The organism is Agromyces humi (assembly GCF_009720255.1).
GTDB classification, from domain to species: domain Bacteria; phylum Actinomycetota; class Actinomycetes; order Actinomycetales; family Microbacteriaceae; genus Agromyces; species Agromyces humi.
In genome coordinates this window covers 1-54,092 of record NZ_WJSP02000001.1, presented here as the reverse complement: position 1 = coordinate 54,092, position 54,092 = coordinate 1, and the positions used below count along the sequence as shown (strand labels likewise).

Here is a 54,092-nt window from a genome sequence, read left to right as displayed (position 1 = left end):
CGCCGCGCCCGCACCCGTTGCGCCGGCTTCGGTTCCGCTGGCGGCTGCACCGCCGCCCGCTACGCCAGCGCTGGACGCTCCGGCGGAACCGCCAGCTGCCGTACCTGAAGCGCTGCCCGCTCGAGCTCCGGCATGCCCAGCGGTCGCGCCGGTCAGGACAGGACCATCGCCCTGGGCGCCCTTGGTTCCGCTTCCGCCGCCGTCAAGGATCTTCTTCGCGTTGTCGATGCCAGGCGCGCCGGGCACCGGCACTGGGCGATTCATAGCCGACTTTGCCTCCTGCTCGCTGGACATGGCGTGGTACATGTCGAAGCCGACGAAGTTGAGGAACTTGTACGTGATGTAGGGAGCGAACGCGGCGATGAACATCAGCACGATGCCGGCGATCGGATCGCTGATCGAGGCGAGGTCGGCGTCGATCGGGGCCGCAACTTGCGCGATGGCGACGAGGAAGATCACGACGAGCACGAGCTTAGACAGCACAAGGGCCACCACGAACGCGATCCATTTGGAGATCCAGCCTTTTGTGGCATCCCACGTCGCCCCAGCCAAAGCGATTGGCCCAAACACGATCGCAACCAGCAGCAGCGCCTTGCGAATCAGGAGGGAGAACCAAACGATCGCGGCCGCGCTGATCGCGAGTGCAGAAAGGAAGATCGTCACGATCGCACCGACGCCGGGGGCAGCGATGCTGACCGTCGCCAGTCCGCCAGCGAGGAGGGCGATGCGGTCGCCCATGCCTTCCATGGTGTTACCGGTTGCCTGGACTACGCCGATCGAGAGTTGATCGGTGATCTCCAGCAGGAGGGCGGTGAGGCTGACGATCACGAACGAGCCGAGGATCGACTTGGCCAAGCCGATGGCGGCGCGGGGGAGGGCGGTCGGATCGCGGTGCACAAGTCCCGTGATCAGCTGCAGGAAGAAGAAGATCAGGGTGACGAACACTGCCACCCCGAAGAGGACGTTGAATACTTCGAGGTAGCTCGGGTCGGTGACGTCGACGAGGGTGGTGGTGTCGAAGGCGGTCCAGACGGCCTCGAACATCCACGCGGCCGCAGCGCCCATCGCAGCGGCCAGCCAGTCGAAGGGCGCCGTGACGAGGGAAGCGGTGCCCTCGCCGACCGCAGTGCAGACTTCGGCGATGACTGGGATGTCGCAGACGCTCATCGTCGAGCCCAAATCGGCACGTCGGTCTCAGACGGCCTGTCCGACATTCCAGAAGAAGTTCGTCAGTGTCACCGCCGCGCCGCAGATGACTGCGGCCCCGCAAGCGATCAGCACGCCGGCCTTTCCGCGCGAGGCCAGGTGCGGGTTCGACGAGTTCGCGCCGAACCCCCACACGATCGCCGCGACGATCAGCGCGAGCACGGCCATGATGAGGCCGATCGTCATAACGGCGCCGACGATTGTGCGCAGTTGGTCGATGCCCGGCAGGCCGGTGCCGTTGGGGTCAATGTCGATCACGGTGGGCTCCTCAGTCGTATGAAGGTCGACTGGGAGGTACGCAACGTCCTCCGGAACAGCCAGGCTCTGCCTTCCGATCGTGATCAACGGGGAATGGACGCGATCTCCAAGCAGACAGCTGGGCCCTCGATCCAGAACCAGTTGGCGGATCCAGAACCTGCCAGTTGGCGTCACACCAGTGCTTGCGGCGTTGCGGAGCATGCCTGGAGATTTCCGGCGCCTCGTCGTGGCAGGCCGCCGTCAATGTCCAACTAGGCCTACGCGGAGCGGCGATAGTCCTCGATTTGCACGATTGGCGCGAGCGCGATGTTCTCGACGGTGGCTGATTCTGCGATATCGGCTCCACTCTCGATGGTGACCAATACAGGCTCGTCGCCGGTTGGTGAGTCGACCACAGCGCGGCTTATGGCCGGGGACTCGCGCAGCGCTAGCTTCCTTTCTTTACGCTCGTTACGTTTCTCTACCGCCCATGGAACGACGATCTCTCGCACAAGTCGCTCGGCGCCGTCGAAGAGTGGCTGCAGGAGCGAGGCCACGAACTCCTGGTTCTCACGTCGACGCCGGTCCTCGGCCTCTTCCTCGCGCCGCCTGCGTGTGTCGGCTTCGCGCTGCATGTATGCGTCGAACTCGCGATCCTCTTCGGACCGAATGGGGGCCTGCTGATAGGGCTGCGGGTTGGTGTACTGCTTGACGATTGGGCCGTGGTCGCGGGCGCCGCCGGAACTCAGCATTGCGTCGGTGATGGGGTTGCCGTCGTCGTCATGTGTCGCGATCTCTACGACTACCTTCCGAACGCCTGGTGTCATCGGGTTCTTCTTGGTGCTCATCGGCCCTCCAAACGAGTCACGTTGAGCATATGGGCAGCGGCGACATCGCAGGCTCGAATTCGCCACGAATCGAGGAAAGCGGTGCGGCAGGCGAATCAGCCCTTCCCCGAACCATCAAAGTTGATCGACCTAAGCATCTTTGTGATGGAGGTCGATGTCACTCTGCCGCGAAGGGATGACCCTGTTGTGGCCCGCCACCAGAGCCCCTGATGCTCGCTAATGGAGGCCACGTTCGCGAACGTTCGCGAACGGCGTCTGACCGTGGGCGGTTTTGAATTGATCAATCAGGTCGTCCTCGACCTGATCCGCTCGGTATCCGGGCGTTTCAATCCAGCACGCGAGGAGCGCGTCGGTGTTCTGCAATTGCCAGATCGCTCGACCACCCGAATGGCTACTGCTCCTTTTGCTGAAAGGCTTCAGCCGGTCCCGAAGGCCCTCTTTCCCCATCGCCTTGCCGATATAGAGGACTGGCGTATCGGCAACCCAGCGTCGATCGAGCTCCTCAATGGAGTATTTCTTGAGCCGGGCACGCTTGACCGGGTTGTCAAGGGTGAACGTGTGTTGAAGGCTGGCGTCCGGAAGCAGGACCATGTAGATGCCGTGCTCCTTGGGAACCGAGCGCGCGTCCAGTCCTACAAGTGGGACGAATCCCTCGAAGCCGCGAGCCTTCAGTCCATCTCGATCCCACGTTTCAGGAAACAGGTAGTCGGTTCGTCTCACAGGCTCAGAGTAACCACACTCATCGTCGGCCGCCGCCAGGGCCCAGCTCATCGTGGGTCGCATATCGGGCGCCTCTTAAGTGATCCATCTCGGGGCAGCGAAATCGTCCGACTGCAGTTGCGGAGGGCTCCTGTCGTGGGGCTATAGGTCCGACCCGATGCGGAGGAGGAAGTTCGCCCACGCTACGCCGAGCCCCGAGAGCGCAGCGGTACCGCACGCGATCCAGAGTCCGAGGCGGGCGCGGGTGGCCGTTTGGTAGTGGCCGTTGGCGGTGGCGAGCGCCCAGGTAACGGCACTGATGATCATCATGAGTACGGCGAAGATCAGGACGTAGGTCATCAGGGCGCCGATGATGCTGCGGAGTTCGGCGGCGGCGCCGACGGCGCCGAAGTCGGGGAAGATGTCCATTTCACGGGTTCCTTTCTGGGCGGCATCCGACAAGGGTGACCTCTGCGTCGCCGATGCCAGCTGCGCCGTGTTCGGCGAGCCAATCGAGGGCATCGACAGCGGGTTGACCTTGCCCGCCAGGGTGGATCTGGAGGTGCAGATGTGGGCCGGTGGACTTGCCTGCCGAGCCGACGTCCCCGATGTGTTGACTGGCGGCGACGCTGTCACCGACTTTGACGTGGATACCGGTTTCGTACATGTGCGCGTAGTACGAGGCGACGGTCTGGCCGGCGACCGTGTGCTCGAGGATGATCAACCCGCCGTAGGTGCCGCGCGGGCCGGCGAAGACGACGCGGCCGTCGGCGACGGCAAGAATCGGGGTGCCGCCAGGTGCAGCGAGATCGCTGCCGGCGTGGAAGGCGTGCGCGCCGGTGACGGGGTCGGTTCGCCAGCCGAAGCTGTCGGTGCTCGTATAGGTGCCATGCGGGAGCGGGAAGACGATCTGCGTCGTCTCGGGCACGCGGGCGACGCCGCTGTCTGGGCCGGTCGAGTTCGAGCTGGTGAGGGCGGCGAGAATCGTTTCGGCGACGGGCTCGTAGTCGCGGTAGCGATCCGGGTAGGCACTGACCTCGACGGCTTGCGCAGCCGCGCCGCGTTCGAGCTGCTGCCAACCCGGGATATCGAGCAGACCCCGCGGAGAGCCGTCGTTCGGGCCGGACGGTCCGCCGTAAAAGGCGCGGGCCTGGTAGTTCGGATCCATGAGATCGGCTACGGTGCCCCATCCTGAGACCGGGCGCATCTGGAAGAGGCCGAGGGAGTCGTGGTCGAATCCGATGCCGTCGTTCGGGTAGTCCGCCGATTCGGGGTAGGCGCTGGGGTTGGCAAGCATTTTGAGGCCCGACTCGGTGAGCGCCGCCATGAGCGCAATCATCACGCCGTCGCGGCCGACGCCGGCGATCTGCGAACCGATCGTGGTAATCATGGCCGCATGTGTCAGCTGCCGACGGTTCAGCGTGAGAGTCTGGCCGTTGCTGGTTCGGGTGGTGAGGGAATCCGGGATACTGCCGACGGTGAGCGAGCCGACCGTGCACGAGCGTGCGGCCGGGTTGACGAGTGCGGCGACGCTCACGAGCCCGGCGGGCGGGCCGATGAAGACGAGCACGAGCAGGATGACGAGGAGCTTCTTCACCAGGCATCCTCATTGCAGCGGCGCGTCGGGGCGCGACAGCCGGAGCAGTCGGCACAGCTCGCCGGTCGGGCAGTCGATGAAGACGGTGAACGACACCCTGCGGGAGCTCTCGACGGGCTCGCGGTTCCAGGTGCCGTCTCGGTAGGCGGTGCCGGTCACGGTGTAGGCGACGGTGGTCTTCGAGAGCTGGCCAGCGGATGACTGCGCGCGGGCGGTGATCCAGGCATCCGGGACCTCGACCGTGTCGATTTGGAGGCGCTGCCGCGTGCCGTACGTCTGCAACTGGTCCCAGACAGTCGAGCTGGGCAGGTAGGTGCGGACATCGGTAGCAACGCCGACCGCTTCGTCGGAGTCGGCGACGTCGACGAGGGGCTGTGCCCACGCGGCGGCGTTATCGGGCGATCGCGTGTCCCAGTCGAAGAGCGACCGAGCGACGCTGCGCGCGAAGCGCTCGGGGTCGGGGGTGTCGGCGATCGGGTGCGGCCAGGAGATCGGGTCCGGACGGGTTGGGGCCGTGTTCGCCGCCGACGCCGGCAGGGACTCGCGCTCGGCCACGACCGCTTGCCCGCGCAGCAGCCCGTAGATCCCCACCCCGATGAGCGCGAGCAGGATGCATCCGCCCGCCAGGACGGCGATGATCAGTCGCCCGCGATGGGCGAACGGCATGGTTAGCTCCTCTGCAGCGTCCCGATGAGCAAGGTCGTGGGACAGGTGCGCGCGAGGTCATCGGGCGATCGCCTGCGTCTGGCTCCGGAGTTCCCGGATCGCCTCGGTGAACTCGACCGTGCCGGCGACCGTCGCTTCGAACTGCTCCCACTGCTCACCGGTAAGCCCGGCTGCGATCTCGTCGACGTCGAAGTGCAGCCACCACTCCCGAAGGTCGGACCATTGGAGAACGAACGCCCGGATCGGCAGCTTCACGATTTCATCGCCCTCGCTCACAGCCGGTCGGCTACGTCGCTTCAATCGCGATTCCGCTTTCACGCGCGCGAGTGCTTCCTTCGCGAGCTGTTCAAGATCTGCAGGGGTGCTCGATCCGTCGACCGCGTGCAGTTGCGTCGTGACCGCCCGGAGCGCTGGCTTGACTGGAGCGCCGCCGTCGATATTGGCGAGTGCTCGATCCGCGTCGGCTCGGAGTTCGTCCGTGGCATCCTCGTCGTCGACGATCTGCTGAAGCCGACCGATTCGTTCATGCGTGTTGTACGAACGGTTGCCGGTCACCAGCTGTGCTGCCTGCGAACGAGTATCACCGGAACCCCGAGGTCGCGGTGCCGCACCGGGTGCGGCACCGCCCTGGTGGACGCCGCCGACGCCGAATCGACCGGTGGCTTGCCGCCTCTGGGCATCCTCGGCGAGCAGCTGCTTCACTTCTCGATAGAGCGCCGCCGCCTCGGTCGGCGCGAGGGACTTGTGCAGCGCGTTGTCGTCTTGTTCGGCGAGCAGTCGCGCGAGGTCGTCGGAGATCCCGGATCGCACCCACACGCTCACCGTTCGATGACCGAGCTGGCGCAGCGCCGCGAGTCGCCTCGCTCCGCAGACGAGGTCACCGTCAGGCGTGACCGTGATCGGCTGGAGTAGTCCTTGGCGTTCGATGGAGGCGGCGAGGGCGGCGATGTCGCCGAGGTCGGTGCGGTGGCGGGCGCCGACACGGATCGAGTCGATCGCCCGCTCGAGCTCGATGTGCCCCTGGCCGCTAGTCATGCCGACGCCCGCGGGGTGTTGACGACGACGTCGGCAACGAGATCGTCGTCCCGTAGCAAGGCGCGCAACGGTTCGCCAACGAGTAGCCGCAGTAGGATGCCTCGGCCCGCGACGGTGTGCTGGTGCACCGGGTCGCAGCATCCGAGCAGGGCCTTGAGCATCGCGTGCCAGGCGCGCTGCGGTAGATCGAGTTGGGCGCGAGCTGAATAGTCACGACGGAGGGATTCATACGCGGACGCTCGGGAAGGGGCATCCACAAGCCGACCGCAAACGTACTCAACGCCGGTGCGCGCCCGGTCGCTCGGCCAGCCGAGCAGCGTGAAGAAAGTGATCGCGTCGCGGATGGCGGCCTGCACATCCTCGCGCGGCGCCGTCTCAGTGTCGGTGATCGCGTCGGCGGCCGCGGTGCGGAACGCCGGGTGGTACTCGGGCAGTTCGTGCTCGCGGTCGCTGAAGCGTTCGGCATCGTGGAACACCGACACCTTCGCGCGCCGCGCCTGATGCACCGAGCACAGCAGTCCCTGTGCGCGTTCCTCGGCGATGCACGTGACCTGCACGGCCCGGGTCACCAGCGCCCACGGGTCATCTGCGCGGAGCGTCGCCGGGGCGCGCATCGCATCGAATGCCGCGGAGGCAGCCTCCCACGGGTCGAGGCGGTGCTTGCGGGCGAGGGCCGAGTACTTCTCGGCGGCGTACTGCAGGAGGGCGTTGGCTTCCGGGTCGGTGCGCCAAGCGCTGCCGTCGGATTCCTGCATACGCTTGAGCAGCATCCTCAGGCCTTCGGAATTCCGGAAGGCCTCCGGCTCGCATTCTCGTGTCGAGCTCCAGATCATCGCGGCACCTCCCGTCGGATCGGTGCGTGTTGCCGCGGTCTCCACGATGCTCATGACTCACCGCCGTCCCATCCCCGGGCGAGCGAACTGGAGGTGCTGGGGTGACCGGCCGAACTCGGAGAGGGGAGGCAGTTTCGCCGCCCGCTCGCGGATCGCTCGCCGGGTCGTCGCCGGCGCTCGGCGCAGCCGTCGCGCGAGGTCGGCTTCCAGATCGAGGCCTCGGCCAGCGATGCGGCCGGTGCCGGAGCTCAGCAGGTCGGATGCGCGAACCCACACGATTCCGGGCCGTTGCTGGGGCCCGCTCGGGTCGAGCGAGGGGGTCGGGCCTGCCTCGGTCGCGCTGCTGCGAACGGCGAGCGCAGCGTAAATGCGCTCGGCGACGTCGTCGGTCGGTGCATCCGTGTCCGGGACGCCCGTGCGCCCGTCGACTGCGAATCGGCGGTTCTGCTCGAATTCGTCTTCATCCATCGCCCGCGCCCTCCCTCACAATGCCGGTCTGTGACGTAGGTGCGCCGACGTGATCACGCAGCCACCGCCCGATCGTCGAGGGATGCACGCCGAGGTGACGCGCGATCGCCGAATTCGACCACCCGAGCGCGCGCAGCGAGGAAGCGTCGTCGCGCGGTGCGACGGCGGTGGGATCTTGACGGATGATCGTGGCCGTCGGCAGTCTCGCCAGCGACTTCGTGGCTGCGGGCGCCAGGGCCTCGGCCGAACTCGTCTTCCGTGGAGCGCGCATCAGGACCGAGGTCAGGTGGGTGATCGCGAGCAGCACGAGCGGCGGGACGGCCGAGACAGATGCCGCGAGTATCAGCGGCACCTCGGTCGTCTCGGCGACGATTGCGTGGATCGCATTGGCGGCAACGGAGATGGCGGTGCCGGCGATCAGGAGCATCCACGGGTACCAGGCGACGCGCGACCGCGCGAGGGCGACGGCGGCGACTGTCGCGACGACGATGATGCCATCGACGATGAGTGGCCACACCCACGATTGCGCCGGGTCGAGACCAGAGCGGCGCGCGAGGTCGCTGAGCGAGGTGAACGAGAGCCAGAACGCTCCGGCCGCGATGAAGACAGTGCCGACTACAGCGGTGATCATCGCGAGGCGGACGCCGTCAGGGCGCGTGTGAGGGTTGCGACGGGTCAGGGCAGGCATCGCGAGTCACATGCCCTTCGCGGCGGGGACGGATTTGCGGACCAGGGGATCGACGTCTGCCTCGGGCCTGGCGGCCGCGGTGGTCTCGCCGAGGCCTGACGGCTCGCGGACCGAACCGTGGTCGCTATCTCGGCATCCGGGAGGCCCGCGCTCGCTGCGGCCGGCGCCAGTGCGGATGTGACGGCGTCGGGTGGGAAACCGGCCTCCGCGAGTCGGCAGGCGGCCCAGAAGAGACCTGCGTTCCGCTCACCCTCTTGGAGGCGACCCACCCATCCAGCCAGCCTGCTCGGATCGAGCGCCGGGGCTGGGGCCCACTCTGCTGGGCGCGTGCTTGGTCGTGCTCGCCGCGGGTCGACGAACTCGCGAAGCGCGACCGCGTCGACGGGATTGGTGTCGGATGCCGACACGGAGAAGAGCCGGTACGCGACCCGGCCGCCATCCGTCGTCAGGATCGATGGCGGCGCGATCACGTATCCTCCAGTCCCGCGGAAATCGATGCGCGCGACGGCTGCCTGCCAGCAGGGTTGCGGGCGGGACCGCATCGCGGGGAAGTAGAGGTGCAAGCCGCCAGATGGCGTGCGAACGCGGGCGAGTTCCCCATCGACGAGTCCGGCCATGGCGGCGCGCTCGAGCGCGGGGAAACCCGACCCCGCGTCACCCTTCACATCGACATCGACAACGTCGACCCCGGAGGCGTTGCCAGTCGGCATGGCGAGGTTCGCCTCAGGCCAACGAGCCCACCAGGTCTCGACTTGGTGGACGTCGCAGCTGGCATCGTGGAATCCGGCCGAGGTCAGGGGCCACTTCTCCTCGCGGGCACACGGGAAGACCGGGACGCCGGCACGGGCGAATGCGATCGCCGCGTTGCGCGCCGGCATCTGGTTCGTGGTCAACAGCAGTTCTGCGATGTCCATCAGAGGCTCCGCGCTTCGAGCTGTTCCGGCTGCCGCTCCGACGACGCCGTGACGGACGTCGCGGAGATTCGCTGAGTGTGCGCGGACCGATCGAGTCCGGGAGCATCTCCGGCACCGCTTTGGGCGGTGGGGAGCCGGTCGAGTAACGCGGCGGCGGTTCGTCGCACACGCTCACCGGTCTCCTGAACCACCTCGGTGGGCGACCTGCCCTGCACCGAGTTCGCCCACGACGACACATACGGGATCGTGTAGTCGCTCGTATCCATCCCGTGCGCGGCGCCGATCATCAGCGCGACCGACTCTGCCTCGACCTCGCCGATCCCGCGATGCGAGGAGGCATCGCTTTCGGGCTCGTGCATCTGGATGTGCGCGAGCTCGTGCGCCAAGGTCTTCACGCGCGCGGCGGCATCCATGTCGTCGCGCACCATCACCGCGCGCGCCCCGAAATCCGTGACGCCGTTCGCGCTGCGCAGCTCGGTGGCATCCGAAACCGTCGACAAGGTGAAGCCCTCGTCTCGAACGATCGCGGCGAGCCCATCCCAGAGTCCCGGCGGTGCCTCGCCGCGGAGTAGGAGCGGAGCCGGCACTTCGGGCAGCGGACGACCGTCAGTCTGCGAGACGTCCCATACATACGCGGGACGAACCCCGACCATTCGCGAGCGGACGATCTCGCCTGCGCGCGGTCGTTCGTTGCGGTCGAGCCGACGCCACGAGTCCGCATCCGTGGGCGCCGACGTCGCAAACCGCGCGGTGAGCGGTGCGAAGATCATGTACCCGCGCTGTCCGGCGATCACTCGGCGGCCCAGTGCTTGCCACTGCTTGAAGCCGGCAACGAACGTCGGCATCGGGTCGGGGATGCGTCCCTGCCGGTAGGCGGCCTCGTGCTGCCACCAGATCAGCAGCGTGTTGTTGAACGATCGCGTGCGGAATCGGGCGGCGAACTCGAGGGCACGCTTCCACTCGTCGCCGGTCACGAGCGTCTCGACTGACGCGACAAGGTGCTCATGCAGCTCGACGAGCTTCGCTTCCCAGACGTGATGCGGCTGCGGTTTCGTCGACACGGTGACCACCCTTCGAAGCGAACGCCGCGCGCGCTGTGCGCGCAGCTGACGCATAGGTGTGCCCGTCTGCGCCCGGGATGCTCCGGGCGTAGGTGAGCGGCATCGCGGAGCCCCGCATGTGCAACAACAGCTCGGACACCGCGGGAGTGCTGAACTTGCTCCGACCTCCCTCGTTGAGCATGCTCAAACCTCTGTTTCGCCTCGTTCCTACCACGCGATTTGAGCATGCGCAATAGTTGCGTTGAGCATGCTCAACGGGTAGATTGAGCATGCCCAACGCATTCATGGCGAGCGAAACAGATCAGCGAAACCAGACCTATCCCGAGGGTGATGGTGATGCGAGACATGAACGAAGACGAGAGCAAAGCAGCAGCAGAGGACCTTGCGAAGCGCCTCAGGCTCCTCCTCGACGTCGCGGTCGCTGAAACTGGATCCGAGCCGACCTACTCGCAGATCGCCGCGTACCTCGAAGAGCGCGGCATCAACCTGTCGCGATCCCGCTGGACGTACATGGTGAACGGCCACCGGTACGTCCAGGACCGCGCCTTGTTCGACGGTCTCGCCGCCTACTTCGACGTCGATACCGAGTTCTTGGTGGGCGCCGAAGGTGCGGAAGCTCCGGAGCGGGTGAGTGCACAGCTCGATCTCGTTCGCTCGATGCGCGCCGCTCGCGTGAAGTCGTACGCCGCTCGCACACTCGGAGATATCTCGCCGAACGCGCTCGTGGCGATCAGCAAGTTCCTCGACGAGGAGATCACAAGAACGTAGGCCTACGGCGCGTATACGCCCGGGCGTCGAAACCCTATAACTCGTCCCAACGGAGGTGACGACCCGTGAACAGCGAGGCGGCCGTGTCAGCGGCATTCGACGAACTCGCCCTCGGGGACGTGTTCACGTTCGACGAGCTGGTCGGTGCGGTGCAGTCCCGGCGCGGGCGCGGCCTGCGGATCATCGAACTCTCCGAGCTCGGGGACCACGACGGGCTCTGCGCGATCTGGCTCAAGACGGACGCAGAAGATCTGGTACTTCACGCACACAGCGAGTCGGTGCTGCATCGACAGCAATTTGTTTTGCACGAGCTCGCGCACATGATCTTCGATCACGGTGACGATGATGATCCGGCGGAACCCGACTTCCTGCTGCCGGACATCCCGCCTGAGACTAGGCGGCGCCTACTCAGGCGACAGGATCTGAACACGGCCGACGAGATTCTCGCGGAATCGCTCGCCGACCAACTGGCTGCCGCCATTCGCGGGTCAGCGATGCACGAGTCGCGGTTCCTGGAGATCTTCGGGTGATTCCGGCCCTCGTCTCCGCAATGATGTGGCTGCTGCTTGCATGCCTGCTCATTCTGCGGCGGGGACGTGGCGAGCGCACCATCACCTACGCCGCAGTCCTCATCGCGATCGCGATGACGCTGAACATCGACTCGGTCTATATCGCTCTCGACGGGATTGTCGGCGGGACCAACCTCCTGACCCTCGTGGCCGATCTCGCCCTGACGGTCGGCGTGTTCTTCCTCGGTCGCGGGGTCATGAAGGCATCCGATCGCCAGCCGCGATCCGTACAGCTCGCGCTCGGGACACCCGCGCTCGCGACCACCCTGGTCTGTGCGATCGCCGCGTTCTTTCGCATCGATCGGCGTTCGACCACTACAAGCCTCATGCTCGAGCTCGGAGACCAAGCGGCCGCCGCCGCCTACTCGATGATCCACTTCGTCTACTACGCGATCGTGCTCACGGCGATGGCCGTTCTTGCGTCTCGTCAGCTGCGAATCAACCGGGGCGTCCAACTTCTGCCGCCGGCCTCGCTCGTCATCGGCAGCATCTTCGGCTTCGCGCTCACCGCCGTCGTCATCACGATGGATATCGCGCACGCGGCCGGGGACCTCGACGCGATGACTGCCGTCTCCGTCGCGTACGGCCCGCTGTACTTACTCACGTTTCTGTTCCTCTGCCTCGGCTTCGCTGGCCAGCCGGTGGCCCGAAGCCTGCAGGCGCGATCTCGCGAACGGACAACGCGCGCCCTGACGCAGGAGCTCGAGCCTTTGTGGGCTCGAGCAATCGCGGTCCGACCCGGTATCAGCCAGAGGGAGGATGCTTCATTCCACGCCGACAACGGCGAAACACTGCTGCATCGCCAGGTTGTCGAGATCCGCGACGCGATGATCGACACGCGGGTGGCGTTCGAAGTGAGTGAGGGGGAGCGGGAGCTGGTGGAGCGGGCAGAACGGCATCTGCTCGGAGCGGAATCGGGTGCTGCTGCATCGGTGGCACGCGAGCACCCGCATATCGGGTGGGGGCAGCAGAAGCGATGAGAGTGGGGTGGGGAGTAGCGGGCGCGATTGCCTCGGTCGGCGTCGCGCTCGGAGGCTTGGGCTTGGGTATCGCGAGGCGCCTCACCACTCCTGTGGGCGGTCGAAAATACCACCTCACCATTCGTGGGGTGGACGACTCGGGAGAGCGGCCGATCGTTGCGCTCGATCACACGCCGCAAACGGCAGCGCCCGGTCGCTACTGCCTCCTGCTCGAGAACGGGGGTTTGGTTCGGCTGTCGAGCGAAGTCGAGGATCTCGGTCTCGGGCTCGTCGGCCGCGACGTATTGGGCGACCCCCGCGTAGGTCTCCGAGTCGGCGAACGGGCATCCTGGAGCGGCATCTACTTCTCGAGCCCGGAGGATGCGGGGCTCGAGGCATCGGACGTCGCCATCCCGACGGATGCCGGCCCGGCTCCCGCCTGGCTCATTCGCCCTCGAGCTGGCTCATCGACGACGTGGGCCATCCACATTCACGGTCTCGGAAGCCCCCGTGCCGGAACGCTCCGCGGCGTGCAGGTCGCCGCCGAGGCCGGATTCATGTCGCTCGTCGTGAGCTACCGGAACGACGGCGAAGGTCCGAGGACGGGTTCTGGACGGTCGACACTCGGTGCAACGGAAGTCGACGACGTGCGGGCGGCTGTGGACTACGCGCTCGCGCACGGCGCGAGCCGAGTAATCCTCTTCGGATGGTCGATGGGCGCTGGCATTGCACTGCAATTGGCCGTGGGCCCCGAGCTTCGAGGTATCGCCGCCGCGCTCGTGCTCGAGTCACCGGTGCTCGACTGGGTCTCGACCATCAAGGCGAACTGCAGGCGGTCAGGGCTTCCCGCGTGGACCGGCGCGCTCGCCGTGCCGTGGCTCGACAACCGGCAGTTGTCACGCATCACAGGTCTCGGTACGCCCGTCGGGCTGCGCCGCTTCGATTGGATCACGCGTGCCAATGAACTCACCGCCCCGACGCTCATCCTCCACGGATCCGCTGATACATCGGCGCCGATCGGGGTAGCGGCGCACCTTCGAGATCGCAGACCCGATCTCGTTCAGCTCGAGCGTTTTGATGCGGACCACACGATGACGTGGAACTCCGACCCCGAGCGTTGGCGAGCTGCCGTGGCTACCGCGTTGGCTGATTGTGTCGGAGGGTGATCTGCCGCAGCGCGGTGCTGCAGTTGCGCACACTGCTTGGGAACAGGGCCACCGCTGAAGCTTCGGGGAGCGCGGCGATTTGCCGTCCCCTCGCTCTAATCCGGTTCGAGCGTTGCCGGTGCCTGTGCGCACTCATCAATCCCACTGCCAGACGGCACTACTCCGCTTTCGGGGGATATCGGCTTCAGCGACCGTGGTGGTTCAATGGCCGCCATGCGACAAATCTTCGCCGGCTTGTTCTTCATCGCCGGGCTCCTTCTCTTTTTCTTCTCGTTCGCACAGGACAGCTTCGCCGCGGGGATTCCCTGGGCACTTGGAGGCATCGTTTCAGCGGTCATTGGCCTCGCGATGTCGCAGGCCAAACCACAAACGAATATCCAGCCCGACAACGAAGATCTAACTGCGAAGGCGCGCAACCGCGAGGTCGCACTGCAACTGGCAGCGACGGGCGGCATGCAGGCGAGCATGGCGCGCCAGTGGCTGCAGGCCTATGAGAAAGATTCCAGCGTGCCCATCTTCGGCGTGAGACCGTACTGGACACCGACCGGCCCAGGGGGTGCCCCTCAACTGCTTTCCACAATCGGTCTTCGCGGTATCGACGACAGATTGGAATATGTGCGACAAGCCGCAGCCAGCGACCCTCTCCTCCCGATCATCGTTGACGACCCAAACCGACTCGTGCGCGAAGCGGCGCGTGCACGACTGGCATAGGTGTACCCCAGCTTGCGACAGCTCGACCACGAAGAACGACGGGCCACGAGCGTCAGACGGGCCGCTGCGTCGACGGCACCAAGTGCAAGGCGCCGGCAACAGCTCGGGCGACATGGTCTTCGACCTCAGGACGATGGAGGCCGACCACATCAAACCCTGAGTATGGGCGGTTAGACAACTTCTGAGAAATGCCAAATGCTCTTCGTTTGAGCGTTGCTGCTCGCCTGGGTAGCATCCGTCGCAGCGTCGTTCGGCTCGAGGAGTTCGATGCGGACCACACGATGACGTAGAACCCGGACGCAGAGCGCTGGCGAGAGCTTGTCCATGACTGGCTGGCCTCATGCGTGCCAAGGACACGGAAGTTCAAGTTGGAGCATCGGCCCTCGTAGGGCACCTCGCTGACAATCGCAAGGTTGCCAGCGGGGGCCCGGCCTGTGGCCCTGCCTCACAGCGAGTACTCGCGAGAGGCGAGGCCTATGCTGAACGGCGTAACCCGCGCTCGGGGACGACCTCGCAGGAGTGCTCGGCGGCGGCACAGGCCGTCATCCTTTGTAGTCAGTACCCTTCACAGCCGGTCTCGCGGATAGGGGACTGGGAGGCGGATGCTCACGCAACTTCGGCACGATGGCAGCGTCCGCACTCTGACCCAAGCGCATCGGTCTTGAGCGGGCATACGCGGCACTCGGGGCAGATATACCGGTTCGCAGCCTTTCTGGCCCAGCAAGGCGAAGCAAGCGCTTCTTGGCCGAACACTCGCTCAACCCAACCCGGTCCGGCGACTTCTGGGTTGAGGAGTTCCTGGGAGGGCTCGACAATCGGGATCCTCGCTTGGCAGTTTCCACACCGTTCGTGTCCCCAGCGAGTGCTGCACGATCGGCACTCAATCAAGAACACGTCCCCATCCCGCGTGAACTGCCTCGGCTCTGCGACAGCGGAGCACACGGGACACCCAAGAAGGGGAGCGAGTTGGGTCGATGCACTGTCGAACGCGGCCTGCAGCAGCGAGATTGATGGGCCGAGGTCACGTTGCCAACCGGTGCTCCTCGTCGCCGCCGTCAGGTCGCCAACAACCCCCGTGAGCCTCGCCTGCTCCGCAGCGACAAGCGGCCGTCGCAACCTCAAGGTCTTGCCTGACTGATGGAAGACCGACGGGGCTCCTGACTCTCCGATGTTGGCAGCCGCGAGGTGGTCGACGATTCTCTGGGGCAAGGCGCTGTCAGCAACATTGAGCGCAGGCGGATAGGCCATCAGGGGCGGTGTGAGGACTGCGAGCGCGACGCCGCGTGCGACACGCTCCAGGCTCGTCGTCTCCAGAGGTGACACCGGGATCCCTGTGAGGTGACCACCCTGCTCCAACCCGTCGTCCACTGCGGAGCTCAGCGCTGCCGCGAGCGTCCTGTTTGGATGCGCACGGATCGCAGTGGAGGCGCCAAGATATACGACCACTGTCTTCCGATCGACTATGTCCCGCAGCTCGGACCACCGGAGTGCGACGGCAAGTGCGTCATCATCAGGCCCGACGAGGTCGAGGAGCGGTACGAAGCGGGTCGTGACGCCTTGAGAAGTGAGTTCAAGAACACCGTCCAATCGACGGTGCAGCGTGGCCGTCCCCCAGGTGCCCGACAAGTCGACATGGCCACCGGGTGCGGGCAGACGCTGCTCCAGCGGTGCGTATCCCAGGTTGCGCAAGCCACGGACAACGAGTCCGAGCACGTACTGGTCAAATGCTCTGTGGCGGGAAGTGAGCCGCCGTTGACGCTCATCGTGAGACTCTTCAAAGACCTCCGGACGCTCGTACGCTGTCCAGACCTCGCCTGCCGACCGATAGTGACGGTCGTTGTTGATGACGTTCGTGCGCCTCAAACTGCGCTGGCCCGTGACCTTGCCTTTGAGCGCGCGGGACAGTGTGCTCGCGCGGAGCGACTGGATCCATGCGGCGACCTTCTCGAGTACCTCGAGAGTGTTGCCGGCGTGGACATGATTCTCCGCAGCCTTCGACGCGTCTTCTCCCCAGAAGGAGTACAGGCGGCTGGTTCGCCGGTGGGTTCCGACGTGCTGAGCATCCTTCAAGTCGGCGAGGTCGGAAACGAGTCGCCGGAGTCGGCGAATTCTCGTCACCATCGCAGTGCTCAGGATCGGGTGGACGAGTTCTGTGACCATGCGGTTCTCGTAGAGATTCGCGTCGAGCTCGCGGGTGACCGCAAGGGCACGACGCGGAACCGGCCCCGCAAGCGTCCTGCCCGCCCAGTCCTCGGTGTGGGCTGCGAGGCGTTCAATCGCCCGCCTGGCGGGTCGTTTCACGCGAGCGACGGGGAGTAATTCCGACCGCTCGCCGAGACGGGTCACGAAACGCTCAGTGATGTGTGCGATTGACGGCAGTCGATCAGCAAGTAACTTCTCGCGCTGCTCCAGATCAACCGTGTCTTCGTCATGCCCCGAGAGGAGCGGTGTGCTGACCATGGAAGCCCACGAATCCGAATCCGCCGCTGCAGCCAGCGACTGCCTGAGCAACCCAAGTGCGTCCAAATCCTCTGAAGTTGCGAAATCGCGCGAATCACTTCCACTGGCGATATCGAGTTGGTGCACCGACAGCGAAGCCCACCGACCCGACCAACCCGCCCGTTGTGGTGACCGGGCCCCGGTCACACGGTCATGCACTCCGGTCACGAGCCGAAACCGCCGCGCAGCTTCCTTGCTTCTGCGTGAAGGCCCTCGAGGGTCTTGCTCGGATGGCCGGCGCGCTCCAACTGATCCCAGTGGATCTCGATGTTGTCGGCGAGGGACTCAAGATCTTCGGGCCGCACGCCGAAGCGGTCTTCGAGCTTGCGCACGAGCTTCGTGGAAATCAGGTGGTCGACCGCCTCGGTCAGATCCCCTTCTCCTGCGAGCACCACCGGGACGAAGCGCTCAATCTGCCGTTCAAGACGGTTGCCCCACCCGACGCCGAACTTCGCAAACTCCTCGCGCATGCTGCTGGCGAGGAATTCCTTCACACCGGCCACTTCGTTGGTGTGGTCACGAGCCGCGCGCTTGAACGAATGATCAAGCGCGTGGAACGAGATCGGCTCAGCCCTACCGACGATGGTCGGCCGGAAACGCTCGTAGTTGGGGGGCAGCACCTGGACATGTGAGCGGTCGTAGGTCTTGTCGGCGAACGCCACGGTCGTCTCGTCGTGATTCGCTGTTCCGACGAACCAGACGTTGCGGGCGAGCGGAAGCCTGGAGCCTTCGAACTTCCGAGGCAGGTTGGGGATCTCGCTCGTTAGAAGGTCAAGGCGTGCTTGCCCCGTCTCCAGGTTTTCGAGCAGCGAGAGCATCACGCTGAAGTACTGCTCAGGATGCGCCAGGTTCATCTCATCCAAGACGATGACCATCGGACGATCGGAGTTGGCAGGCAGCAGCGCCCGGTATAGGGCTTTCGTGAATTCGCTCTCGGCGAAGCGCTTCTCGAACGCGTTGTAGTAGCCGAAGAGGTCGTCCTTGTCTCGCCAGCCTGCCTGCACCTCCACAATCTGAACCGCCGTGTCGCCGGCGAGTGCCTTGAAAAACTCGCGAGGGAGGCTCGTCTTGCCGGTGCCTGAAATGCCTTGCAGGAGGTGCAGGCGACTCGCTGCCAAGCCGGCAAGGAAGATTCGCACGTCCGCTTCCGAATAGAAGAAGCTTGTCGAGGAGTTCGTCGCCATGCGGTTGCGGATTTCGTCGACGAGGTCTGCCAGATCATCGACCTCGCGGCCAGGGACCTCGCGCGTGAGCGACGGTTCCTCGTCGTACGTCGAACACGCAGGGAACGGCCTGGCGGAGCTTTCCTTCGTCTGGAGTTCCTCCCAGTCGTTCTTCTGCTGCGCAATTGCCTGCCGAAGTGTTTGGCGCTGTGCCGTTAGGGCGTCGCGCTCGTCGCGGACGATCTCCAGTTCTCCGACGTTGACCAGGTAGCGGCGGAGTTGGGAGTCGATCTGGTCATGCAGGGCACGCCAGTAGGCAACTTCGCCTTCAGCCTCGGCAACACGGGACGCCTTGGCGCGCAAGTCGGCAATCTCGGCCTCTGGAGGCCTGCGGGATAGCTCATCCTTCCGCTCACGCAGTTTCTGTGATAGATCTTCGACTCGTCGTTTCAGCCCTTCGGGGTCGTCGCCGAACTGAGCTAGTTGGTTGCGGAGACGCTGGACTTCCGCCTCTTTCGCCCCGATTCGTTCGCGCGCAGCTTCCAACTGACCTGTTGCATCTTCGAGGTCTTCTCGGAGCGACACAACTGCAGCCTCGACCCGGCGCTGGATTCGGGCGTCCAGCATGCCTTCCATAGCCTTCACGAACTCAGCTTCGGAGCCAACCTGTGTCTGGAGCGCCCGCACCTCCGCCTGCAACCTCCGGAGCGACTCCCACTCCGTCGCGAGCTGTGCACGCTCCACATCGAGCCGCTCCTGTTCAGCCGATGCTGCGGCCAATGCCTTCGCTTTGCCCTCGGCACCCCAGGTCGCGGCATCGACCAGCATTGCGTCGAGCTTGCCTGACACTTCCTTGGTAGCTGCCCGTAGGTCGTCAACGAAGCCCGCCTTTGCAGACAGGCGCTGCGCGGCGATTTCCTTCTCAGCCGACGCAAGCTCAGCCTCGCGGCCGGCTAGTTCGGTCTCATGTTCCTTGGTTGCCGACTCTCGCTCGCGGAGCGATTCTTCCCTCGCGGAGAGCTTGTCGCTTTCACGCTTGTAGTAGTCGAAGTGCCGCCTAGTTTGGTCATACAACCGCTTCAGTCGGGCGGGGTCGGCCTCGACTGCCTCGGGTTCCACGGGCAATACCTCCTCCGCAACCTCCTCCGGGAGGTCGGGCAGTTCAGCAAGCGCCTTCTCAACCTCGTCCACCTTGCGGGCATCGGTCACTGCGCTGCGATGTGCCGCGCGCTGGGGTGGCGGGTTTCCCCTACCCCGTCGATTGGCCATCTGCGCTCCATTCCTCGCTTGTCAGGATTCTCCCCAGGTCGAGCACCGCGTGTGCGAGCTTTTCTAGATCTCTCGCGGAAGCATCGTTGCTCGCCAAGGAATCGTATCGGGCGGTTGCCGACGCAACTTCTCGGATCAACGGGTCGGCCGACCGGCCGCGTGCGACCAAGAGCTCAACTACCTTTCGCCGGCAGTCAGACCGGGGCGACGATGCCCAGCGACGAACCTCGTCCTGCGACAAGCCATAGATCGTGGCAACCAGCTGCGCCACATCTTCTGACAGCCGGCCGGCCGTTCCATCGAGACCGGTCCGGTAGCGGTAGTCATCCACCCATCGACCGAGCGTTAGCTCGATCACGCTGACGACGTGCGCGGAAGCCAGGGTTCGGAAGTCACCGATGCCAAGCCTTCCAAGCAGAGCGGCAAGTTCGTCAAGTGCGACTTCGAGCGAGGACTTCTTGCCTTCCTCCGCTCCGAACGGGACTTCGTTCGCCCAGCTGGCGACTGACTCGAACTGCTCGCGGGCACTGTTGAGCAGTCTTCCCAAGCTCAACTGTGGCGCATCCTGGGTTGTGAGCACCGCAAGCCCGCTTTTGTCCCGACTGACCGGGCTGACAACAAGGCAATGCTCTCCCGAACTGATCACGGCAGTCCTCTTGTGTGCATCGCTGGATCGGCTGAAACGCGCGAGCTCGGTCGCGGACGGCATCAACTGTCCTGACTCCCGCGAGTCGAGCAGCAGCGAGTCAATCGAGGTTCGTCGGCCTGCCGTCCCCATCTCAAACCTGGCTCTGAACCGGCCCGTGAACCGGATATCGAGGGGCTCGACCTGTTCCCCGGGTTCGGGCCACAGCTCGCCCGTCACGGCGTCGCGGTAGACCCAGCCAACTGTCGAACGCAAAGCGACGACCGCCTGACCGGAGTTTGCCGCACCCAGCCGTTGTTGGTCGGCCGTAGCGAGCAGGTACAGGATCAGATCTTCAGGCAACTGAAGCAGATCCGCGATGCGCGCCGCATCCCTTTCGCCCGCCTGGCGAATGCGAAGCACCGTGTTCAGGATGACGTCGTTGTCGATCTGCTGCTGGTCCTCGATGAACACGCGCCATCTGACCGCGGGCGTGAGAAGCGCATGTCGCCGTTGCAACGGCCAACGTCCCAGCAGGTAGGCCGGCAGGTCGCGGCTATCGCCGGAATCCATCGGAGCCCCCTGTCAACTCGTGGAAGGCGGCCAGAGGCGGGACCGCGGCTCGACCCACACTTGAGGTCACAAGCGCCGCGTCACCGACTGCGATGAGGAGTTTCCTCTGGCGACTCATCGCGACGTTCACGCGATTGGGCAGCACGAGGAAGCCGAACGGATCGGATCTACGAGCCCCAGCCGGGCTTGACCGTGTCGTCGACAGATACACAATGTCGAACTCCCGGCCTTGGAAGGCATCGACCGTGCCAATACGTACGCGGGGGAAGCCACGCGCGGTGTAGAGGAATGGCGCGGCAGGGTTAGTGACCCACAAGCCCTGCCGATTGCGAACCGCCAGACCCGCCTCGTGCATTCGCTGCCAGATCTCGTCAACCTGCCCGGAGTAGAACGTGATGACCCCAAATGTCAACTCGTCAGACTGCCTTAGCGCGGCCACGAGTTCCGTGACGATCACCCTGGCCTCCGCAGGGCGGGCGATGCTCGTCCCGACGCGTTGCTCCGCTCCAGCCGAGGCCGGTACATCGATCCACCCGCAAGCTGAACTACCGTACTGCGCAAGGCCATGCCGGAAGCGGCCGGGATCATTGATGCCGTTCTCCAAGTGCTCCCCGAATGGCGAATAAAACTGTTCGCTGATGAACCTACCGAGGGTGGGGTGCATGCGGAACTGCCGATCGAGTGTGATAACTCGCTTGTGCCCATCCGCCCTCGCGAGTTCTTGAAGGGTGGTGAAGAGCCGCTCGAACATTGACTGCCGCAAGGTCAGCTCCACGACGTCGCTGTCGTGTCGCTGGGAAAGCAGGGGTAGGAGCTCGTCATCGAGAAGCTGCGGCAGCTGACGATGGTCGCCGACAAGGATGATGCGGCTTTGCGCGAGGCTCATCGGGATCATCAAGTCGAGCGGGTTCGCCCGGGCAGCTTCGTCCAGAATGACCGTGTCAAACAGCCCCAGGTGTGCGTCGCGCATGGCGCCCGACGCGGACTGCTGGCACGTTGCCGCGAGCGCTCGGGAGTGCGACTGCAGTGACTTGCGGATCGCCCCTGGTTGGTGAGCAACAGCATCTCGGTAGTCCTCGACTGCGAGGTCGATATCGCTTGTCGAGGCTCGCACCTCGGCCTCGACCGCGTCGATTGCACGTTGAAGCAGGTCATGGACTTCGGGACGAACGGCGATGATGCTGGACGCCGCACGCGCGTTCCGGACCTTGTCGAGCAAGATTCGCCGGATGATCTCCATGTTCGTCGACGCCGCGTGCACGTCGGTTGCGGTCGCCGCGTCGTCGAGCATTGTGCGTTGGCGGTCATCCAGCAACTCTCGGATAGGCGTGTAGAGTGCGGCGTCGCGCGCGCGTTCACGACCATCGTCGGCGAAGCTATCGGGCGTCGAGCGAAGGCGCCGGGCGAGGGTCTCGACTTGCTTGTGCGCCCTCGTGGATCCGCCGCCTCCGAGTTCTTGTTCGATTCGCTTTGCGAGTCGCCTCGCCTTCCCCGCGACAGCACCATCAATCAGTTTTGCCGTCGCGGATAGCCACATGAGTAGGTCGACTGTTCCCGGAACGTCGAACGGTTGGGCCTTGTAGGCCGTGGCCCTCTCGCGGAGTTTGCGAAGCTGATGAAGGAGTTCACTCGGCTTTTCGCCTTCGTACCGGGCTTCCAGCCGCTGTTGGAGGTCCGAAACCCATGCTTGGAGGTATGCGTCGTCCTCTGCGCCGCGGTGTCGAGAGCCAATCTTCACTGCCGGCAGAGCCCCGTCGTCCGCCGCCTGAATGAGGTTTTCGACTGCGTCGTGTTGGTAGCTCGCGAACAGCACTCGCTTATTGCTCGCTAGCTGGCCATTGCCAAGTTCGGCGAGCCGCGCCTGGATGGCAGCAATGACGCGAGTCTTTCCAGTTCCTGGCGGTCCCTGGATGAGCACCAGATCCTGAGAGTTGATCGCGAGGTCGATGGCTTCGACCTGTGCCGGAGTTGGCTCTCCCCCCAGCAGATGGCGAACACGTGCGGACAGCGGGGCATGGTGCTGCAACCGCCCGGCTGGGTCAGGGCGCCGACCCGCGAGTATCAGCGACAGCTGGCGTGTCGGCGCGGTTCGTGCAAGGGAGACTCGTTGTTGGGCCGCATCTCGTCGGCCGATTCGAATCGAGTCGGTCGTGTAGACGCCGTAGAGTTCCCCCTTGTCGGGGATATCACCACCCTTGACTTCTCGGTCTGGCATGAGCACGAGGGTGCCGCGTTCGGTCGCGCGCGCTTCGCCGATCACGAAGCCGCTGTCGGCGGATCGGGCGCGTTCCCCGAACCGACGGTCGGGCTTCCGGCGATCGTCAAGGAAGCTCCGTGAAAGGGAAGCCTCGAGGCCGAAGGTGCCGCCGCCGACCCGATCGAGCAGCGTTTCGGCTTGAGTGCTCCGCACAAGGTCAAACTCGATTGACCCATCTCCTAGGATGCGGTATCGGTCGTACGCTGCCCACCCGATGTCTTGTGCGGCCTCCCGCGCCGCTTTCTCTTCGAGCTGGCTGTACTCGTTCCAGATTGCTAGGAACGCGTTCTCTGCAGATGACAGCCGTCGTAGTTCTTCGCGGTCTTCTTCGGTCACGAGTCCGACGCGGGTGTGATCCCGGATTTCGAGGTCTCCTCTGACCAGGACGAATTTCTGTTCGCGATTCCGAGGCTTCTGGGTCACTCTCCTGATGAGGAGCTTGTCACCGTCGAGGGCGATGTCGGCAACGACGCCTGATCCGACGACGCGGAAGCCAGCGCCGTTGAGCTGACCGCTGCTCGCAGCAACCACGATGACAGGATCCGGCGAGTCCAGAAGCAGCTGCGACCTCAACCATGCCAGCACCGCATCTGAGGGGTCGTTGCGCCTGCGGTACCGGTTGACATCCGCGACGGTGCCATCGTCGACGCCGACGCCACGGGACTCTGCCCATCGTTCGACGCCGTCGTACCGAAGGACACGAAGCTTGACTTCACCGCGGTTCCGATTCGTTGGGTCATCGACGGCCAACAACTCTGCGAGATATGCGCCTCTCGCGGTGACATCTGCAAGCCAGTCGGCATCTTGGAAGCCGGGAGGTTCGCACAGCAGGACCTCCGCGTCCCGGCGAATAGCCACTCCGGCCGCTGTCACATCCAGACTGACAAGGGATCCCACGGTGAGCGTGGTGGTCGCCAATGGAACGAGGGTGAAGGCCCTCTCGTCGGAGTACGCCAGCTGTGCGAGCTTCATCGAGACTCGACAGCGGTGATGCGGATCGTGCGCGTCGGACGGCCGCTCGCCTCGATCCTGACGCGGTATTCCTTTCTGGTCTCGGGGTAGGGAATCCGCGCTACCTTCTTCCCGGCGCCATCGGTGACGTGTAGCCCCTCACTAGCGCTGAGTTCGAACCCCTTGCTCACGGGTCTGAAAGTGACCTGCGGGTCGGTCGATCGGTACGCGCCCCAGAGGTGTCTTTCTCCGAGTTCTGTCGGCCGATCAGATGAGAGCGTGAGGGAGTCGCGCGCCTGCGGGTCGACGTCTGCCCACTCCGTTTCGCCCCACGCCGGGAACACGGTCGCCAGCACGACGGGTTGCGTAGCTGCCCCGCATGCGGGGCAGCTACGGACTAGGCGGAAGTAGCTCCAGCCACAACGCGCCGCGCAGTCCACCACGTTGTCGTGAGCGAGCCAGAGCGCGTCTCGCCATCGGCCTGCGCCAGGGCGCTTGAGCGGGTCCAGCCTGCCGTCGGCAAAGGTCTCACGAAGCAGTCCATGAATTCGCCGGCTGAGCGCCAGTTCAAATAGCTTCGACGACATGCTCCTTGCGGGAAGACGATTCGAGTCGTCGACAAGGTCGCCGACATATGCCAGTAGCCCGGTGTTGATCGCGTCTGCGGCCTCGTCGCCGTCAAGGGCGTCAGCGGCGGCGCCTTCGAGCGGGTGACGCAGCACCAGCATTCGAAACGCAACGATGGCCAGCGTATAGGCGTCCGCCAGGGTGGACGGCGGAGCTTTGCGCGTGACGCGTTCGGGGACCGCATAGCCCGGGAACCCCACGATGTCCCACTTGGGGTTGGCTCGGGACGTTAGGTTGTCGGTGTCGATAAGCCACGTATCGTCGCGGTACACATCATCCGAGACCATGACGTTGTTGGGGTTCAGATCCACGTAGGCGAGGCCGCGTTCATGGAGGGATGCGAGGCACTGCGCGACATTCGCGGCTATCGCGAGACGGCGCCTGAGTCCACCGGTGTCCCTATACCAGTCAACGCCACTCGTCTCTCGTGGCCCGAATTCGCGCGGCAGGTAGGGGTCCGCGAGAGGCTTCATGTCACCGGCAAGCGGCATCAGATAGCCGGTCCCGCCGTCGCGAATCAGCGACAGCGGTTGGGATAGGCGGAGCCCGTCAAGGGGCAGGCGCCTGACCGCTTCTATCCGAGCCAGGTCTGACTCGCGCTTGAGTAGCTTGATTGCGAAGCCGGGTTGGCCTTCCACGCGGTAGACGATGCCCTGGGCGCCGGGTTTGCCAATGACGTCGCCTAGTACGTACTCGATACCCGTGTCGTCGCGAACGAGGCTGCCGGTGCGAATATCAGAAGGCATCGTCTTGTTGGAGCCGCTGGATCGATTCGTCAGACAGGGACTGAGGGTTCACATCGGCCTCGAAGATGGACAAGGTCACCTGGGTGACCGTGTTAGTCACCCATTGAAGGAAGTTCCGGATTTCGGCCGATTCGCTTGCTTCTTTGACGTCGCCGCCGGATGCGAACTTGGCGAGCACATCGCGGTCTGCATCGGCACCGATCGCCAACGCGAATCTGGACGCCTTCGAACCGCGCTCGCTACTGATTAGCGCGTCAAGTTCGTCGGTCAGGCCTGGCACGGGCAGGCCATCGGAGACGAGAGCGATCGTCGGGCGATACGCGCGCGCGGGGACCTCCTCCCGATCCTCGACGAGTTGGCGCGCGAGGGTGAGCGCCTGCCCCATGGGTGTCCTGCCCGCGGCCACGAGTGGTGTGAACTTGATCTCGCCTGCAGGAACGTTTTTTTGAAGGACTTGCGCGGCGTCCCCGCCGAAAGTGATCAGCGTAAGCTTGATCGACCCGTGGCCCGCATCAACCGTCGCGAGCTCCCTGATCATCTCGGCAACACTATCGTTGAGCACGTCGATCTTGTCGTCGGCTCGCATGCTTCCGCTTGTGTCGAGCAAGAGGATGACGGGAATGGCTCGCGCCGCGACGGGCTCAATGTCAGTGAACATCGACATGGTTAGTGACTTTCGTTTCGGAGAAAGGGTGGAGTCGTCAAGTCGGGTTCGTACGTACCTCGGGGCCGGTGCTTGCCGGAGAGGCGAAGGTTCAGTATGCCGCCCGCGAGTGCGATCCGCTCGCCAGTGGCGAGGGCTTGTTGAATTCCGGTCTGCAGGCGTACGACTCGCCCTTCCGCAGCGACAAACTCGGTTCCATTCTTGGAACCGAGTTCTTCAGCAAACACGCGGCCGTTTCTGTTGACCACTTTGAGGTGGTCGCGGCTGATGCGCGCGGCAGCCGCTCCGTCAAGCACCTCGCGCACGTCATACCTGCCGAGGTCACGACTACGTCCGATGACCAGTTCTGCTCGCTCGGCGAGCGGGATCCTGTCGATCTCGTCGTCTTCGAGGAAGAAGACGATCTCCTTCGTTCCCGCACGGACCGCCAGTCGCCGTGCAGGAGCGGAGCAAGACGGGCAGACGACATCGCCGTCCTTGAACGCTGGGTCTTCCTCGATCACGGCCTTCCGGGACCAAAGACACGCAGTATTTGTGCACGCCCACTCGTACCTAAGAGCATCGCGGACTTCCTTGCCGCCGAAGCCCTTTGGGGTGAGGTTGGCCTCTTCGATGCGCCACGAGACTTCCTCCGCCGGGATCGGGCTGTAGTCAAGCTGCTCGAAGCGAATGGTGCCGGCGACAAAGACCGGCTTCCATATTCGGGTCGTACCCTGGAGCCACGGGAACGTGCGTCGATGGTCACGGAAAAGATCGGTCGTTACGACCGATGCATCACTGAACTGCGTCGCGAGTTCGAGCAGCTCAGGGTCCGCCCAAGAAACTGACCGCGCCCTGCGGCTGCGTTTCCACTCGCCCAATTTCTGCCGACCCTTCGGATCGAGCTTGTAGTAGAGGCTGTTGTCTGCGACGCCGTAGAACCGAGCGGCGGGGTCAACCTGGATTCGCCACGCTTCGACGGTCGCATCGACCAACTCCCACCGGGCATTGCCGTCGAGCCTCGCAATCGGGGAAAGGTCCATGATGACGCTCGGCGCGGGCGCCTTGCCCCAAGATTGCTCCATGCCGAACATCCTATTGACGGTGACTGACAGCGGGTCGACCCCCGGTGTCGACCGGTTCTAGGCGGCCACTCGACAACCCCACATCGCGCGAGACTTGTATCATCACCGATTGAGTTTGGTGTACCGGACATCTCGGTGGTCGCAGTCGGCTGTTCGGGGTCCTCCGACCGCTCGAATCTTGTCATCAGAGATCGCCACGCCTCTTGCAGATCGAGGGCGCACCTTCTCCGCGACGACGGAGGTAGGACGCGGTGACGGTGTCGATGCGGGTCATGAGTGCCGGGGACGGATTCCGGTACCTGCTCCGCACAGTCGCGGCCGACGACGGTGAACGCTCACTCGCGACGCCTCTCACGCGGTACTACGAGGCGAAGGGCACGCCGCCTGGACGCTGGTTGGGCAGCGGTGTCCGCGGACTCGGCGACGGGCAGCTCGCCCCTGGCGATGAAGTCACCGAGGAACAGCTTCAACTGCAAATCGGGCTTGGCCGGGATCCGGTCACCGGTGATCCGCTCGGCCGCTCGTTCCCGCAGTACGAGGGCGCCAAGCGCGCCGTGGCCGGGTTCGACTTCACCTTCTCGGTGCCGAAGTCGGCGAGCGTGCTCTGGGGCGTGGCAGATGCCGCGACGCAGGAGATCATCGTGACCGCACACCACGACGCGGTCGCGCAGGTGGTCGCGTTCATGGAACGTGAGGTTGCCGCCACCCGCACCGGAGTCGCGGCTGGCGATGGCGCGGTCGCACAGGTCGAGGTCGCTGGTTTGATCGCGACTGCGTTCGATCACTTCGACAGTCGCGCGGGCGATCCGCACCTGCACACGCATGTCGTAGTGAGCAACAAGGTGCAGACGGTGCTCGACGGCAAATGGCGATCCCTCGACGGCCGCCCGTTGCACGGCGCGGTCGTGGCGCTGTCAGAGATGCACGAGGCGCTCTTCATGGATGCGCTCACGCGTGCGCTCGGCGTCGATTGGGAGCAGCGCGAGCGCGGCCGCGACCGCAATCCGGCCTGGGCGATCGCCGCGGTGCCCGAGACGCTGGTCGCGGAGTTCTCGACACGCTCGCGCCACATCGACGCCGTGACCGATCGCCTCATCGCGGCGTACGTGGATGCGCGCGGCCACCGCCCGAGTCGGGCGACGATCATGAAGCTGCGCGCGCAGGCGACGCTGTCGACGCGTCCCGAGAAACACGTGCGCTCACTCGCCGAGCTCACGCAACGATGGCGGGAGCGTGCAACGCGGGTGCTCGGGCAGGATGCAACCGAATGGGCGCGCATTGCATCCGCGGATGTTTCGCCGCCGGTGTTGCGGGCGGAAGACATGCCGCTCGACGTCATTCCAACCCTCGGCACACAAGTGTTGCAGGCAGTGAGCGAGAAGCGTGCAACGTGGCGGCACTGGAATCTCGCCGCCGAGGCCGCACGTCAGACCATGCAATACCGGTTCGCAACGGCGTCCGATCGTGAGGCCATCATCGGACTCGCCGTCGACGCGGCCGAGCGTGCGTCATTGCGCATCACCCCGCCCGAGCTCGCGTCCAGCCCGGCCGTCTTCCAGCGCGATGATGGCACGTCAGTCTTCCGCCCGAAGCACTCCATCGTCTACAGCTCCGAGGCACTGATCGCCGCAGAGGCGCGGCTTCGCGAGCGGGCGACGGTTTTCTCGGGGCCGACGATCGCTATCACCACGTTGCACGAGGACGCCCGCCGACGCCTGCCGGGCGGCGGTTCCCTCGGTGATGATCAGTCGGCCGCGTTGCAGGCGATCGTCGGGTCGGGCCGAATCGTCGACGTGCTCGTCGGCCCGGCCGGCGCTGGCAAGAGCACGGTCATGGGCGCGCTCCGGCGCGCCTGGGAGGCCGAGCACGGCCGCGGCTCCGTCATCGGCCTCGCCCCGTCGTCCGCAGCCGCACACGTCCTCGCCGAAGACCTCGCCATAGCAACCGAGAACCTCGCGAAGTGGTGGCAGAACCACATCGCCCATGGCGCCGCGTTCCGCGCAGGCCAGTTGGTGATCGTCGATGAAGCATCCTTGGCCGGAACGCTCGCTCTCGACCGGGTGAGCGCGCTCGCCGCGGCGGCAGGTGCGAAGGTGCTGCTCGTCGGCGACTACGCCCAACTGCAATCCGTGGATGCGGGCGGCGCGTTCGCGATGCTGGTGCACGACCGGCGCGATGCACCTGAACTCGTCGATGTGCACCGATTCGTGCACGACTGGGAGAAAGCGGCATCCCTCGGCCTGCGCCGTGGCGACGAGGCATCCATCGATCGCTATCTCGCGCACGACCGCGTGCGGGATGGCGACACCGAGGAGATGGCGGATGCCGCGTACCTCGCGTGGCGGGCCGACGCCCGTGCGGGCCGGGTGAGCGTGCTGATCAGCGATTCGAACGGGGCCGTTGCAGCCCTGAATGAGCGGGCGCGCACGGACTCGATTCTCGACGGGCGGGTGGATGCCCTGCACGAGGTCAGCCTGCATGACGGCACCCGCGCCGCGGTCGGAGACATGATCATCACCCGCCACAATGACCGGCGTCTTCGGACCGGTCGGGCATGGGTGCGCAACGGCGACCGATGGACGGTCCTCGCCACGCACCGGAACGGTGCGCTCGAGGCGCGGCGCCAGGGGCGCCGGTGGGGGAGCAGCACACTCTTGCCTGCCGGGTACGTTGCCGAGCACGTCGAACTCGGGTACGCGGTGACCGCCCATCGCGCTCAGGGTCTGACGACCGATACCGCGCACGTCGTCGTCGCCCGCGGCATGACCCGCGAGAACCTCTACGTCGCGATGACCCGCGGCCGCGAAGCGAACACCGCGTACGTCGCCCTCGACCGCCCAGATGTCGCACATAGAGGCATCCGGCCCCGTGATGATGTCGACGCGAGTGCCCAGTCGGTGCTCGTCGGCGTGCTTCACCATGTCGGTGCGGAACTTTCGGCGCACGAGATGGTCACCGCTGAGCAGGAGACCTGGGGATCGATCGCGCAGCTCGCCGCAGAGTACGAGACCATCGCTGCCGCCGCACAGCAGGAGCGCTGGGTTGCGCTCGTGCGAGGCAGCGGGCTCACTGGCGAGCAGGCGGGTGCAGTGGTCGGCTCGGAGGGGTTCGGGCCGCTCGGGGCTGAGCTCCGTCGGGCCGAGGCACATCTGGTGGATGCTGAGCGCTTGCTGGCTCGCGTGGTCGGCCAGCGCGGTTTCGAGGATGCTGCAGACATCGCCGCAGTACTGCGTGCGCGGGTTGCGCGAGCGATGATGCAGGATGCCGCAGCCGGACGTAGCGGGCACACGCCACGTCTCGTCGCAGGGCTGTTGCCGATCGCCGGCGGAGAGATGGATGCCGCATCGAGGCGCGCGCTGCGCGAGCGTGCCGACCTCATCGAGTCGCGAGCCGCGGCGTTGGCTGAGCAGGCGATTGCATCGGGGGAGTCGTGGTTGCGCGCGCTCGGGGCGCCGCCCATCGGCTCCGTCGGGGAGGCGTGGCGCCGCCACGCGGCCACTGTCGCCGCGTATCGCGACCGCTATGGGATCGTCGGCGGCCGTCCGCTCGGCATCGGGCAACCGACATCCGATGCCCAGAAAGCGGATGCCACTCGGGCCCGCGCCGCCCTCGAGGCCGCCCGCCGGATCGCGGATCGTGAGAATGACCCGACCCGCGGTCATGTGCCGATCGTCAACGCGGGTCTTTCGGGGGTCGGTCTTCGGGTCTAAAGTGCGGGTTAGGCAGCATTCAATGTGTTCGCCATCGTTCGATGCGATGGCACGACGACTGACAGGCCGTCTCTCCAGGTTCTCGCTGCTGACCGATCGGAGAGCAGCCGCATGTTCGCACTCGTTTGGACCATGAGCGTCCGCACTGGAATGTTCCTTCGCCGCTTCATGCCGACCAGCGTCTTGCTCGACGTCATCCACACGCGGCGGGGCTTGAAGTGGGGGGTGCCGGCGATGCTGCTCGCGATCCCATACCTGATCGCCGCCGTCGCCTTTGCTGAAATGACGGATTACGGCGGCTGGTTCAGCGTGCTCGCGCTGCTGTGTGTCTGGAACGCATTCAAGTTCCTCGTGGCCGGCCCCGCGACCCTCGTGCGGCTACTGCGAGTGCGCGCACAAGAGTCACGCACTCGCCGTGTTCTCGCGATGCTCGAACGCGAGGCAGAGCAGGAGCCGGCCCGGGCTGCGGAGGCGGCGCTCCGAAGCTGAAGAACGGTCGCACGGCACGGCGTTGCCGGCGCACCTCTCGTTCACGGCAGGCTGGTCGCATTCGAGCACGCCGACAGGGGAGGCCCGCCATGACGATCTCGCAGGAGCAGTTCGACGACCTGCTCGGACGCACCGCGCTGGCGGCGCTGTTCTACTTCCCCGAGGTCACGGTTGAGAACGGCGAGTACCGCATCCAGGATGACGTCGAGTACTGCCTGCAGCCCGTCGTGGGACTGCCCGCTGCCGATGTCGAGCGGCTGGGTCAGGCGGTCGCGCGAGCGATCGCCGACCCGACCGCGTACCGGTCCGAGTTGCTCGCGCTCGTCGTCGAACTGGCGCCGCCACCGAGCGAGTAGTGATCATGCGTGGCCCGGCCGACAAGGATGCTGCGCCCCAGCCGGGGTCGGCGTCCCGCACTGCCAAGCGAGATGAGGATGCTCGCGCGCGAAAGCGCGAGCGGGATCGGCGCTACCGACTCGAGCATCCGGAGAAGCACGCCGCGCAGCGCCGCAAATGGGTCGAGGCGAACCGCGATCGCATCCGCGAGTCGAACCGCCGGTGGCGCGAAGAGCATCTCGAGCGCGCCCGTGAGCTCAACCGTGACTCGATGCGCCGCGCCGCTGCCCGAAAGCGTCGCGATGCTGAGACTCGAGCCAAGGCGCGCACACGCGTGCGCGTCTGGCGGCAGGAGCATCCTGATCGCGTTCGGGACTACCAACGCGGTTGGGTCGAGGCGAACCGCGGCAAGGTGCGCGAGTACTACAACCGCTACTACCGCTCACACCGCGACGAGGTGAACGCCCGGGCGACGGCCCGCCGCGACGCCGACCCATTGAGCACCACGGCGGGTAAGCAGGCGTGGGCGGCGGACCACAAAGAGCAACGCGCCGAGCTGCAGCGCGCGCGCCGCGCAAACCCGGAGATCTACACGGCTGAGCTCGAGGCGAACGCTGCTGCCCGTCGCCTCAAACGCGCGCTCGCACGGGCAGGCCTTCCGCCGAAGCGTCTGCACCCGGCGTCCGCTGCCGAACGCCGCGCCAACGAGCGAGCCGCCGTCGAGTTCTTCGGCGATGCCACACTCCCCGAGCACGTGCGGCAGGCGACGCTCTTCGGCGAGTCCCTGACAAAGCACATGCTCAATCACCACGTGCGGATGCGCGAGTTCGCCGACGCCTACGTCGCGACCCGCGACCGGATGGGACTGCCGCCCGTTCAGGTCGAGGACGTGGTGTGGGCGAGGGCGGTCGACGTCGTGCTCGACGGACGCCGAGGGGTCGACTTGCTCACGAGCCGGGATGTTGCGGCGGCGGTCCAGACTGCGAAGGTGGCTGTGCGGAGGGCCGATCAGAAGCAGCGGTACGACCGCGTTGTAAAGGCGGTAGCCGTGCATGTGCGGAAGAACCGTGCTCGGCTGTCAGCGGACGCCGAGCTGGAGAACCGCGCCCGCGCGAAGCGGAACAGGCCTCGCATCGATACTGATGCTCTGGCGTTGCAGATAGCGATTTGTGAGGTCCTCGCAAGTGTGCCAGCGGATCGACTGCCCGTCGATGATGGGCGGCTCGCCGCGCGAATCGAGAGCGCCATTCTCGCGCCTAATGCTGAGCGACGTCAAGCAATCGCGCCAGGCCAGGAACCGATCGTGCGATAGCGTCCTCATCTGCGGTGATAGTGAGACCTTGGACTCGATCGCAATCTCACTTGGCGGCCGTGACAAGCCTGTCCGACTTCAGCCTTGGCCCCCGATCGAGGAGCTGGCGACCTCGCTCCCGGTGGCATCCGAGCTCATAGATAGGATTTGAGACTGCGCGACATTCCGACCTCGAAGCCTGAAGTCAGAGTGCGCGTTAACCCGCTGCGTTCTCCCTGAAACAGCGCGCGCGAGAACAGGACGTCTTCATGGCAAGGCTGAACCTCAAGGCCGTCGAAGAGCGCGTAGCGCCGCTCGCAGGTCGTGACACGTACGATCGCGAGTTCATCTTCGACTTGCTGCTCGCCTATGGGAAGCCTCAGAGCAGCATTACGCGCCTGCGCAACGGGGACCTGAATGTCGCCGCAGAGAAGTCCACCGAGGTCGCGCAGAAGAAGGTCGTCTACTTCAAGCAGACGGCCGGTGATCCGCTCGAAGCGCTCGAGGAGCTGAAGACTTCGCCCGATGTTGTGCGTTTCAGCGCGCGCTTCGTGATCGTCACCGACTACGCAGAGCTGGTCGCGACCGACACCCAGACGAACGAGACCATCGGCTTCCCGATCCGCGAGATCGACCAGCACTTCACCTTCTTCCTGCCCTGGGCAGGCATGGAGAAGGCGCAGTACGTCGCCGAGGCGCACGCGGACGTCAAGGCTGCCGAGCGCATGGGCAAGCTCTTCGATGAGCTGCTGCACGCAAACCCTGGCTTGCTGGAGCAGCCGCACGGTCGCCATGCGCTGAACCTCTTCTTCACGCGCCTACTGTTCTGCTTCTTCGCCGAGGACACCGGGATCTTCGGGGAGAACCAATTCACGAACGCGGTCGGCTCGCACACGCTCGCGGACGGCTCGGACACCTCTGAGTTTCTGACCGAACTTTTCACGGCACTCGACACTGCCAGCACGTCCGACAAGCCGAAGCGCCTCGCGGCATTTCCCTACGTTAACGGCAGGCTCTTCGCGATGTCGCCGGACCACGTCGTGCCGCGGTTCACGAAGAAGGCGCGCCAGGAGCTCATCGACGCCGGCAAGCTCATCTGGCGCGAGATCAACCCCGACATTTTTGGATCGATGTTCCAGGCGATCGTCACGCCGGGCAAGCGCAGCGACCTGGGCCAGCATTACACCTCGGTTCCAAACATCCTGAAGACGATCGAGCCGTTGTTCCTGAATGCTCTGAAGGACGAGCTCGACGAGAACTTCGACTCGGTCAAGAAGCTCGAGGCTCTGCTCGAGCGCATCAGCGCGATCAAGGTCTTCGACCCGGCGTGTGGGTCGGGCAACTTCCTGGTCATCGCTTACAAGGAGCTGCGCAGGCTCGAGCACGCGATCCTCGAACGGCTGGCTGAACTGGATAGCAAGCACACCGTGCTCTTCGCAGAGTCGAAGATCAACATCGAGAGCTTCTACGGCATCGAGATCGACGACTTCGCAGTCGAAGTCGCGATCCTGTCGCTGTGGATCGCGAAGCACCAGATGAACGCCGAGTTCAAGGACAAGTTCGGCGTCTCGATCCCGCTGATCCCGCTAAAGGAGACCGGTCAGGTAAAGCAGGGCAACGCAACGCGTGTCGACTGGGATGAGGTTTGCCCAAACGACGGCGGCGAGATTTATCTGATCAGCAACCCGCCGTATGCGGGGGCGAAGACTCAGACGAAGGATCAGAAGGCAGACTACGACTTTGTCTTCGGGCGACGCCCTTTCTCGAAGAACCTCGATTACATCGCGCTTTGGTTCATCAAGGGTTCGGACTATATCGAGGGCACCCGGGCTGAGCTCGCGTTCGTCACGACGAACTCGGTGTCGCAGGGCGAGCATGTTGGCCTCATGTTCCCGATGATCTTTGCAAAGGGCATAGAGATCGGCTTCGCCTACACGTCGTTCAAGTGGGAGAACAACGCCAAGCGCAACGCCGGCGTTACCGTCGCTGTCATCGGGCTCCGTACTGCTCGATCTGGGCAGAAGTACATCTACACCGAAGGCCTGCAAATCGCAGCGACGAACATCAACGGCTACCTCGCCGACGGCGCGAACGTTGTGATCGAGCGCCGTAAGGTCCCGCTGGGCGCAGCACTCCCTGACATGGTGTTCGGATCAATGCCTCGCGACGGCGGCGGCCTCATCCTGTCACCGGACGAGCGCCGAAAAATGCTCGAGGCTGATCCGCGAAGCGCGCAGTTCATCAAGCGGTATATGGGCTCGTCTGAGGCGATCAACGACGGCGAGAGGTACTGCCTCTGGATCCCCGGCAACTCCGTGGCAGACGCTCGATCGATACCATCGATCGAATCCCGGCTGGAGTTCGTGGCCACAGACCGCGCTAAGAGCAAGGCTGCCAGCACGGCAGCGTACGCTGCTCAGCCGCACCGGTTCGTTCAGATCAGCTATAGAGCGACGGACTCGATCATCGTCCCAAGCGTCTCATCCGAGCGACGGGCCTATGTCCCAATCGGTTATCTCGGCCCCGACACCGTGGTCTCAAACCTCGCGTATGCCGTCTACAACGCCGAGACGTGGGTGTTCGCGATGCTGACCTCGGCAATGCACATGGCGTGGACACGGGCGGTTGGAGGCAAGATGAAGACCGATTACCGCTACTCGAACACCATCGTCTACAACAACTTTCCCGTGCCCCCGCTCTCAGACGTTGTCAAGGAGAGGTTGACGGTCGCAGCGCTGCGGGTGCTGGATGTCCGCGAGTACCACTGCGAGCAGACGCTTGCCGAGCTCTACGACCCGGACAAGATGCCTGACGACCTGCGCGAGGCACACGCGGAAGTGGACGCACTCGTCGACTCCATTTATTCGAAGCGTGGCTACGAGACGGACGAGCAGCGCTTGTCCGACCTGTTCGTGATGTACGAACGCATAACCGCCGAGGAGGCCATGAAGGCCCTGGCCAAGACATCCCGGAGGACCGCGAAGTGAACGCGATCAAAAAGCCCGTCAACATTGTTAACGTCACCTACGCCCAGACCAAGGCGTCAGTGAACACAGACAAGCTCGGCATGCGGGAGATGCAGCAGCGCGTCTTCGCCCAGCGCGACGCCCAGCACCTGCTGGTGAAAGCCCCGCCGGCCTCGGGCAAGTCCCGCGCGCTGATGTTCGTTGCGCTGGACAAGCTCTTCAACCAGGGTCGCAAGAAGGTCATTGTCGCGGTGCCAGAGCGCTCGATCGGTGCGTCCTTCGCCTCGACGAACCTCTCGAAGTTCGGCTTCTGGGCAGACTGGGAGATCAAGGACGAGCACAACCTTTGTGACGCGGGTTCTTCTGCCGGCAAGGTCGACGCGTTCATCGAGTTCCTTGAGGGGCCCGACGCGACGCTCGTGTGCACGCACGCGACGTTGCGCTTCGCGTTCGAGAAGCTCGCGCCGGAATCGTTCAACGGGACGGTGCTCGCCATCGACGAGTTCCATCATGTCTCGGCCGACACGGAGTCCTCGCGCCTGGGCGCGCTGTTGCGCGACGTGATGAACGGTTCGGACGTGCACATCGTCGCGATGACGGGCTCGTACTTCCGCGGCGACTCGGTGCCGGTGCTCTCACCCGAGGACGAGGCCAAGTTCACGCCGGTCACGTTCAACTACTACGATCAGCTCAACGGCTACGAGCACCTGCGCTCGCTGGGCATTGGCCACCACTTCTACCAGGGTCGGTACACCGACGCGATCGGCGAGGTCCTCGACCTCGACAAGAAGACAATCGTGCACATCCCGAACGTCAACTCCGGCGAGTCCACGAAGGACAAGCTCGAGGAGGTCGGCTTCATCCTCGATGTCATCGGCGAGGTCGTGGACGAGGACGACGATACGGGAATCATCAGCCTGCGTCGCGCGGACACAGGAGAGATTCTGCGGGTAGCGGACCTGGTCGACGACACAGACCAGAAGAAGCGCGGCGACACGCTGCACTACCTCGCGCACACGGCCTCAAAGGACGGCGACGCCGTGGACGTCATCATCGCCCTCGGCATGGCGAAGGAAGGCTTTGACTGGCCCTTCGCCGAACACGCCCTGACCGTCGGCTACCGGGCATCCCTGACTGAGGTCATCCAGATCATCGGGCGCGTGACGCGCGACAGTCCGGGCAAGGCCCACGCGCAGTTCACGAACCTCATCGCCGAGCCGGACGCCTCGCAGGGCGAGGTCAAGGTGTCCGTGAACAACATGCTCAAGGCGATCACAGCGTCGCTGCTGATGGAGCAGGTACTGGCGCAGAACTTCACCTTCAAGACCAAGAAGTTCGACGGCGATGACGCGAAGGCCCCCGGCGAGCTCAAGATCAAGGGCTTCAAGGAGCCCACGACCGAGCGCGTGAAGCAGATCGTCGAGACTGACCTGAACGACCTGAAGGCCACGATCCTGCAGGACGACACCTTCGCCAGAGCGGCCGCGGGCTCGATCGACGCCGAGACGGCGAACAAGGTGCTGATCCCGAAGATCATCCGCGAGAAATACCCGGACCTCACCGAGGCGCAGGTCGAGGAGGTTCGCCAGCAGGTCATCGTGGACTCAGTGATCAAGAACGGCGAGGTGCGCCCGGTCGGCGACCAGCGTTTCATCAAGATGGCCGAGAAGTTCGTCAACATCGACGAGCTCAGCATCAACCTCATCGATTCGGTGAACCCCTTCCAGCGCGCCTTCGAGGTCATGTCTAAGTCGGTCACGCCCTCGGTGCTGAGGATCATCCGGGATCAAATCGCGGCCACTCGGGTCGAGTTCAGCGAGGAAGAGGCTCTGGCGCTCTACCCGAAGATCAAGACCTGGGTGCAGGTCCACGGCGGCAAGCGACCGGACGTGCGCGCGGAGGACCCTCAGGAGAAGCGGATGGCGGAGGCTCTGCTGTTCCTGCAGAAGCTCAAGCAGCAGCGCGAGGCCGAGAAGCGCGCGACGCAGATGGTGACGGACGAATGAACGAGAGCGAGCTCATCGAACCTGGGGCCGCGCTGAGCCTGGATGACATCCTCGACGACGACCTGCTGATCACGCCGGAGAAGCCCCAGAAGGTCACGTCTTCGGATCGTCTCGAGCGGGCGTTCCTGGAGATTGTCGAGTTCTACAAGGCGCATGACCGTGTGCCGAGCTCGTCGACCCGGGAGATCGCGGAGCGCAAGCTCGGCGCGCGACTGGACGGGTTCCGGGCTAACGACGAGAGAGCCGCTGCGGTCAAACACCTGGACGAGTTCGGGCTGCTCGAGGCACCCGAAGCGCCAACATCGATCGACGAGCTGCTCGAGGGTGACGACCTGGACGACCTCCTGGGCGACGACAGCGGGATCCTCGACGTCTCGGACCTGCCGGTGCTCAAGCGTCCCGAATCGCCGGACTCGGTCGCCCAGCGGGTGAAGTCGGAGGACTTCGACTTGTACGAGCCGCTGTTCAAGGCCAAGCATGCAGAGCTGGCCGAGGGCAGCTACAGGCTGATGCCTTTCACAGGTCTGGATCTTGTCCGCGAGGGCGTGTTCTTCGTGCTGAGCGGCGTCATGTGCTTCGTGGCCGAAGTCGGCGAGGACGTGGACCTGGTCGTCGGCGGCAAGCCGAAGCAGAAGCAGCGCCTGAAGGTCGTGTTCGAGAATGGCACCGAGTCGGCTATGTACAAGCAGAGCCTGATGACGCGCATGTACGAGGCGCAGGGCCAGGTCTTGGCGCGCACGGGACACGACCCGAGCGAGGTCCTCGATGCGGACGTGGAGAGCGGCCACATTTACGTCCTGCAGTCTCTGAGCGCAGACCCTCTGATCGCGAACATGAAGGACCTGCACAAGATCGGGTTCTCGACGACGAGCGTTGAGCAGCGCATCAAGAACGCGGAGAAGTCGCCGACGTACCTCATGGCCCCGGTTAAGGTCGTGGCGGACTACCGGCTTTACAACGTCAAGGCGTCCTGGCTGGAGCACCTACTCCACCGAGTCTTCGCCGACGTGCGCCTCGACCTGACGCAAGTCGACAAGAAGGGCCGGGACTACGACCCGACGGAGTGGTTCGTCGTGCCACGCGACGCCATCAACCAGGCCGTGGCGATGATCATGTCGGGCGAGATCACGGACTACGTGTACGACGCTCAGCTCCAGAAGCTCGTCGAACGCGCCTGATTTCGAGGAGGCTCTGACTGATGCCGGTTGAAATGAGAATGTGGCGGATCGACGGCCAGAATCCGAAGCCACTCACACCGGCAGCGCTTCCTACGGAGAACGAACTTCATCAGTTTCTGCGGCAGGACCCGTCGCTGCTTGGTACGGCGCTGCTCGTTATCGGTAGTGAGGTCATCACGCCCTACGGCAAGCGTCTGGACCTGTTGGCAATCGACGCCGACGGGAACCTGCACGTCCTGGAACTCAAGCGCGATCGCACACCACGGGAGGTCGTCGCTCAGGTGCTCGACTACGGCTCTTGGGTGTCGACTCTTTCCCGCGACGACGTCATCGACATCGCTGAAAAGTACCTCGGCCAGCCGTTCGAGGCGGCGTTCGAGGAGGTGTTCGGAGTCGCGCCGCCAGACGAGCTCAATGGCGAGCTGCAGCTGACCGTGGTTTCCTCCGCGCTGGACGCGAGTTCGGAGCGGATCGTCACTTACCTGCGTGGCTTCGGGGTGCCGATCAACGCTGTGTTCTTCACTTACATTGAGGACGACGATCGACGCTATCTCGCGCGGTCGTGGCTCGCGGCATCCGACGAGCGATCCGCGAGCAGCAGCGCGAAGTCGACGTCGAAGCGTGCGACGTGGAACGGTCTCGATTGGTACGTGTCGTTCGGTGGCGACCGGTCGTGGGACGACGCCCGCAGGCTAGGCTTCATCTCCGCCGGCGGAGGGAAGTTCTACACGCAGACGATTCGTGCTCTGCCGGAAGGTGCGCGGGTATGGGTCAATATCCCGCAGACCGGCTACGTCGGTGTCGGCACAGTTACCGGACCAGCGGTCCACTTCAACGACGCACGAGTCCCGGTTGATGGTGCGCTCGTGCCACTCGCGACGCAGTCCCTTACCGGGTCGTATACGCATCGAAACACCGCGGCGCACGATGACGCCGAGTGGGTGGTCCCGGTCGAGTGGATCCGTACAGTCCCACAGAAGGACGCCTACTGGCAAAAGGGGCTGTTCGCGAATCAGAACAGCGCTTGCAAGCTCCGACAGGAGTTCACGCTCGAACGACTCGCTCAACACTTCGACGTCCACAGCGACGGCGATTGAGGGTGGCGAATCGGCCGTAGCCCGCCCGTCGATAGCACGTCACAGCGGCGAATGTCGCCGGGACGATGCCAGAGCGGATGTCGGTCGTTCCTAGTCCAATAGATTTCTGCACGCACGTGAAGGAGAGCTCGCTTGGTTGAACGTGCGGGACCTCCGGATGGGATTGACTAAGGCGAACCCACGCCAACTCGGACGTTCTTGCGTCCCACGTTCCTGCGCGGCTGACGGTTCATGGTCCACCCGCTAGTAGATGTCGAGTGCGGGTGTCTGCCAATGTATAGAAGGTGTCAGAGGGTCCCCGTTCTGCCGAGGAGATAGCTCGATTCCCACTCGCCGTGAGCTGGTGGAATGAACAGTCGATGTCCGCGGGTGAGATTGCAGCGGAAGACGGCTACCTGTGGCTCGATTCGAGAACCAATTGGCCTGTTCGACAGATCGCTGGAACCGCCGCGACCGAACCGATTGAGCTCACCGGCTCGTCTGGCCGCGGCCCGTTCTATCTGCTCGGAGTCCCGGTCGTTGTTAACGGCGTTCGGAAGCTTCGGATCGATGACCTACGTGTCGGATCGGGCGACCCCGGGGAACTACTCTTCAGAGCGACACCTCTATACGACTACGCGAACGCGGTTGCCAGCTACTACACGCGGGATGGCGCCGCTCGTTTCCCGAACGATCCGCTCGATGTCCCGGCGCTCGACGGCGCACCAGCGATGTCGCTTCTGTATGCTCCCCGAGCTGACGGGTTGCCTATTGAGCTCCGCTGCGAGCGTGGCGCTTCAATCGAACAGTTCGAGACTCAGCTCGATGCACTCCAGCGACTCATCACCGTCGCGGCACAGCAGCCGTCGACACGAAACCTGCTTACGGTCTGGAACGGCGCCGGGACAGAGATCGAGGTCTACCGCGGCGTTACTGTGACTCCGCGCCCTGCCAAGTCCGTCGACTACCGAGACTTTCCCCTGCGACTGTCTCGGGCGAACACTCAGACAATCGTCGATCGCTGGTGGGCCATGATGGATGACCTGCGGCCAATCCCGCAAATCATGACAGCGCTCAAATACCAGCCTGGCTACCTCGATTCGGACTTCTTCCTACTCGCGACCGTTCTGGATCGGCTCAGTGATGCTTGGACGAACCTACCGGGCCTGCTTTCTGCCGAGCAGTACAACGGCATGAAGGAGGCTGCTTCGCGTCTCGAGGTGCCCGAACAGTTCAATGTCGACAATCGTCCCGTCTTCCATGCACGGGTCGTGGCCATCCTCGAAACACTGAGCGACGAAGTCTGGGAGAAGGTCAGGATCGATCGCGACTCCTGGCTCGCCTCGATGAAGCGACACCGGAACCTTGTCGCGCACTCCAGCGAACAGAGACTGGCACACAGAGAGTTCATGATCGGCCCCGGACTAAGGGCCCTTCGCGCCGCCACCGATGTGATCGTCACACTGGTCGTCGCACAACATCTCGGCATCGACGGTGATGCTCTCGTGTTCGCCGCCGACAGGCTAAACGTGAAGCGGATCAAGGTCCACGACCAATACATTCTGACCTTCAATAACAACGGCATCGGGCGCCTTTAGAGCTCGTGTGGGGGAGCACTCCATGTCGGCTCGTGCGCGGATCGGGGTCTGCTAAACGGATAGGTGACACCCCCTCACCAGTTCGTTCAACAGGACCTGACGACCAAGAAGGTTCCGAAGGTGATCGGAGCTGCCACCAGCGAGTTGAGCGTTCGGCATATTGTTGGCGGGTGGAAGCGATTCTCGAACGACGAACTGTCGGAGACATCTCAGGGTCATTCTTCGTTCCGTCATACCAACGCGGATATCGGTGGGGTACCGAGGAGGTCGGGCGGTTGCTCGACGATATCTGGGCGAGCGGCGGTGACGCCTACTACTTGCAGCCGGTCGTCGTGAAGGCGATGTCCGATGGAAGGTGGGAGTTGATCGACGGGCAACAGCGGCTGACCACGTTGTTCTTGATCTTCCAATACATGCGAATCGACGGCCTTCAGAACGCGGGCGCGGGATTCGCGCTCGAGTTTGAAACGCGAGGCGGAAGCGCCGAGTTTCTGAACAATCCGTCGGAAGGCCTCCGGCGCGACAACATCGACTTCCATCACATCTTCGCCGCTTACACGCACATCGACCAATGGTTCGCCCAGTACGAGCACCGCAAGCAATGGGCCGCAAACCGGTTCTACGACTACCTCTTCGAGTCGGTTCGGGTGATCTGGTACGAGGCCGCGAAGGAACTTGATTCGATCGCTCTCTTCACCCGATTGAACGTTGGACGGATCCCGCTATCGGATGCCGAACTCGTCAAAGCACAGTTGCTCGCGAAGCTTCAGCATCGCCCGGGATTTTCCGATCGCAGCGAGCAGACCGCGGCTCAATGGGATCAATTCGAACGCGAACTCCGGGTACCAGAGGTCTGGTCGTTCGTGACCGCCCGCAGTGAGGATGACCCGACGCGAATCAGTTTGATCCTGGACACCCTCGCTGATCGACTCGGAGGCACACCATCCGGCGGACATCGGCCGCGCTACTACACATTCGAGACGCTTCGCCCGGCCATCGATGCCGACCCTCAGTCGTTCTGGGACGACGTCGTCGCCCTGCACTCCCTCATCGTCGGCTGGTACGAGGACCGTGACATCTTCCATAAGGTTGGCTACCTGATCGCGACGAGGAAGCACACGTTCGCGGGCCTCCTCGAGGCAGTCGCGGGACTGACCAGGCCCGCGCTCCAGGCTGTGCTCGATGAACTCATCGGCAAACACCTGAACCTCACTGCAGGTCAGGTCGCCGACCTCGACTACCAGAAGTCAGGATCGAAGTGCTCTGACGTCCTCCTCCTCATGAACGTCGAGACCATTCGGCTCCGAGCCGACTCGACAGAGCATTACTCCTTCCATGCGCACTCGCGTGGCGTCTGGTCGCTCGAGCACATCCACGCGCAAAACGCCCTCGACATCAAGCGCGATGAGAAAGTGTGGGCCGAATGGCTCCGCCTCCACCGCAGCGCCATCAGCGACGTCCCAAGCCTTGACGAGGTTCTTCGCTCAGAGCTCCTGATCGAGATCGACGACGTCCTTGCATCAATTGCCGACCCTCGGATCGTTGCAGTGGGCACGCAGTTCGATCAGATCAAGGCTCGCGTCGAGAACGCACTCACCGAGGGAGACGAGGATAACGAGGACGGCGTGCACACCATCTCCAACCTGGCGCTACTGGCCAGTGGCGACAACAGCGCACTGTCGAACTCGACATTCGAAGTCAAGCGACGGGAAATCCTCAGCCGCGACAAGACGGGCTCGTACATCCCCGCTTGCACGCGCCATGTGTTCTTGAAGTACTACACCGACGCCGACGCCCAGCAAATTCACTTCTGGGGAGTCCAGGATCGCGAGGCGTATCTACAAGCGATTCTCTCGGCGGTCGCGCCCTACCTAAGACCTGACCCCGATTTGAACGAACAGGAGTTCGCCGCGTGAAGGGTCACAAGACATCATTCGCCGGAATGTTCGGCGCGGCCGCGGGAGAGATGCCGCGCGTCGCGCGTGGAGATTCCCCTAATCCAGCGCGACTATGCGCAGGGCAGGACTGGGTCGCTTGTCGAGACGATTCGACACGACTTCCTCGATGCGCTCATTGAAGCGATTGCCGGCGGTGAACCGCTGGACCTCGACTTCGTCTATGGGGAGATCGAAGAGTCGACGCTCAAGCCGTTGGACGGGCAACAACGACTCACCACGCTCTTCCTCCTCCACTGGTACGTCGCGGCGCGAACCGATCGACTCAGCGCTGCGGCAGAGCTCCTCAAGCTCACCTACGCGACTCGCCCGACCGCGGAGCTCTTCTGTCGACAGCTCGTGAACCCGCAGCATCCCCTGACCGACGACTTCACCACGCCATCCGAATGGATCACGAACCAGGCCTGGTATCTGTTTTCATGGCGGCACGACCCGACAGTGCAGGCCATGCTCGTCATGCTGGACGCCATCCACAACAGGCTCGGCCGCGCACGCGTGGACCTTGATGACGTATGGTCACGCCTTACGGACAAGGATTCGCCGGCGATCTCGTTCTACTTCCTCCCAATTGATGACATGCCTTCCGGAGACGAGCTGTACATCAAAATGAACTCTCGGGGGAAGCCGCTAACCGACTTCGAGAACTTCAAGGCCCGCTTCGAGAAGCTGCTCGCTGGCGGGGCCGACATCGAGAGGTTCGAGCGCATTATCCACAAGATCGACGGAGTGTGGACTGACGTGCTTTGGCAATTCGACGGTGGCGACGACATCATCGACGACGAGTTTCTGAGGTATTTCGAGTTCGTGGTCGAAGTGTGCGAGTGGCGGGACGGGGAGCCGACGCAGAGCGCAACCCTTCTTGAGCGCGCGGAGCGGGCTTTCGGCCTAGCCAACCCACGGCGTGAGCCGCACCTGGACTTCCTGGAGCACGCATTTGACACGTGGGTGGATGTTGATGACGTAGGGGCGGCATTCGCGGCCGTGTTCACTGACGCGGACAGCGCAGTGAACGCAGCCGAGCACGGGAAGGTTCCGCTCTTCGACGCGGCGGATACCAACCTGTTTACATCGTGCTTGCGTACATACGGCATCAAGCGCGGTCGCGGCCGCCAGTTCTCCTTGGCAGAGACGCTCTTCCTGCTCGCAGTGCTTGTCCACCGTCAATACCGCACAGACGAATTCGCCCAGCGGGTTCGCGTCTTGCGAAACCTCATCGACCTCGCGGATGACGAGCTCCGCGAAGCTCGCATGACCGACCTTGTTCCCGCTGTCGAGCGGTTGATTAGGGATGGGTCCCTCGATGAACTCCGTGGCTTCAATCCCGACCGACTCCGTGACGAGCAGGCGAAGCAATCGTTCGTCGGTGGTGAGCTCGAGCTGGTGATTCATCGCCTCGAGGATCATCCGCTTCTCCGTGGACGAATCTTCGCGTTCGACCTGGAGCCGTCAACGCTTCCGTCGAGGGCCGACGCCTTCGTCCGCGTTACCGAGCCGGATGCATGGGGGCTCCTAACTGCTGCCCTGCTCGCCAAGGGGGACTATGGCTTTGATCTCGGCAGCGGGCGGGTCAGACAGTTCGGAACGCGAGCTGCGAACCAGGCGTCTCGATGGCGTGAAGTGTTCTCTCATTCCGGACGTGGGCGGAACGGCGCACTGCGCACGGCGCTCGGAGCCCTGCTTGACGAAGTCGCCGCATCGAATGACCCTGCGCTGGGCAGCCTGGAACGCGTAGCCGCGGAGTTCGTCACCTCCCGCCGCGCATCTGGCCGCCTGGACTGGCGCTACTACATGGTCGCCTACCCGGCAATGCGTGAGGGAGCAACGGGCATCTACTACGGCGAGCACCGATCCACTCGCGGTGTCTGGGGATATTCGATGTGCATGCTCCGGACCGCGTCTCTGACGGGTAGCGCATACTACCGAGACCCGTACCTGCTATCGATCTACCGCACCAGTGCACTCGTGGACCGAATCAACGACCCTTGGTTCCGCGGGTATGAGACGTCGCCCAGGTGGCTTCGGCTCTCGAGGAGCGGCAGTGGTATTCGGTGCGTGGAGGAGGGTTTCGAGCTGGCAGCACCACAAGATGCCGACGCTGCGAGCCGCTTCTCGGCGGTCTGTGAAGCGCATGGCGGGACAGTTGGGGGGTTCCTCCCCATCCGCCAGTTGGAGGACAACGGAGAGCTGATCGACGCGGAGGACCGCGTCGTGAAGGGCGCCGCTCTCGTGCGGGCGCTGGTCGAGGTGGGCCTCTAGTTGATATGCGGCGGATCCGCGTGCGTGTGTCTCCAGCTTCCCAGACACCCCGCCATGACTGCCTTCGTGGCCGCAATTCGCTGGCGCTTTCAGGCCGCGAGTTGAAAATGGATTGAACAGCACCAGAACGGGCGCCGAGAGGCGAAGTTACCTGATGCGTGGACGATTATTGGTTGTTGATCGACTCGATTCCGCCCGAGGCGAGTCGAGGTATCTCGATAGACTCTGTTGCAGGTTCGAAGAGAAGAGCCTGATCAGGTCGAGATCGCCCGAGGAATCGCGAGGTGTGTGGGCCGGGGGAGTAAGGCTTGGCGTAAGCCATCGGTCACGGGTTCAAGTCCGGTCGTCGGTCGCCTGCACGTGCGCGCCGGTCGTTGCTGGTCGTCGAGCATGAGAGTTCCGAGTGCGGCCGGCGGCCCCAGTCACCAGGAGATCAGCGCCGCTCGCGCCGGCGCGCACGTCGACGCCCGAGTCCCTTTTGGGTACTTTTTCAACCACAAACACCGCCAATCGACCACAACCAACCGGCATCTCCACATCGTCCGCACAGCCGCCCTGCCCGTATAATTACCGGCATCCACAACCAAACACTTGCGCTCAAGCGATATGCAGCACTGTCAGGGGGTCAGGGGTTCGAGTCCCCTCAGATCCACCAAAAACCCCTGATGAACGAGAAGTTCTCAGGGGTTTTCTCGTGTGATCTGCGCCACGCCCCACCCCCTCCACGGCGGCGACGCCTCGGTCAGTTGTCTCGCGCTCCGCCCTGCCGGATTCGCCCGGCTGCGTCGAGCTCGATCACCGTGTCGATACCGATCCGGCCCAGGAATGACTGGTCGTGGCTGACGATGAGCAGAGCGCCCCGGTAGCCGTCGAGCGCTTCGGCCAGGTGCTCCACGCTCGCGATGTCGAGGTTGTTCGTCGGCTCGTCGAGGATGAGCAGCTGCGCTGGCGGCTCGGCGAGCAGCAGCCGGGCGAGGGCGACGCGGAAGCGCTCACCACCGGACAGGGTCGACACGGGACGGTCGACGGTGTCCCCGCGCAGCAGGAGCCTCGCGAGCTGGTTGCGGATGGCCCCGGGTGTGACGCCGGGGGCCACCACGCTCACGTTCTCCAGAGCACTCGAGGTCTCGTCGAGGCCGTCGAGGCGTTGCGGCAGGAACCCGACCCGATCGGTCAGGAGCGTTCCCTGCGGTCGCTGGCCCATCGACTCGGCGCCGGTGAGCAGCTGGCCCAAGAGCGTCGACTTCCCGGCCCCGTTCGGCCCGACGAGGGCCACGCGTTCGGGGCCCTGGATGACCATCGTGCGATTCCAGTCGGAGATCTCGGCGATGCGACGGCTGCGCGGAACGTCGGGATCGGGCAACGTGAGGCGGATGTGCGCGTCGTTGCGGACGCGCGAGTCGGCGGCGTCGACGGCGGCCTGCGCGGCCCGGACCCTGTCGTCGAGGGTCGAGCGCATCGATCCGGCGGATCCTTGGGCCCTGCCGACGCGGGCGCCTGCGAGGATCTTGGGGATGCCGCCGTCCTGCTGCGTCTTCCTCGCGGTGCGTTCGCGTCGGGCGAGCTTGGTCTCGGCTTCGACGCGCTGGCGCTTCTCGGCGTTCAGCGCCAGTTGTGCGGTCCGGGCCGCCTGCGTTGCGGCATCCTGCTCCTGGTCCCGGTATGCCCGCCAGGCACTGTACGGGCCGCCGAACACCTCGAGCCGGCCGGCGTGCAGTTCCGCGGTGTCGTCCATGTGCTCGAGCAGCTCGAGGTCGTGGCTCACGACGACGAGCGTGCCCGGCCACGCGTCGACGATGCGCGCGAGTCTCGCCCGGCTGGGCCGGTCGAGGTTGTTCGTCGGTTCGTCGAGCAGGGTGATCGCCGTGCGGCGAAGGCGCAGGGCGGTGATCGCGATGAGCATGGCCTCACCGCCGGAGACCTCCTCGACGCGTCGGCCGAGGTCGGCGGCCGAGAACCCGATCTCCGAAAGCGCTTCGTCGGCGCGGGATTCGATGTCCCAGTCGTCGCCGACGGCGTCGAAGTGGCGCTCGTCGACGTCACCCGCCTCGATGGCACGCAGGGCCGTGAGCGCCCGGTCGATGCCCAGGAGTTCGGCCACGGTCGTGGAGGTGCTCAGCGTCAGGGTCTGTGGCAGGTAGCCGATGTCGCCGTCGGCATCGACCCGTCCCGATGTCGGGTGGAGTTCTCCGGCGATCAGCCGCAGCAGGGTGGACTTGCCGGCGCCGTTGCGGCCGACGAGGCCGGTGCGACCCGCAGAGAGGATGCCGTTGACGTGCTCGAGCGCGACGGTCCCGTCCGGCCACTCGAACGACAGGTCGCGGAGGGTGATGGTGGATTTCACGGACATGGATGGTGCTCCTTCTGCCGACTGCCGGCGGTCGCATGGCGTTCCCGAGATGCGGTGGTGAGGGCGGCGGCGACCACGAGGGCTGCGACGAGGAACAGCGCCACGAGGGAGGGAAGTCCAAGGGCGACCACGCCGAGCACGATCGCGGGGCGGCGTATCGGGTCCGCACTCACGAGGGCATGTCGGGCTGCGGCCGACGGGCCGCGGAAGTATGCCCACCACAGGCTGACGACGACCACGAAGGCGAGCAGTGCTGCGACAATCGACAGCCCGTGGACCGTGCCGTCATCCAGGTCCGAACCCACCCCCGCTCCCGACGAGAGCACTGTCTCGCCGAGCGCGATGATCAGGACCAGGCCATGCCGCTCGACGAAATGCGCCGGACTGGCAACCCGCCATCCGTTGTAGCGGGAGACGAGCCATCCCACCCCGAAGTCGAGCGCGAACGCAACAGCCCAGCACACGCCCTGCAGGTCTCCGCCGAGCACGGCTCCGATGATCAGCAGCACGCTCGATCCCGTCTGCGGGATCGCATCGATCAGCACCTGCGTGCGGAGTCGCCGATCGCCGCGCGACGTCCAGAGGAACGTCGAGACGTAGCTCGCCCGCACCACGGTGAACGCCAGCGCGAGTACGAGGGCCGGGCTCAGCCAGTCGGACGGCGGCTCCCAGGCGTACGGAATCACCAGCGCCGCAACGAACAACGCCGACATCGCCACGAGGATCGCGACGACCACACGACCGCGGTCGAGGCGCACCCGGTTGCCGAGCCAGATGAACGCGCACCAGGCCCACCAGAGCAGCAGCAGCACCAGCAGCCCTCGGCCGAGGCCGCCCAGTCCCTGCTGCGTCTCCATGAGCTCGATCACCCGCATCAGGGCGAACACGAAGACGAGGTCGAAGAAGATCTCGAACATCGTGACGCGATCGCCCTCGGGCAGCACGGCGGCCGGCCGGCCGGGTTCGGTCGCTCGGCGCGGTGGGCTGACCACGGGGGGCGGTCTCAGGGCGTCGCGGTTCGCGTTCACAGCACCGCCGGCCCGCTGCCCGGGAAATCGGTGGATGCGGCAAGCTCACGACCGGAGTCGAACTCGGCGTGGAAGCGGCTCAGCTTCTCGTCGATCCGGCGATACGCATCGCTGCCGAGCACCAGCCAATGCCTGGGCTTGGCGGCGCGCACGTTGCCGATGATCGCTTCGGCGGCGCGGTCGGGATCACCGGGGAATTGCTCCGGCCGCACGGCCGACACGGCTCGGATGAAGGCGCCCGACGTCGCGTCGTAGTCGGGGATCGTCCGTCCCGACACATGCGTGCGCCGCTCGATGCCGGTGCGGAACGATCCGGGCTCGACGAGGAACGCCCGCAGCCCGTTCGGCTCGATCTCCTGCCAGAGCGCCTCGGTGAGGCCCTCGAGCGCGAACTTCGTCGCCGAATAGTACCCGTTCGCCGGCAAGCTGGAGATGCCGTCCATCGACGAGATGTTCACGATCGTTCCGCTGCGGCGGGCCCGCATGCCAGGGAGCACCAGCCGGATCAGTTCGATCGGTGCGAACACGTTCACTTCGAACTGGGCACGGATGTCGCGTTCGTCCTGTTCTTCGAGCGCGCCGAGGAAGTCGATCGCGGCGTTGTTGACGAGCACGTCGATCCCGCCCGCCCACTCAGTGGCGGCGGCGATCGCCTGGCGCCGCTGTTCCGCGTCGACCACGTCGAGTGCGACCGGGAACGCGGTCTCTGGGTGCCGTTCACGGACCGCGGAGAGATCGTGACCGCTTCGAGCCGCTATGACGACCCGATCGCCGGTCTCGAGCGCGTGTTCGGCGAGTGCTGCGCCGAGGCCGCTCCCGGCGCCCGTGATGAACCAGGTCAGGGTGTCGTTCATGCTGCAGTTCCCCCCACCGCCGCGTCCGCGTCATCCGCCCTGAAATCGGCAGATCGGCTGACATCGGCCCACGCCGTCGCCTCCTCGAGGCGAACCTGCTCGCCGCTGAGCACGCGGGCGACCGCGTCGCTGCCGAGCGGCAGGCGAAGCGGCAGGTCGGCGCCGGCTCGGACGAGGTCGCCGTGGGCGAGGTCGACGAGCACCCGAGCACCGCGCGTCGGGTCGCCGGGTTGCCTGCCGTCGCCCTGCTCGCGCATCGCGTGGATCGCGCCGACGGTCGTCTCGTAGTCGGGTCCGACCGGGTGCTTGGTCATCGAGGCGCCCTGCCAGTCGGTGCGGAATGCACCCGGCTCGACGATGACGACCCGCACCCCGAACGGGGCCGACTCGGCGGCCAGCACCTCGGAGAAGCCCTCGACGGCGAACTTGGCGGCCTGGTAGGCGCCGAGGCCCGGGGTGCCGCCGATGCGGCCGCCCACGGATGAGAACTGCAGGAACAGGCCCGAGCGCTGGGCGCGCATGACCGGCAGTGCCGCGCGGGTGACGTTGACCACGCCGAAGAAGTTGGTCTCGACTTGCGCCCGGAAGTCCTCTTCCGGCGTCTCCTCGATCGACCCGCTGTTCGCGTACCCGGCGTTGTCGACCACGACGTCCAGACGGCCGAACCGCTCAACGGCGCGGCCGACGACCTGTCTCGCAGCATCGGCGTCGGTGACGTCGAGTTCGGCGACCAGGATGCGGTCCGGACCGTAGTGCTGCGCGAATCCGTCGATGGCCGTTGCGCGCCGGGCGGTGGCCACGACGACGTCGCCGCGTTCGAGCGCGGCTTCAGCGATCTCCTTGCCGAAGCCACGGGAGCTTCCCGTGATCAGCCAGACCAAGGCGTCGCCCTGACCCCTCCGTTGCTCGTTCATCAGTGTGTCCCTTCCGCGGCCGGCCCGTGCCGACGCTGTACCCGATCCAGCGTGCTGCCCGGTGGTGCGGCGTCGCGCCCGGGCAACTCCCCGGGAAGGTCCCCGGTCCCATCGAGACCGGTCCCCGGTCGCCCGGGAAGCCCCGGTGCACCGGATGCCGCAACCCACGGTCCCGGGTGTCCGCCAGTGTGTCGCACGGGCGCCTCCGCCCGACGAGCCGCGGCACCCTCGAATCATCCGAACGAAAGAAAGAGGGTTCTCATGGACACCGAAACGATGACCGTCGCGACCGCATCCGGAACTGCGACGGACGAGGCGACCGCCGCCCTGAAGCTCGAGGTCGTCGTCCTCCCCGTGAGCGACGTCGACCGGGCGAAGGCGTTCTATGCGGGCCTCGGGTGGACGCTCGACGTCGATCTCGTCATCTCGGACGACTACCGGGTCGTCGAGTTCACACCTCCCGGCTCGCCGACGTCGATCATCTTCGGCGCCGGAGTGACCGACGCCGAGCCGGGGTCGGTTCGTGGACTGCAGCTCGTGGCATCCGACATCGAGGCGACGCGCGCGGCCCTGCAGGGCGCCGGCGCGCCGGTCAGCGACGTCTTCCACGACGCGACCGGCGTCTTCCACCACGGCGGCACGACAGCTCGTGTGTCCGGCCTCGCGCCCGAGCGTCGTTCGTACGGCTCATGGGTCGCGTTCAATGACCCGGACGGCAACGAATGGCTCGTCCAGGAGGTCACCGAGCGGATCCCGGGCCGAATCGTGCAGACGAGATACGACTCGCCCGCCGAGCTGGCAGCGGCCCTGCGCGCGGCCGCGGAGGCGCACGGCGCGCACGAGGCCAGGATCGGACACGAGGATGCCGGATGGCCCGAATGGTACGCGGAGTACATGGTGCGTGCGGCGGCGGGCCAGGAGCTTCCTGAATGATCGACGAGTCCGCACCGCTCTCCCGCCTGCTCGTCTTCGAGGAGCTCCGATCCCTGCAGGGCCGGCTCTGCCGTTCCGCCGGCGACCGGGCTTGGAACGAGTTCGAGCGATGCTTCGCCGAGGGAGGGCAACTGCGGGTGTTCGACCCGGACGGTTCGCTGGCGTGGTTCGCGCTGAGCCCGCACATCGGAGCGACGATCGACCTCGAAGCGGGTGACGGAACACTCGTCGTGCACGCGTTCGGCGCCGAGCTGACCCTCCGATCCGAGACGCGCGCCGAAGGTGTGTGGGCGGCGGAGTACCTCGTCGGTCGGGACGGCTCACCGGCGCGCGCACGGAACGGATACTGCCGGCTCCACCAGACCTACATCCGGGACGGCGACCGATGGTTCATCCGATCGATCGATCTCATCCGGCGACTGCGGAGCTGAACCCGGCGGTGCGACCATGACGGCCGAGCACATAGGATCGGCCATCATGGAGCACCGCACGCCGAGCCCGTCACTGCTGGGCCGGCGGCGTGAGTGCGAGGCGGTCAGCCGGATGATCGCAAGCCTCGGCGGTGGCCAGAGTCGCGCCCTCGTGCTGCGCGCCGAGGCCGGCGCCGGCAAGTCGGCGCTGCTCGATTACGCAGCCGAGCAGGCCACGGCCTACCAGGTGCTGCGCGCGACCGGCGTGCAGTCGGAGATGGAACTCGCCTACGCCGGTCTCCACCAACTGTGCTCTCCGGTGCTCGACCGGCTCGATGCGCTGCCCGCACCTCAGGCGGCAGCGCTCGGCGTCGCCTTCGGCCTACGGAGCGGGGAAGCGCCGGATCGATTCCTCGTCGGACTCGCGGTTCTCGGGTTGCTCGCGGAGGCCGCGGGTGCTCGACCGGTGCTCTGCCTGATCGATGATGCACAGTGGCTGGACCGCGCCTCCGCTCAAGTGCTCACGTTCGTCGCACGCCGGCTCGTCGCCGAGTCGGTCGGCATCCTCTTCGCGGTACGCGAGCCGGTCGGCGACGACTTCACCGGTATCGAGGACCTCATCGTCGAGGGGCTCGAGCCCGCCGATGCGCGGCTGCTGCTCGAGTCGGTGATCTCCGGTCCGCTCGATCCTGACGTCCGCGATCGGCTGATCGGCGAGGCTCGCGGCAACCCGTTGGCGCTCCTCATCCTGTCGCGCGGAAGAGGCGCGGTGGAGATCGCGGGCGGGTACGGCATGACGTCGCCGCCGAGCCTCACGAGTCGTATCGAGGACATGTTCGTCGACCGCATCCGAGCACTGCCGCCCGAGACGCGATCGGCACTGCTGGTCGCCGCTGTGGAACCCATCGGCGATCCCGCACTGATCCAGCGGGCGGCCGCAATTCTGGGCATCGCAACGGAAGCGGTGGCCCCTGCGATCGAGGACGAACTGATCGAGTTCGGCGCCCGCGTTCGATTCCGGCACCCGCTCGTCCGGTCTGCTGCCGTGCGCGCGAGCCCGGTCGGCGCGCGAAGAGCCGCCCACCGGGCGCTCGCGACCGCGACCGACCCGTCCACCGACCCCGACCGGCGTGCCTGGCATCTCGCCGAGGCCGCCATCGGCTTCGACGAGGAGGTCGCCGCCGAGCTCGTGCGCTCCGCGCGACGCGCGCAAGCACGAGGGGGGATGGCCGCCGGCGCGACATTCCATGCCCGGGGTGCCGAGCTCACGCCCGACCCGCGAACTCGGTCCAGACGCGCCCTCATGGCGGCCGAGGACACGTACCGGGCGGGCGCGATGAACGACGCGCTGCGGCTCCTCGACCTCGCGGATCCCGCACTCCTCGACGAACACCAGCGTGCGCGCATCGAACTCGTGCGCGCGCACGTCGCCTCGAGCACGACCCGCGGTCGCGGCGCCGCCGCACGGCTGGTGACGGCCGCTCGCCTGCTCGAGCGACACGACGGAGAGACCGCCCTTGCGACGTACGCCGACGCGATGATCGCCGCGATCTCGGCCGGAACGCATGCCGAAGCCGTCGGACTTCCGGAGGTCGCAGCAGCGATACGCGACGCCGACCCCGCGCCACCCCTCGGCGACTCCGCCCTCGCTGCCGCCGACGCCCTGCGCGGGCTCGCCATGCTGACCACGGACGGGTACACGGCCGCCGCGCCGGTGCTCCAGGACGCGCTCGCCCGGCTCGTGCCGGTGGTGGCCTCCGACGAGCCGACCGCGGTCGACCTCGCAGATCCACTCGGCGACGTGGTCGAGGAAGTACCGGTCGTGGGTGACGGCGAGCACGGCGCCGGGCTACTTGGCGAGGTGCTGCTCGAGCCACAG

General features: G+C 65.2%; 42 protein-coding genes and 1 pseudogene. 19 read left to right on the top strand and 24 right to left on the bottom strand.

Going from position 1 to position 54,092, the window contains the following annotated elements; all coding sequences use genetic code 11:
* The 13 genes from GH736_RS00215 to GH736_RS00155 all read right to left on the bottom strand — a co-directional run.
* On the bottom strand, window positions 1–1,167 hold a 1,167-nt coding region (locus GH736_RS00215; RefSeq protein WP_159599087.1), incomplete at its 3' end, for a conjugal transfer protein TrbL.
* A gap of 27 nt (window positions 1,168–1,194) precedes the next feature.
* Window positions 1,195–1,464 carry a DUF6112 family protein gene (locus tag GH736_RS00210; RefSeq protein ID WP_159599085.1) on the bottom strand — a complete coding sequence of 90 codons (270 nt, stop codon included), beginning with the start codon at window positions 1,462–1,464 and terminating at the stop codon, window positions 1,195–1,197.
* Window positions 1,465–1,721: 257 nt separating this feature from the next.
* A complete protein-coding gene (locus GH736_RS00205; RefSeq protein ID WP_159599083.1) occupies window positions 1,722–2,291 on the bottom strand; it encodes a hypothetical protein in 570 nt (189 codons plus the stop codon).
* A gap of 216 nt (window positions 2,292–2,507) precedes the next feature.
* Window positions 2,508–3,062, bottom strand: a complete 555-nt coding sequence (locus tag GH736_RS00200) for a hypothetical protein (protein WP_159599081.1) — start codon at window positions 3,060–3,062, stop codon at window positions 2,508–2,510.
* A gap of 90 nt (window positions 3,063–3,152) precedes the next feature.
* Window positions 3,153–3,419 carry a DUF6112 family protein gene (locus tag GH736_RS00195; protein ID WP_159599079.1) on the bottom strand — a complete coding sequence of 89 codons (267 nt, stop codon included), beginning with the start codon at window positions 3,417–3,419 and terminating at the stop codon, window positions 3,153–3,155.
* A gap of 1 nt (window position 3,420) precedes the next feature.
* On the bottom strand, window positions 3,421–4,587 hold the full coding sequence (locus GH736_RS00190; protein ID WP_235933775.1) for a M23 family metallopeptidase: 1,167 nt from the start codon (window positions 4,585–4,587) through the stop codon (window positions 3,421–3,423).
* 9 nt (window positions 4,588–4,596) lie between these two features.
* Window positions 4,597–5,253 (bottom strand): hypothetical protein, encoded by a 657-nt coding sequence (locus GH736_RS00185; RefSeq protein WP_235933774.1) that lies wholly within the window; start codon window positions 5,251–5,253, stop codon window positions 4,597–4,599.
* Window positions 5,254–5,310: 57 nt separating this feature from the next.
* Window positions 5,311–6,288, bottom strand: coding sequence for a ParB N-terminal domain-containing protein (locus GH736_RS00180; RefSeq protein ID WP_159599077.1), 978 nt, complete (start codon window positions 6,286–6,288; stop codon window positions 5,311–5,313).
* Window positions 6,285–7,175 carry a type 1 periplasmic-binding domain-containing protein gene (locus GH736_RS00175; RefSeq protein ID WP_235933773.1) on the bottom strand — a complete coding sequence of 297 codons (891 nt, stop codon included), beginning with the start codon at window positions 7,173–7,175 and terminating at the stop codon, window positions 6,285–6,287. Before GH736_RS00175 ends, GH736_RS00180 begins: the two co-directional genes overlap by 4 nt.
* A 3-nt stretch (window positions 7,176–7,178) precedes the next feature.
* A complete protein-coding gene (locus GH736_RS00170; RefSeq protein ID WP_159599075.1) occupies window positions 7,179–7,589 on the bottom strand; it encodes a hypothetical protein in 411 nt (136 codons plus the stop codon).
* Window positions 7,582–8,220, bottom strand: a complete 639-nt coding sequence (locus GH736_RS00165) for a DUF2637 domain-containing protein (RefSeq protein ID WP_159599073.1) — start codon at window positions 8,218–8,220, stop codon at window positions 7,582–7,584. The genes GH736_RS00170 and GH736_RS00165 overlap by 8 nt, the downstream gene beginning before the upstream one ends.
* Window positions 8,221–8,264: 44 nt before the next feature.
* On the bottom strand, window positions 8,265–9,155 hold the full coding sequence (locus GH736_RS25695; protein WP_407922315.1) for a bifunctional DNA primase/polymerase: 891 nt from the start codon (window positions 9,153–9,155) through the stop codon (window positions 8,265–8,267).
* A gap of 35 nt (window positions 9,156–9,190) precedes the next feature.
* Window positions 9,191–10,252, bottom strand: coding sequence for an ArdC-like ssDNA-binding domain-containing protein (locus GH736_RS00155; protein ID WP_159599069.1), 1,062 nt, complete (start codon window positions 10,250–10,252; stop codon window positions 9,191–9,193).
* A 336-nt stretch (window positions 10,253–10,588) separates the two neighbouring features.
* On the opposite strand from GH736_RS00155, the gene GH736_RS00150 reads away from it, so the two are divergent.
* The 5 genes from GH736_RS00150 to GH736_RS00130 all read left to right on the top strand — a co-directional run bounded on the left by GH736_RS00150 (window position 10,589) and on the right by GH736_RS00130 (window position 14,425).
* Window positions 10,589–11,020, top strand: a complete 432-nt coding sequence (locus GH736_RS00150; protein WP_235933772.1) for a hypothetical protein — start codon at window positions 10,589–10,591, stop codon at window positions 11,018–11,020.
* Window positions 11,021–11,085: 65 nt separating this feature from the next.
* Window positions 11,086–11,550: a hypothetical protein gene (locus GH736_RS00145; RefSeq protein WP_159599067.1), complete on the top strand. Its 465-nt coding sequence runs from the start codon at window positions 11,086–11,088 to the stop codon at window positions 11,548–11,550.
* Window positions 11,551–11,570: 20 nt separating this feature from the next.
* Window positions 11,571–12,569 carry a DUF6545 domain-containing protein gene (locus GH736_RS00140; RefSeq protein WP_203230604.1) on the top strand — a complete coding sequence of 333 codons (999 nt, stop codon included), beginning with the start codon at window positions 11,571–11,573 and terminating at the stop codon, window positions 12,567–12,569.
* 62 nt (window positions 12,570–12,631) lie between these two features.
* Window positions 12,632–13,714 (top strand): alpha/beta hydrolase family protein, encoded by a 1,083-nt coding sequence (locus GH736_RS00135; protein ID WP_235933771.1) that lies wholly within the window; start codon window positions 12,632–12,634, stop codon window positions 13,712–13,714.
* Between the two features lie 213 nt (window positions 13,715–13,927).
* Window positions 13,928–14,425, top strand: a complete 498-nt coding sequence (locus tag GH736_RS00130; RefSeq protein WP_159599063.1) for a hypothetical protein — start codon at window positions 13,928–13,930, stop codon at window positions 14,423–14,425.
* A gap of 606 nt (window positions 14,426–15,031) precedes the next feature.
* Here GH736_RS00130 and GH736_RS00125 read toward each other — a convergent pair.
* The 7 genes from GH736_RS00125 to GH736_RS00095 all read right to left on the bottom strand — a co-directional run bounded on the left by GH736_RS00125 (window position 15,032) and on the right by GH736_RS00095 (window position 26,872).
* Entirely contained in the window at window positions 15,032–16,885 is a 1,854-nt protein-coding gene (locus GH736_RS00125) for a hypothetical protein (RefSeq protein ID WP_159599061.1), read from the bottom strand.
* Window positions 16,886–17,088: 203 nt separating this feature from the next.
* The gene (locus tag GH736_RS00120; protein ID WP_159599059.1) at window positions 17,089–19,296 is read right to left on the bottom strand and encodes an AAA family ATPase; all 2,208 of its coding nucleotides are present in this window, start codon (window positions 19,294–19,296) and stop codon (window positions 17,089–17,091) included.
* A gap of 40 nt (window positions 19,297–19,336) precedes the next feature.
* Window positions 19,337–20,554 carry a hypothetical protein gene (locus GH736_RS00115; RefSeq protein WP_159599057.1) on the bottom strand — a complete coding sequence of 406 codons (1,218 nt, stop codon included), beginning with the start codon at window positions 20,552–20,554 and terminating at the stop codon, window positions 19,337–19,339.
* Window positions 20,538–23,783 (bottom strand): DEAD/DEAH box helicase, encoded by a 3,246-nt coding sequence (locus GH736_RS00110; RefSeq protein ID WP_159599055.1) that lies wholly within the window; start codon window positions 23,781–23,783, stop codon window positions 20,538–20,540. Before GH736_RS00110 ends, GH736_RS00115 begins: the two co-directional genes overlap by 17 nt.
* Window positions 23,780–25,135, bottom strand: a complete 1,356-nt coding sequence (locus tag GH736_RS00105; RefSeq protein WP_159599053.1) for a protein kinase domain-containing protein — start codon at window positions 25,133–25,135, stop codon at window positions 23,780–23,782. Before GH736_RS00105 ends, GH736_RS00110 begins: the two co-directional genes overlap by 4 nt.
* Window positions 25,125–25,799, bottom strand: coding sequence for a vWA domain-containing protein (locus tag GH736_RS00100; protein WP_159599051.1), 675 nt, complete (start codon window positions 25,797–25,799; stop codon window positions 25,125–25,127). The genes GH736_RS00105 and GH736_RS00100 overlap by 11 nt, the downstream gene beginning before the upstream one ends.
* A gap of 2 nt (window positions 25,800–25,801) precedes the next feature.
* Window positions 25,802–26,872: an FHA domain-containing protein gene (locus tag GH736_RS00095; RefSeq protein WP_159599049.1), complete on the bottom strand. Its 1,071-nt coding sequence runs from the start codon at window positions 26,870–26,872 to the stop codon at window positions 25,802–25,804.
* 254 nt (window positions 26,873–27,126) lie between these two features.
* Here GH736_RS00095 and mobF point away from each other — a divergent pair, with 254 nt between their 5' ends.
* The 11 genes from mobF to GH736_RS00040 all read left to right on the top strand — a co-directional run bounded on the left by mobF (window position 27,127) and on the right by GH736_RS00040 (window position 45,724).
* A complete protein-coding gene (gene mobF / locus GH736_RS00090; RefSeq protein WP_159599091.1) occupies window positions 27,127–30,573 on the top strand; it encodes a MobF family relaxase in 3,447 nt (1,148 codons plus the stop codon).
* 111 nt (window positions 30,574–30,684) lie between these two features.
* Window positions 30,685–31,062, top strand: a complete 378-nt coding sequence (locus GH736_RS00085) for a sulfate permease (RefSeq protein WP_235933770.1) — start codon at window positions 30,685–30,687, stop codon at window positions 31,060–31,062.
* An 89-nt stretch (window positions 31,063–31,151) separates the two neighbouring features.
* Window positions 31,152–31,418: a hypothetical protein gene (locus GH736_RS00080; protein WP_159599047.1), complete on the top strand. Its 267-nt coding sequence runs from the start codon at window positions 31,152–31,154 to the stop codon at window positions 31,416–31,418.
* Window positions 31,418–32,710: a hypothetical protein gene (locus tag GH736_RS00075; RefSeq protein ID WP_159599045.1), complete on the top strand. Its 1,293-nt coding sequence runs from the start codon at window positions 31,418–31,420 to the stop codon at window positions 32,708–32,710. The genes GH736_RS00080 and GH736_RS00075 overlap by 1 nt, the downstream gene beginning before the upstream one ends.
* Before the next feature lie 248 nt (window positions 32,711–32,958).
* Window positions 32,959–35,676, top strand: coding sequence for a DNA methyltransferase (locus GH736_RS00070; RefSeq protein ID WP_159599043.1), 2,718 nt, complete (start codon window positions 32,959–32,961; stop codon window positions 35,674–35,676).
* Complete coding sequence (locus tag GH736_RS00065) at window positions 35,673–37,661, top strand: DEAD/DEAH box helicase (RefSeq protein WP_159599041.1); 1,989 nt, start codon at window positions 35,673–35,675, stop codon at window positions 37,659–37,661. The genes GH736_RS00070 and GH736_RS00065 overlap by 4 nt, the downstream gene beginning before the upstream one ends.
* The gene (locus GH736_RS00060) at window positions 37,658–38,839 is read left to right on the top strand and encodes a GIY-YIG nuclease family protein (protein ID WP_159599039.1); all 1,182 of its coding nucleotides are present in this window, start codon (window positions 37,658–37,660) and stop codon (window positions 38,837–38,839) included. Before GH736_RS00065 ends, GH736_RS00060 begins: the two co-directional genes overlap by 4 nt.
* A gap of 20 nt (window positions 38,840–38,859) precedes the next feature.
* Entirely contained in the window at window positions 38,860–39,936 is a 1,077-nt protein-coding gene (locus GH736_RS00055; RefSeq protein ID WP_159599037.1) for a PDDEXK family nuclease, read from the top strand.
* Between the two features lie 335 nt (window positions 39,937–40,271).
* Complete coding sequence (locus tag GH736_RS00050; protein ID WP_159599035.1) at window positions 40,272–41,513, top strand: hypothetical protein; 1,242 nt, start codon at window positions 40,272–40,274, stop codon at window positions 41,511–41,513.
* 170 nt (window positions 41,514–41,683) lie between these two features.
* On the top strand, window positions 41,684–43,429 hold the full coding sequence (locus GH736_RS00045) for a GmrSD restriction endonuclease domain-containing protein (protein ID WP_159599033.1): 1,746 nt from the start codon (window positions 41,684–41,686) through the stop codon (window positions 43,427–43,429).
* Between the two features lie 66 nt (window positions 43,430–43,495).
* A complete protein-coding gene (locus GH736_RS00040) occupies window positions 43,496–45,724 on the top strand; it encodes a DUF262 domain-containing protein (protein WP_159599031.1) in 2,229 nt (742 codons plus the stop codon).
* A 742-nt stretch (window positions 45,725–46,466) separates the two neighbouring features.
* Here the strand turns inward: GH736_RS00040 and GH736_RS00035 are convergent.
* From GH736_RS00035 to GH736_RS00020, 4 genes are read right to left on the bottom strand one after another with little or no spacing between them, the layout of a single operon-like run.
* Window positions 46,467–48,074 (bottom strand): ABC-F family ATP-binding cassette domain-containing protein, encoded by a 1,608-nt coding sequence (locus GH736_RS00035; RefSeq protein ID WP_159599029.1) that lies wholly within the window; start codon window positions 48,072–48,074, stop codon window positions 46,467–46,469.
* Window positions 48,065–49,066: a low temperature requirement protein A gene (locus tag GH736_RS00030; protein ID WP_159599027.1), complete on the bottom strand. Its 1,002-nt coding sequence runs from the start codon at window positions 49,064–49,066 to the stop codon at window positions 48,065–48,067. Before GH736_RS00030 ends, GH736_RS00035 begins: the two co-directional genes overlap by 10 nt.
* A 32-nt stretch (window positions 49,067–49,098) precedes the next feature.
* The gene (locus GH736_RS00025) at window positions 49,099–49,956 is read right to left on the bottom strand and encodes an SDR family NAD(P)-dependent oxidoreductase (protein ID WP_159599025.1); all 858 of its coding nucleotides are present in this window, start codon (window positions 49,954–49,956) and stop codon (window positions 49,099–49,101) included.
* Window positions 49,953–50,870, bottom strand: coding sequence for an SDR family NAD(P)-dependent oxidoreductase (locus GH736_RS00020; protein WP_159599023.1), 918 nt, complete (start codon window positions 50,868–50,870; stop codon window positions 49,953–49,955). The genes GH736_RS00025 and GH736_RS00020 overlap by 4 nt, the downstream gene beginning before the upstream one ends.
* 261 nt (window positions 50,871–51,131) lie before the next feature.
* On the opposite strand from GH736_RS00020, the gene GH736_RS00015 reads away from it, so the two are divergent.
* The 3 genes and pseudogenes from GH736_RS00015 to GH736_RS00005 all read left to right on the top strand — a co-directional run.
* Window positions 51,132–51,803 carry a VOC family protein gene (locus GH736_RS00015; RefSeq protein WP_328596765.1) on the top strand — a complete coding sequence of 224 codons (672 nt, stop codon included), beginning with the start codon at window positions 51,132–51,134 and terminating at the stop codon, window positions 51,801–51,803.
* Entirely contained in the window at window positions 51,800–52,234 is a 435-nt protein-coding gene (locus GH736_RS00010; RefSeq protein WP_159599021.1) for a nuclear transport factor 2 family protein, read from the top strand. Before GH736_RS00015 ends, GH736_RS00010 begins: the two co-directional genes overlap by 4 nt.
* Window positions 52,235–52,250: 16 nt before the next feature.
* Window positions 52,251–52,745: pseudogene (locus GH736_RS00005) on the top strand (ATP-binding protein); the annotation flags it as partial.
* Between the last annotated feature and the right edge of the window lie 1,347 nt (window positions 52,746–54,092).

Bases quoted from the DNA above. Each gene is read 5' to 3' on its own strand.
- GH736_RS00205 (WP_159599083.1), bottom strand. From the start codon at position 2,291: ATGAGCACCAAGAAGAACCCGATGACACCAGGCGTTCGGAAGGTAGTC.
- GH736_RS00200 (WP_159599081.1), bottom strand. From the start codon at position 3,062: ATGAGCTGGGCCCTGGCGGCGGCCGACGATGAGTGTGGTTACTCTGAG.
- GH736_RS00195 (WP_159599079.1), bottom strand. From the start codon at position 3,419: ATGGACATCTTCCCCGACTTCGGCGCCGTCGGCGCCGCCGCCGAACTC.
- GH736_RS00185 (WP_235933774.1), bottom strand. From the start codon at position 5,253: ATGCCGTTCGCCCATCGCGGGCGACTGATCATCGCCGTCCTGGCGGGC.
- GH736_RS00180 (WP_159599077.1), bottom strand. From the start codon at position 6,288: ATGACTAGCGGCCAGGGGCACATCGAGCTCGAGCGGGCGATCGACTCG.
- GH736_RS00175 (WP_235933773.1), bottom strand. From the start codon at position 7,175: ATGAGCATCGTGGAGACCGCGGCAACACGCACCGATCCGACGGGAGGT.
- GH736_RS00170 (WP_159599075.1), bottom strand. From the start codon at position 7,589: ATGGATGAAGACGAATTCGAGCAGAACCGCCGATTCGCAGTCGACGGG.
- GH736_RS00165 (WP_159599073.1), bottom strand. From the start codon at position 8,220: ATGATCACCGCTGTAGTCGGCACTGTCTTCATCGCGGCCGGAGCGTTC.
- GH736_RS25695 (WP_407922315.1), bottom strand. From the start codon at position 9,155: ATGCCGGCGCGCAACGCGGCGATCGCATTCGCCCGTGCCGGCGTCCCG.
- GH736_RS00150 (WP_235933772.1), top strand. From the start codon at position 10,589: ATGCGAGACATGAACGAAGACGAGAGCAAAGCAGCAGCAGAGGACCTT.
- GH736_RS00140 (WP_203230604.1), top strand. From the start codon at position 11,571: ATGATGTGGCTGCTGCTTGCATGCCTGCTCATTCTGCGGCGGGGACGT.
- GH736_RS00130 (WP_159599063.1), top strand. From the start codon at position 13,928: ATGCGACAAATCTTCGCCGGCTTGTTCTTCATCGCCGGGCTCCTTCTC.
- GH736_RS00125 (WP_159599061.1), bottom strand. From the start codon at position 16,885: ATGGTCAGCACACCGCTCCTCTCGGGGCATGACGAAGACACGGTTGAT.
- GH736_RS00115 (WP_159599057.1), bottom strand. From the start codon at position 20,554: ATGGATTCCGGCGATAGCCGCGACCTGCCGGCCTACCTGCTGGGACGT.
- GH736_RS00110 (WP_159599055.1), bottom strand. From the start codon at position 23,783: ATGAAGCTCGCACAGCTGGCGTACTCCGACGAGAGGGCCTTCACCCTC.
- GH736_RS00105 (WP_159599053.1), bottom strand. From the start codon at position 25,135: ATGCCTTCTGATATTCGCACCGGCAGCCTCGTTCGCGACGACACGGGT.
- GH736_RS00100 (WP_159599051.1), bottom strand. From the start codon at position 25,799: ATGTCGATGTTCACTGACATTGAGCCCGTCGCGGCGCGAGCCATTCCC.
- GH736_RS00095 (WP_159599049.1), bottom strand. From the start codon at position 26,872: ATGTTCGGCATGGAGCAATCTTGGGGCAAGGCGCCCGCGCCGAGCGTC.
- mobF (WP_159599091.1), top strand. From the start codon at position 27,127: ATGCGGGTCATGAGTGCCGGGGACGGATTCCGGTACCTGCTCCGCACA.
- GH736_RS00085 (WP_235933770.1), top strand. From the start codon at position 30,685: ATGTTCGCACTCGTTTGGACCATGAGCGTCCGCACTGGAATGTTCCTT.
- GH736_RS00080 (WP_159599047.1), top strand. From the start codon at position 31,152: ATGACGATCTCGCAGGAGCAGTTCGACGACCTGCTCGGACGCACCGCG.
- GH736_RS00070 (WP_159599043.1), top strand. From the start codon at position 32,959: ATGGCAAGGCTGAACCTCAAGGCCGTCGAAGAGCGCGTAGCGCCGCTC.
- GH736_RS00060 (WP_159599039.1), top strand. From the start codon at position 37,658: ATGAACGAGAGCGAGCTCATCGAACCTGGGGCCGCGCTGAGCCTGGAT.
- GH736_RS00055 (WP_159599037.1), top strand. From the start codon at position 38,860: ATGCCGGTTGAAATGAGAATGTGGCGGATCGACGGCCAGAATCCGAAG.
- GH736_RS00035 (WP_159599029.1), bottom strand. From the start codon at position 48,074: ATGTCCGTGAAATCCACCATCACCCTCCGCGACCTGTCGTTCGAGTGG.
- GH736_RS00025 (WP_159599025.1), bottom strand. From the start codon at position 49,956: ATGAACGACACCCTGACCTGGTTCATCACGGGCGCCGGGAGCGGCCTC.
- GH736_RS00020 (WP_159599023.1), bottom strand. From the start codon at position 50,870: ATGAACGAGCAACGGAGGGGTCAGGGCGACGCCTTGGTCTGGCTGATC.
- GH736_RS00015 (WP_328596765.1), top strand. From the start codon at position 51,132: ATGGACACCGAAACGATGACCGTCGCGACCGCATCCGGAACTGCGACG.
- GH736_RS00010 (WP_159599021.1), top strand. From the start codon at position 51,800: ATGATCGACGAGTCCGCACCGCTCTCCCGCCTGCTCGTCTTCGAGGAG.